51 protein-coding genes, 4 tRNA genes and 1 pseudogene (2 of these 56 cut by a window edge) are annotated in these 57671 nt (G+C 32.6%); 23 read left to right on the top strand and 33 right to left on the bottom strand.

Annotated features, from left to right (window positions below):
- On the bottom strand, nucleotides 1–824 hold the beginning of the coding sequence (dnaX, locus tag DEA20_01395) for a DNA polymerase III subunit gamma/tau (GenBank protein HBS47834.1). 946 nt of this gene lie to the left of the window's left edge; only the first 824 of its 1770 coding nucleotides appear in the window; its start codon is at nucleotides 822–824; its stop codon lies off the left edge, out of view.
- A gap of 280 nt (nucleotides 825–1104) precedes the next feature.
- On the opposite strand from dnaX, the gene DEA20_01390 reads away from it, so the two are divergent.
- The 10 genes from DEA20_01390 to DEA20_01345 all read left to right on the top strand — a co-directional run bounded on the left by DEA20_01390 (nucleotide 1105) and on the right by DEA20_01345 (nucleotide 9193).
- Entirely contained in the window at nucleotides 1105–2493 is a 1389-nt protein-coding gene (locus DEA20_01390; GenBank protein HBS47833.1) for a hypothetical protein, read from the top strand.
- Nucleotides 2494–2514: 21 nt separating this feature from the next.
- Nucleotides 2515–3828 carry a hypothetical protein gene (locus DEA20_01385; GenBank protein ID HBS47832.1) on the top strand — a complete coding sequence of 438 codons (1314 nt, stop codon included), beginning with the start codon at nucleotides 2515–2517 and terminating at the stop codon, nucleotides 3826–3828.
- Nucleotides 3829–3843: 15 nt separating this feature from the next.
- Complete coding sequence (locus DEA20_01380) at nucleotides 3844–4122, top strand: Asp-tRNA(Asn)/Glu-tRNA(Gln) amidotransferase subunit GatC (protein ID HBS47831.1); 279 nt, start codon at nucleotides 3844–3846, stop codon at nucleotides 4120–4122.
- Between the two features lie 33 nt (nucleotides 4123–4155).
- The gene (gene gatA / locus DEA20_01375; GenBank protein ID HBS47830.1) at nucleotides 4156–5595 is read left to right on the top strand and encodes an Asp-tRNA(Asn)/Glu-tRNA(Gln) amidotransferase GatCAB subunit A; all 1440 of its coding nucleotides are present in this window, start codon (nucleotides 4156–4158) and stop codon (nucleotides 5593–5595) included.
- A 3-nt stretch (nucleotides 5596–5598) separates the two neighbouring features.
- Nucleotides 5599–6567 (top strand): hypothetical protein, encoded by a 969-nt coding sequence (locus DEA20_01370; GenBank protein ID HBS47829.1) that lies wholly within the window; start codon nucleotides 5599–5601, stop codon nucleotides 6565–6567.
- Nucleotides 6561–7379, top strand: coding sequence for a hypothetical protein (locus tag DEA20_01365; GenBank protein ID HBS47828.1), 819 nt, complete (start codon nucleotides 6561–6563; stop codon nucleotides 7377–7379). The genes DEA20_01370 and DEA20_01365 overlap by 7 nt, the downstream gene beginning before the upstream one ends.
- A gap of 56 nt (nucleotides 7380–7435) precedes the next feature.
- Nucleotides 7436–7512 (top strand) — tRNA-Arg (locus DEA20_01360).
- A 76-nt stretch (nucleotides 7513–7588) separates the two neighbouring features.
- Nucleotides 7589–7665, top strand: a tRNA-Arg gene (locus DEA20_01355).
- A 27-nt stretch (nucleotides 7666–7692) separates the two neighbouring features.
- Nucleotides 7693–8310 (top strand): hypothetical protein, encoded by a 618-nt coding sequence (locus DEA20_01350; GenBank protein ID HBS47827.1) that lies wholly within the window; start codon nucleotides 7693–7695, stop codon nucleotides 8308–8310.
- Nucleotides 8311–8383: 73 nt separating this feature from the next.
- Nucleotides 8384–9193 carry a hypothetical protein gene (locus DEA20_01345; GenBank protein HBS47826.1) on the top strand — a complete coding sequence of 270 codons (810 nt, stop codon included), beginning with the start codon at nucleotides 8384–8386 and terminating at the stop codon, nucleotides 9191–9193.
- A 47-nt stretch (nucleotides 9194–9240) separates the two neighbouring features.
- Here DEA20_01345 and DEA20_01340 read toward each other — a convergent pair whose 3' ends face one another.
- The gene (locus tag DEA20_01340) at nucleotides 9241–10389 is read right to left on the bottom strand and encodes a cell filamentation protein Fic (protein HBS47825.1); all 1149 of its coding nucleotides are present in this window, start codon (nucleotides 10387–10389) and stop codon (nucleotides 9241–9243) included.
- Between the two features lie 240 nt (nucleotides 10390–10629).
- Between DEA20_01340 and DEA20_01335 the strand changes: the two genes are divergently transcribed.
- From DEA20_01335 to murI, 4 genes are all read left to right on the top strand, one after another.
- A tRNA-Arg gene (locus DEA20_01335) sits at nucleotides 10630–10706 on the top strand.
- A 555-nt stretch (nucleotides 10707–11261) separates the two neighbouring features.
- Nucleotides 11262–12446 (top strand): AAA family ATPase, encoded by a 1185-nt coding sequence (locus DEA20_01330; GenBank protein HBS47824.1) that lies wholly within the window; start codon nucleotides 11262–11264, stop codon nucleotides 12444–12446.
- Between the two features lie 121 nt (nucleotides 12447–12567).
- Nucleotides 12568–13386, top strand: a complete 819-nt coding sequence (locus tag DEA20_01325; GenBank protein HBS47823.1) for a hypothetical protein — start codon at nucleotides 12568–12570, stop codon at nucleotides 13384–13386.
- Nucleotides 13383–14216: a glutamate racemase gene (murI, locus tag DEA20_01320; protein HBS47822.1), complete on the top strand. Its 834-nt coding sequence runs from the start codon at nucleotides 13383–13385 to the stop codon at nucleotides 14214–14216. The genes DEA20_01325 and murI overlap by 4 nt, the downstream gene beginning before the upstream one ends.
- A gap of 135 nt (nucleotides 14217–14351) precedes the next feature.
- On the opposite strand, the gene DEA20_01315 is transcribed toward murI, so the two are convergent.
- From DEA20_01315 to DEA20_01245, 15 genes and pseudogenes are all read right to left on the bottom strand, one after another.
- Entirely contained in the window at nucleotides 14352–15218 is an 867-nt protein-coding gene (locus DEA20_01315; protein HBS47821.1) for an NAD(P)-dependent oxidoreductase, read from the bottom strand.
- A complete protein-coding gene (locus tag DEA20_01310) occupies nucleotides 15215–16069 on the bottom strand; it encodes a hypothetical protein (protein HBS47820.1) in 855 nt (284 codons plus the stop codon). The genes DEA20_01315 and DEA20_01310 overlap by 4 nt, the downstream gene beginning before the upstream one ends.
- A complete protein-coding gene (locus DEA20_01305) occupies nucleotides 16066–16722 on the bottom strand; it encodes a hypothetical protein (GenBank protein ID HBS47819.1) in 657 nt (218 codons plus the stop codon). Before DEA20_01305 ends, DEA20_01310 begins: the two co-directional genes overlap by 4 nt.
- Before the next feature lie 419 nt (nucleotides 16723–17141).
- Nucleotides 17142–18335, bottom strand: coding sequence for a hypothetical protein (locus DEA20_01300; GenBank protein HBS47818.1), 1194 nt, complete (start codon nucleotides 18333–18335; stop codon nucleotides 17142–17144).
- A 172-nt stretch (nucleotides 18336–18507) separates the two neighbouring features.
- Nucleotides 18508–19383: a hypothetical protein gene (locus DEA20_01295; GenBank protein HBS47817.1), complete on the bottom strand. Its 876-nt coding sequence runs from the start codon at nucleotides 19381–19383 to the stop codon at nucleotides 18508–18510.
- Nucleotides 19384–19405: 22 nt separating this feature from the next.
- Nucleotides 19406–20431, bottom strand: a complete 1026-nt coding sequence (locus DEA20_01290; GenBank protein ID HBS47816.1) for a hypothetical protein — start codon at nucleotides 20429–20431, stop codon at nucleotides 19406–19408.
- Between the two features lie 169 nt (nucleotides 20432–20600).
- Entirely contained in the window at nucleotides 20601–21125 is a 525-nt protein-coding gene (locus tag DEA20_01285) for a hypothetical protein (protein ID HBS47815.1), read from the bottom strand.
- Nucleotides 21126–21222: 97 nt separating this feature from the next.
- A complete protein-coding gene (locus tag DEA20_01280) occupies nucleotides 21223–21693 on the bottom strand; it encodes a GNAT family N-acetyltransferase (GenBank protein HBS47814.1) in 471 nt (156 codons plus the stop codon).
- A gap of 319 nt (nucleotides 21694–22012) precedes the next feature.
- Nucleotides 22013–22413 (bottom strand): annotated as a pseudogene (gene fosX, locus DEA20_01275) (FosX/FosE/FosI family fosfomycin resistance thiol transferase).
- Between the two features lie 49 nt (nucleotides 22414–22462).
- Complete coding sequence (locus DEA20_01270; protein ID HBS47813.1) at nucleotides 22463–22915, bottom strand: GNAT family N-acetyltransferase; 453 nt, start codon at nucleotides 22913–22915, stop codon at nucleotides 22463–22465.
- A gap of 105 nt (nucleotides 22916–23020) precedes the next feature.
- Nucleotides 23021–24136: a hypothetical protein gene (locus DEA20_01265; GenBank protein HBS47812.1), complete on the bottom strand. Its 1116-nt coding sequence runs from the start codon at nucleotides 24134–24136 to the stop codon at nucleotides 23021–23023.
- Between the two features lie 37 nt (nucleotides 24137–24173).
- Complete coding sequence (locus DEA20_01260; GenBank protein HBS47811.1) at nucleotides 24174–24686, bottom strand: D,D-heptose 1,7-bisphosphate phosphatase; 513 nt, start codon at nucleotides 24684–24686, stop codon at nucleotides 24174–24176.
- Entirely contained in the window at nucleotides 24683–26557 is a 1875-nt protein-coding gene (locus tag DEA20_01255) for a hypothetical protein (protein HBS47810.1), read from the bottom strand. Before DEA20_01255 ends, DEA20_01260 begins: the two co-directional genes overlap by 4 nt.
- A 6-nt stretch (nucleotides 26558–26563) precedes the next feature.
- Nucleotides 26564–27553: a tyrosine recombinase XerD gene (locus tag DEA20_01250; GenBank protein ID HBS47809.1), complete on the bottom strand. Its 990-nt coding sequence runs from the start codon at nucleotides 27551–27553 to the stop codon at nucleotides 26564–26566.
- The gene (locus DEA20_01245; GenBank protein HBS47808.1) at nucleotides 27534–30284 is read right to left on the bottom strand and encodes a hypothetical protein; all 2751 of its coding nucleotides are present in this window, start codon (nucleotides 30282–30284) and stop codon (nucleotides 27534–27536) included. The genes DEA20_01250 and DEA20_01245 overlap by 20 nt, the downstream gene beginning before the upstream one ends.
- A 332-nt stretch (nucleotides 30285–30616) precedes the next feature.
- Here DEA20_01245 and DEA20_01240 point away from each other — a divergent pair, with 332 nt between their 5' ends.
- The 4 genes from DEA20_01240 to DEA20_01225 all read left to right on the top strand — a co-directional run bounded on the left by DEA20_01240 (nucleotide 30617) and on the right by DEA20_01225 (nucleotide 36981).
- Nucleotides 30617–31243, top strand: coding sequence for an endonuclease III (locus tag DEA20_01240; GenBank protein ID HBS47807.1), 627 nt, complete (start codon nucleotides 30617–30619; stop codon nucleotides 31241–31243).
- Nucleotides 31244–31322: 79 nt separating this feature from the next.
- Nucleotides 31323–36023: a hypothetical protein gene (locus DEA20_01235; GenBank protein HBS47806.1), complete on the top strand. Its 4701-nt coding sequence runs from the start codon at nucleotides 31323–31325 to the stop codon at nucleotides 36021–36023.
- Nucleotides 36011–36484, top strand: a complete 474-nt coding sequence (locus tag DEA20_01230) for a hypothetical protein (protein HBS47805.1) — start codon at nucleotides 36011–36013, stop codon at nucleotides 36482–36484. Before DEA20_01235 ends, DEA20_01230 begins: the two co-directional genes overlap by 13 nt.
- Before the next feature lie 5 nt (nucleotides 36485–36489).
- A complete protein-coding gene (locus tag DEA20_01225) occupies nucleotides 36490–36981 on the top strand; it encodes a hypothetical protein (protein HBS47804.1) in 492 nt (163 codons plus the stop codon).
- Between the two features lie 15 nt (nucleotides 36982–36996).
- Here DEA20_01225 and DEA20_01220 read toward each other — a convergent pair whose 3' ends face one another.
- From DEA20_01220 to cmk, 5 genes are all read right to left on the bottom strand, one after another.
- Nucleotides 36997–37485, bottom strand: a complete 489-nt coding sequence (locus tag DEA20_01220) for a hypothetical protein (protein HBS47803.1) — start codon at nucleotides 37483–37485, stop codon at nucleotides 36997–36999.
- A complete protein-coding gene (locus DEA20_01215) occupies nucleotides 37482–38390 on the bottom strand; it encodes a hypothetical protein (GenBank protein ID HBS47802.1) in 909 nt (302 codons plus the stop codon). Before DEA20_01215 ends, DEA20_01220 begins: the two co-directional genes overlap by 4 nt.
- Before the next feature lie 22 nt (nucleotides 38391–38412).
- Nucleotides 38413–38925 (bottom strand): GNAT family N-acetyltransferase, encoded by a 513-nt coding sequence (locus tag DEA20_01210; GenBank protein HBS47801.1) that lies wholly within the window; start codon nucleotides 38923–38925, stop codon nucleotides 38413–38415.
- Nucleotides 38926–39005: 80 nt separating this feature from the next.
- Nucleotides 39006–40715 carry a threonine--tRNA ligase gene (locus tag DEA20_01205; protein HBS47800.1) on the bottom strand — a complete coding sequence of 570 codons (1710 nt, stop codon included), beginning with the start codon at nucleotides 40713–40715 and terminating at the stop codon, nucleotides 39006–39008.
- Between the two features lie 54 nt (nucleotides 40716–40769).
- Nucleotides 40770–41417, bottom strand: coding sequence for a (d)CMP kinase (gene cmk, locus DEA20_01200; GenBank protein HBS47799.1), 648 nt, complete (start codon nucleotides 41415–41417; stop codon nucleotides 40770–40772).
- A gap of 207 nt (nucleotides 41418–41624) precedes the next feature.
- Between cmk and DEA20_01195 the strand changes: the two genes are divergently transcribed.
- The 4 genes from DEA20_01195 (at nucleotide 41625) to DEA20_01180 (ending at nucleotide 43463) form a co-directional block, all read left to right on the top strand.
- Nucleotides 41625–41966 carry a hypothetical protein gene (locus tag DEA20_01195; protein ID HBS47798.1) on the top strand — a complete coding sequence of 114 codons (342 nt, stop codon included), beginning with the start codon at nucleotides 41625–41627 and terminating at the stop codon, nucleotides 41964–41966.
- Nucleotides 41967–42014: 48 nt separating this feature from the next.
- Nucleotides 42015–42572 (top strand): hypothetical protein, encoded by a 558-nt coding sequence (locus tag DEA20_01190; GenBank protein ID HBS47797.1) that lies wholly within the window; start codon nucleotides 42015–42017, stop codon nucleotides 42570–42572.
- Between the two features lie 216 nt (nucleotides 42573–42788).
- Complete coding sequence (locus DEA20_01185) at nucleotides 42789–43169, top strand: hypothetical protein (protein HBS47796.1); 381 nt, start codon at nucleotides 42789–42791, stop codon at nucleotides 43167–43169.
- Nucleotides 43170–43280: 111 nt separating this feature from the next.
- Nucleotides 43281–43463, top strand: coding sequence for a hypothetical protein (locus DEA20_01180; GenBank protein HBS47795.1), 183 nt, complete (start codon nucleotides 43281–43283; stop codon nucleotides 43461–43463).
- Nucleotides 43464–43505: 42 nt separating this feature from the next.
- On the opposite strand, the gene recJ is transcribed toward DEA20_01180, so the two are convergent.
- The 6 genes from recJ to DEA20_01150 form a co-directional block, all read right to left on the bottom strand.
- Complete coding sequence (recJ, locus tag DEA20_01175; GenBank protein HBS47794.1) at nucleotides 43506–45299, bottom strand: single-stranded-DNA-specific exonuclease RecJ; 1794 nt, start codon at nucleotides 45297–45299, stop codon at nucleotides 43506–43508.
- Nucleotides 45296–46789 (bottom strand): lysine--tRNA ligase, encoded by a 1494-nt coding sequence (lysS, locus tag DEA20_01170; protein HBS47793.1) that lies wholly within the window; start codon nucleotides 46787–46789, stop codon nucleotides 45296–45298. The genes recJ and lysS overlap by 4 nt, the downstream gene beginning before the upstream one ends.
- Before the next feature lie 155 nt (nucleotides 46790–46944).
- The gene (locus DEA20_01165) at nucleotides 46945–49785 is read right to left on the bottom strand and encodes a hypothetical protein (protein HBS47792.1); all 2841 of its coding nucleotides are present in this window, start codon (nucleotides 49783–49785) and stop codon (nucleotides 46945–46947) included.
- 21 nt (nucleotides 49786–49806) lie between these two features.
- Nucleotides 49807–51231 carry a hypothetical protein gene (locus DEA20_01160; GenBank protein ID HBS47791.1) on the bottom strand — a complete coding sequence of 475 codons (1425 nt, stop codon included), beginning with the start codon at nucleotides 51229–51231 and terminating at the stop codon, nucleotides 49807–49809.
- A 78-nt stretch (nucleotides 51232–51309) separates the two neighbouring features.
- The gene (locus tag DEA20_01155; GenBank protein HBS47790.1) at nucleotides 51310–51840 is read right to left on the bottom strand and encodes a hypothetical protein; all 531 of its coding nucleotides are present in this window, start codon (nucleotides 51838–51840) and stop codon (nucleotides 51310–51312) included.
- A gap of 35 nt (nucleotides 51841–51875) precedes the next feature.
- Nucleotides 51876–51951 (bottom strand) — tRNA-Ala (locus DEA20_01150).
- A gap of 102 nt (nucleotides 51952–52053) precedes the next feature.
- Between DEA20_01150 and DEA20_01145 the strand changes: the two genes are divergently transcribed.
- Nucleotides 52054–53451 carry a deoxyribodipyrimidine photolyase gene (locus DEA20_01145; GenBank protein ID HBS47789.1) on the top strand — a complete coding sequence of 466 codons (1398 nt, stop codon included), beginning with the start codon at nucleotides 52054–52056 and terminating at the stop codon, nucleotides 53449–53451.
- An 86-nt stretch (nucleotides 53452–53537) separates the two neighbouring features.
- On the opposite strand, the gene DEA20_01140 is transcribed toward DEA20_01145, so the two are convergent.
- The 5 genes from DEA20_01140 to DEA20_01120 all read right to left on the bottom strand — a co-directional run.
- On the bottom strand, nucleotides 53538–54038 hold the full coding sequence (locus DEA20_01140) for a hypothetical protein (GenBank protein ID HBS47788.1): 501 nt from the start codon (nucleotides 54036–54038) through the stop codon (nucleotides 53538–53540).
- Nucleotides 54039–54151: 113 nt separating this feature from the next.
- Complete coding sequence (locus DEA20_01135) at nucleotides 54152–55789, bottom strand: hypothetical protein (GenBank protein ID HBS47787.1); 1638 nt, start codon at nucleotides 55787–55789, stop codon at nucleotides 54152–54154.
- A gap of 30 nt (nucleotides 55790–55819) precedes the next feature.
- Nucleotides 55820–56452, bottom strand: coding sequence for a hypothetical protein (locus tag DEA20_01130; GenBank protein ID HBS47786.1), 633 nt, complete (start codon nucleotides 56450–56452; stop codon nucleotides 55820–55822).
- A 109-nt stretch (nucleotides 56453–56561) separates the two neighbouring features.
- The gene (locus DEA20_01125) at nucleotides 56562–56843 is read right to left on the bottom strand and encodes a hypothetical protein (GenBank protein HBS47785.1); all 282 of its coding nucleotides are present in this window, start codon (nucleotides 56841–56843) and stop codon (nucleotides 56562–56564) included.
- Nucleotides 56844–56899: 56 nt separating this feature from the next.
- Nucleotides 56900–57671 carry the 3' portion of an RNase adapter RapZ gene (locus DEA20_01120; GenBank protein ID HBS47784.1) on the bottom strand. 131 nt of this gene lie beyond the right edge of the window, so 772 of the gene's 903 nt are visible here — the last part of the coding sequence; its start codon lies beyond the right edge, outside the window — the gene reads right to left on this strand; the stop codon is at nucleotides 56900–56902.

Here is a 57671-nt window from a genome sequence, read left to right as displayed (position 1 = left end):
ACTATTAATTCACGCTCATCGCCATTTAAAACTATTTCAAACAAGTCTATTAACTCTTCATAGCCAATTTTTCCAAGCAATTTTAAAGCATCTTCTAAAGTTACGCTTGAAGATGAAAGCCTTACTCGCTCAAGTAAATTAATAGCATCACGCACTGAGCCATCTGTTTGCGAAACTATCAAATCAATAACTTCTTCCTCTATAACAATAGCTTCATCCTTGCAAACAATTTTTAAATAATCGCTTAAGCTAGAAGAATTAACTCCATTGAAAAATAACTGGAAAGCTCTGGATCGAACGGTCTCTGGAATTTTGTAAATTTCGGTAGTCGCTAATACAAAAATCACTGAAACTGGCGGCTCTTCTAATATCTTTAAAAAAGCATTAAAAGCTGCCTTGCTTAACATATGAGCTTCATCTATAAGATAGATTTTTTTGTTTCCTAGCAGCGGCAAATAGGTTGCTGATTCTAATATTTGACGAACATTATCAACACCTGTATGAGATGCTGCATCTATTTCTATAAAATCTGGATGATTTAAACCAAGCATTAAGTTACAAGAGGAACACTTTCCGCACGGAACATCTTGCTCTTTTGGATTTTGCTGGAAATTTTTCAAATTTTCACAATTAACCGCAGCTGCAAGCAACCTAGCAGATGTCGTTTTTCCACAACCTCTATTGCCAGAAAAAATATAAACAGGAAAAAATTTGTTTAAATAAAGACCATTTTTCAAAATTCTAACAGACAGCTCTTGACCTATAACATCATTAAAAGTTTTAGGTCTAAGTTTACGCGCAAGATTAAGCTCTAAATTTTGCATATTTTTCTTCAAAAAATTTTAGAATAAAAATAAAAACACCCCCTTAATTTAGCAGAAAAAAAAGATTTAAATAGCCTCCTTTTTAAATTTCACATCTTACAAAATTGACCCTCCGTTTTTTAGCCTATTGTTACTAGCTGCGATTTCATTTGCAAACTCATTTTTTTTGAATTAAAGTAAGGCAAATTATTATTTGAAACAAAAGGGAATAACGTACGTTTTAAAATAAGTTTAACCATTTTTCATAGCAGTTTTTCGCTGCTAAAAAGAAAGAATCTTTATGGCAATTTTTAATAATTCAAATTCTTCTACAAAAAACGCTGGAGAATCTTATAAAGAAATTCTTAGCTTTTGGTGGCCCGAGCTAGTTTCTGCCGCAGCCACATTTGCCCTTCCAATCATTTTAGATGCATTAATAGTTTGCCAACTTGAATCAACATCAACCTACAGCGCCTTAGGCGTTGCTAACAACTTTTTGCACACGATCACAAAATTAACAGAAGCTTTCATGGTTAGCACCATCGCATTTATAGGTGTTTTCAATGGCGCCAAAAAATATAAAGAAGCGGGCAAAGCGTTAGGCGATGCTTTTTGGGTCACAGTAATATCTGGATTTTTCACATTTTTACTTCTCTTTTTATTTGCCGAAAACATTTATATTTGGCTTGGTACGCCTGAGCAAATAGCAAAAATCGGAGCACCGTTTTTAAGGCTTCGGGCTTTTGGTGTCTTTTTAGCATTTATTTATGCTTCACTTTTTGGTTTTATGCGTGCAGTAAAAAATACCAAAACTCCAATGCAAATTTTAATAATTGGAATAGTCATATTTTTAATATGTGACTACACACTTGTTTTGGGTAAATTTGGCTTTCCCCAGATGAGATTAAGCGGCTCTGCAGTTTCATCAATCATTCAAAATGTTGTCATGATTGCCCTTGCTTTTTGGCATATTTTAAGAAATGAAGAATACAAAAAATATTTTGATCAAATGTTCTTTCTCAATTTTAATATCAAAGGCTTTTTGCATATTTTAAATTTAAGCTGGCCAATAATGATTGATAAAACCATTCTTGCATCTGCTTACGTCTTCTTAAATAAAATGATTAATCCTATGGGTAAATATGCAATAGCATCTTTTACAGTAATCAAAGATATGGAGCGATTAGCCTTTTTACCAGCAGTTGCTCTTGCAACCGTAATAACATTCTTAGTTAGTAATAATTTAGGAAACAATAACCCTGCTGGCGCAAGATCTATAATGAGAAAAACGCTGTATTTGGGCGGCGCAATGGTATTTGTAGCTCTATTATTAATGACTGTAAATGCCCGCTTTTTTGTTCACCTTTTCGATCATAAAGATAAATTCACCGATTTTGCAGTTCTAGCATTTCCATTCATAAGTCTTTTTGTTATTTTCGATTTCATTCAGTTAATACTTTGTGGCGCTCTTCGTGGGGCTGGAGATGTAAAAGCTGTCATGGTAATCAGAATAATCGCATGTTATGGATTCTTTTACCCACTTGTTACATTTATTTCCTGGCTTAATATTCCAAGCGCACTTGTAAAATTTATATTAATTTACGGATCTTTTTATCTTCACACAGGATTAATCGGGTTGCTTTGCATTATACGTCTAAAAAGTAAAAAACTTCGTTCTGATAAAATTTAAATAAAAACTTTAGGAGAATTAATGGATTTTATTTCTTTGTTAGAAAATTTAAGTATAAAAATACTTTGGATACCGACCGTTTTCATTTTAATAGCAAGCATCATAATCACTTTTAAAATGCGCTTTATACAAATAAGAACAATTCCTTTAATGTTCAAAATATTTTTCTCCAACTTTTCCAAAAAATCTTCCAATTCTAAAGACCAGACAATCAAAGCAAATAGAGCTTTATTCACAGCAATGTCAACAACAATAGGTATTTCAAGCATCACTTCTCCAGCTATTGCAATAAGACTTGGCGGGCCGGGAACATTAGTTGGTTTTGCCGTCGCAACACTTCTTGGTGGTGCAGTAACATTTGTAGAAGTTACACTTGCCATGGCATATCGTAAAAAGCTTGAAAATGGAACCGTTATGGGCGGACCAATGCAATACTTAAAAGCGGTTCATCCTCTTTTTGCAAGTTGGTATGCATACGCAGGATTCATTTTGTTAATAGTTTGGTCAGCAAGACAAGCAAACACTGCCGCTACTCTTTTAACAATTTATAAAATCCCAGCTATTGCTACAGGATTAATTCTTTTATTCTTTGTTGTTATCACTTTAATCGGTGGAATAAAAAGAATCGGAAGCGTCGCAGAAAAAATAGTTCCTATCAAATTTATACTTTACTGCAGCGGAGCACTTTGGATAATTTTGTGCAACTTAGACAAGTTAAAAGGGGTTTTATCTCTTATCATTCATTCTGCTTTTGTAAAAGATGTTGCAATCGGAGCTGCAATTTGCGGTGGAATGCAATACGTAATCCGCTGGGGAATGCTTCAAGCTTTCCAAAATAATGAAGCTGGAATGGGAACAGCTGCAATTCCACACTCAATGTCAGATAGCAAAGATCCATTTACTCAAGGTGTTTTATCCATAGCGTCAATTTACGCTTACGGATTTGTATGCATGTTATCAGGACTTGTCATTTTGATGACCGGAACATGGAAAGATATAAATATCGGCCTTGGTATCAACATGGTCAGCGCATCTTTTGCCATGTATTTTTCCACAATTGGACCGTTGATATTATCTTTTAGCGCTGCAATTTTCGCGTACACAACTATTCTTGGAAACTGTTACAATGGAAGCCAATGTTTCTCATACATCACCAAAAACAGATATTTAAAATGGTACTTGGCTATTTCTGGAATCTTCATCTTAGTTGGAACTCTTTGCGATGTTAAACTTTTGTGGATATTAACAGACTTTTTTGTTATCCCGGTTGCCGTTCCAAACGTGATTGGTATATTGATACTTGCTTTTAGAAGAAAAGATTTATTCAAAGATTAATAAATAAGGGAAAAAATGTACTCATTTTCAAAAGAAGAGTTATTAAAAATAGCAAAGCTTTCAGCACTTCATTTGGATGAAAACGAAATCGAACAGTTTGCAAAAGAACTCCAAATAATCCTTGAATACTCTTCAATGCTTAACAAAGTTGTATCTGAAGAAAAACTAGAAGCAAAACCATTTAAAACAAACGTTTTCAGAGACGATGTTGCTATTGCAACAGACTCAAAAGAAATCCTTGAAAATGCACCGCAAAAAAAAGATACATTTTTCGTTGTTCCAAAAATTTTATAAATAAAAACTCTCCCCAAAAAGGATTTTTTTACAATGAAACCATTTTTAACCATACAAGAAATTAAAGAAAAATTAGAAAAAAAAGAAATAACTCCCAAAGACGTACTTTCTTTTTATAAAAAACGAATCAAAAAATACAATCCAAAATTAAATGCATTTCTAGAAGTGTTTGAAGAAGAATTTGATAAAGAACACAGTTCAAAAGGGTTACTTGCAGGCATTCCAGGACTTCTAAAAGATAATATGAGTCAAAAAGGCAGAATTACTTCCTGCGCTTCCAAAATTCTTTCAAACTACAAAGCTCCATACGATGCAACAATCACAAAAAAATTAAAAGATGAAGGCGCGATCATCGTCGGTCGTGGAAATATGGACGAATTTGCAATGGGCTCTTCAGGAGAGTTTTCCGCTTACGGTGCAACTTTAAATCCTTGGGATTCTACTCGAGCCGCTGGCGGATCATCTTCGGGTCCAGCAGGCGCAGTAGGTGCAGGACTTGTTCCTTGGGCAATTGGTTCAGAAACAGGAAGCTCTGTTCGAATTCCTGCAGCATTTTGCAACCTGGTAGGACTTTATCCTTCCTATGGTAGATTTTCACGAAAAGGAATTGTGGCATTCGCATCTTCAACCGATCAAGTCGGACCTATAACCAAAACGGTTTATGATAATGCACTCTTAGCATCGATCATGTCAGGAAATGATGAAGGTGATGGGACATCAATAAATCAACCTCGCCAAGATTTCACAAAAGATTTGTCTGCTAAATTGCCACAAAATTTAAAAATCGGAGTCATTAAAGATTCGCTTGAATCTGATGGTGTCGATCCACAAATCAAAGAGTCTTTCACAAGTGCTATCAATAACTTTGAAAAAATGGGCGCCACAATCAAATATGTTTCCATTCCAAACATCGATCTTGGAATCGCCGTTTATTTTGTTTTAAGTAGAGCTGAAGCAGCATCAAATCTTTCAAGATATGACGGAACTCTTTATGGCAACAGAGATAAAGAAGCAACAACAATAGAAGAAATGTATATAAAAACTCGCCAAAACAACTTTGGTAAAGAGGTAAAACGTAGAATACTAATGGGTAATTATGTTTTATCAGCAGGTCACAAAGATGCTTTCTACAACAAAGCACTTTTAGTAAGATCTTTACTGCAAAAAAGTTTTGAAGATACTTTTAAAGACGTTGACTTGTTAATTAGTCCAACATCATCTACTCTTGCATTTCAAATTGGCAAAGAAAGCAGTGATCCACTTGCTATGTACATGGCAGATTTTTTTACAGTCCCAATGTGTATTAGTGGAATACCAGGACTTTCTATTCCTTGTGGATTCTCAAAAGAGAATTTACCAATAGGTTTTCAATTCGTAGGCCCAAGATTTTCTGAACATTTGATTTATAAAGCTGCATTTGCATACGAACAACAAACACAATTTTATCTAAAAAATCCAGCAGGTTTTGAATAAAATATGGACTTTTGGAACTCTAAACTCAAAATTAAAAATCTAGAAATTCCTCGCTTTATGTCCGCGCCAATGGACGGAATAACCGATTCTCCATTGCGACAAATGATCAGAAGTTTTTCAAAAGATGAACTTTTGTTCACCGAGATGCGACATGTTGCAAGCGTTGCAAATGAAAAAGAGGGACAATCTCTAAAATATAAAGAGCTTGAAAAACCACTCTGCTTCCAATTTGCAGCAACAAAAGTAGATTTTATCGAAGAAGCGGTAAATAAAGTTCTACCACACAATTTTGAAATGTTAAATTTCAACGCATGCTGTCCTGCCAAAAATATTATCAAATCTGGCGGCGGAGCATCGCTGATGGGAAACCCTAAAAAATTGATCGCTATCTTAAACGAATTTAACAAACATATAAAAAACGAAGTTCCATTTACGATTAAACTTCGCGCTGGCTTCAAAGAAAAAAATGTTATCGAAATAGCTCAAATGGCGCAAGATTTAGGGCTTGATGCAGTAATCATCCATCCACGAACACAAGTCGAAATGTTTGGCGGCACACCAGATATCGCTCTTGTAGCAGAGCTAAAAAAAGCATTAACAATTCCGCTCATCTACAGTGGAAATATCACAACATTTGCTTTTGCAAAAGAAGTTTACGAGCAAACCGGAGTTGATGGATTCATGGTTGGAAGAGCCCTTATGGGAACTCCTTGGAAATTAGAAGAAATCAAAGCGGAAGGTAAAAATGAAACTTTTACGATCAGTTTTGATGAAGCTCTTACACATGCCTATAAACATTTCCAATTAAATTTAGAATATTATGGACGCGAAAATTTCCAGATTTTTAAAAAACATTTAACTGGTTATATCAAAAATGTACCAAACGCATCAGAAATCAGGCATAGTTTGTTTTTAATTGATAATTTAGAACTTTTTGAACTCGAATTTAAAAAATTGTTACAAAAATGTTAAAAAATATTCCTAAAAAAATTTTTATACTTTTACTTATTATAAGTATCGTAATATTCACCTATCACAAACTGTTCAGGTTTGAAAAAGGGCAGCTAGAAGAGATCGCCTCACAAATCAGTTACCCTATTCTAAAATTTAGCGCCCAAATAGGCGATTCCATAAAAGAGCGCTCTACTAAAAAAGAAACAATTCTTTCTTTAGAACAAAAACTAAGCGAAATTCAAAAACAAAACGAAGATCTAATAGCTGAAAATACAAAACTCAAATCGATGCTTAATTTTGATTATTTAACAAAAGAGTTAATAGAATTTCAAAAAAGATACAACTTGAACAATGCAGTTTTAAGCAAAATTTTGATAAAAAACTTTGGCAGCAATGAACAATATTTCATCATTGATAAAGGCACAAAAGATCACATTGAAGAATCGATGATCGCGATCTACAAAAATCAAATAATTGGTAGAGTTTCTGAAGTTTATGAAAATTACAGCAAAATATTACTTGTCAGTGATTTTAACTGCAAGATTTCCGCATACGCCAAAGAAAGTAAAGCACCAGGAATTTGCCAAGGAATCAACCAAAAAAATAAATGTGAACTTGCATATGTCAGCCAAACAAACACATTAACCATGGACGACTTAGTTATCTCTAGCGGACATGGATTAATATTTCCTGAAGGTTTTTCTATTGGCAAAATAGTTGATATCAAAACAAAGGATTTATGTTTGGTTGCGCAGCTTGAATCTTTGATTAATTTTGAAAGCATTGATTATTGCCTTTTAATTGATCGAAAAATAAAAAACAACTCCTAGATTTTTACTGATATTTTGATACTCTTCTCTTAGTAATGATCTTTCAAATTTATAATGCGCCCGTAGCTCAATTGGATAGAGTGCCGGACTTCGAATCCGTAGGTTGCAGGTTCGATCCCTGCCGGGCGCACCAGTCTTCGCTATAATCTCTAAATAAATTTACCAAATAAAAGCGGCTACGACTGGGCAAGCCATAAAAAGCAATTTATGTGCCTATAGCTCAGTAGGATAGAGCGTGCGATTCCTAATCGCAAGGTCATCGGTTCGATCCCGATTAGGCACGCCAAAATGAAACTTACCAAAGGACGATCTTATGAATATAAAATTATTAATTCAAACAATAATATTTTCAATTTTATGCATCAATAATACGATATTGGGAGATATGGTTGCTGTCTATCATAGCATAGGTAGAGGCGGTACAATTGAAAGCGTTAAAAAACATGGGTTATTAACAAGAAATGAACTCTTTAGAAGAAGTTTATCTCAAGATAATCCATCGCAAATTAGAGGTGTATTACCAGATCAATACGATGTCATATATTTTTCACCGGAACTGGAAAAACCAAACGATGCAAATATTGTCGGTTACTTAGTAGATACAAATTCTACATATGTTTACAACAGAGAATATCGTTTTGATTCCAATCAAAGAAAATATTTAAATTCTAAAGTTTTACTCAGTACTTACTTGGCTGATAAAAAACTGGCCCGACAAATGCAAGCTGCTGCCCCCGAAGGTAAAACAGTAATTTTTGATCCAAGAACTTCAGAACCTTTTTATGTAAACTATAGCGATAAACGCTATTACTGTGGCTCCCGATTTATTATGGACGAAGATTACGCCATACTTCTATACCATTTATATATAGGAGAAGTAATAATCAATAAAAATTGCATTCCACCAGAAGAATTAATATTTTTCTCTTAAATTTTAATTTCATGTATTTCGATCCCGATTAGGCACACCAAATTTTTAATTTTTTTAAAAGGATTTAATTACTATGTCAACAAATACACTCAAATATTTTTTTACATTATTGTTCTTTGCTTTGCCAATACAAGCTCAAATGAATTATTTTGATTGGAATACCGTATTACATATGCCACCCGGAGCAAACATAAAAGTAGGCAATCAAATTTTACACTTCAATCCAAGTAATAAACCATACTTGAAAGATGCGACTGCAACAAAATTTGTAAATACACATTTAAGTCAGGCCAAAAAAGTGGAATCCGATGCCGAAGCATTAAAAATGGCCTCCGATTTAGTCTGTTTGGATGGAGCCTTTATTGAACTAGGTGTCTGCACAGGAAAAACCATCAACTTTATTGCAGCACTAAATCCACATAAAAAAATCTTCGGTTTTGATTCATTTGAAGGTCTTCCCGAAGATTGGGTTCGACAAGACAACACTATGCCCAAGGGAACCTTTGGTTATAAAAATCCAATGATGCTTCCACCTGTTTTACACAATGTTGTTTTAATTAAAGGATGGTTTAAAGAAACACTTCCGATCTTTGTTCAAGAATATTTAAAAAATACTCCCATTGCCTTTTTACATGTTGATAGTGATATTTATTCGTCAGCAATTACGGCTCTGAAGACTTTAAAAAATAACATTCAAGAAGGAACGGTCATTATTTTTGATGAGTTTTATAATTATCCAGGATCAGAAGATCACGAACTAAAAGCCTTTAATGAATTTTTAGAAACGATCAATCTTCAAGCAAAATATTGTGCATTTAACATCAATCATGAGCAGGTTGTTGTACAAATGGTTAACACGGCGAACCAAATCAAAAAAAATTAATTTTAAAAACCAAGAATATTATAAACAAATCATTATTTGGTTCATCTTCAAATAGGTTTTGTTCCCTCACTAAGCAGCGCAACGTATTTCGTATATATAAATTGTCTTCCACGCTTTTTACCAGTTACTTCTTTAAGAATGCCTAATTTCTCAAACTGACTTACCAAATTAGATGCCGATTGATGGGAAAGCTTAAATTCTTTTTGCACGTCCCCTACCCCCATCAACGGCGTATAAAAAAGTTTATCCAAAAACATTATCGCAATCGGCGATGAAATCCTTTTTTTATAAAGCAATATTTGATGCGTCTCACGGAGCAACAATATTTGCTTAATACTTTCGATGGCGTCTTGACAAGTTTGAATAACACCAGTCAAAAAAAATGAAATCCATTGCTCGTAATCACCCTTATCACGAACAAGAGAAAGACGGTCATAATACTCTCGACGATTTTTTTTCAAATAATAACTTAGATACAAAAGTGGCTTTTTAAGAATATCTTTCCAATAAAGATAAAAAGTGATCAGCAACCTGCCAAGGCGACCATTACCATCTAAAAATGGGTGAATTGTTTCAAACTGATAGTGAATTAATGCGCAATTGATGAGCTCCGGGAGCACTGTTTTTTTATGCATGTATAATTCAAGTTCTCCCATAGCCTTTAATGCTTCGGCAGGTGATGGTGGAACATAACTGGCCATATTCAATGTAAAGCCAGGTGCACCTATCCAATTTTGTGTTTTTTTAAATTCTCCAGGCGTTTTTGTCGCTCCCCGAACACCTTTAAGTAAAATTGTATGTAACTCTTTAATAAGCTTAAGACTCATCGGCAATGTATTAAGCCGGTCCATACCATAATGAAGAGCTTTGATATAGTTTACGACTTCAACAACATCGTTAACATTTTCAAGCGCCCCTCCTTTTTCAAATTCAAAAATATCTTCAAGCGAAGCTTGAGTACCTTCAATTTGCGCACTAAGAAGAGCTTCCTTTTTTATATACATAGTAATAAAAAGATCTGTATTTGGCAGCGTATAAGCCATACCATCAAGCCGCGCCAATGACAAAGTAGCTTCAGACAACAATAGTTGTAAACTTTCATCAATTTTAATTGCAGGATGCGGCGGCAAAGATGTTGGAATAAACACCTTATACCCAGTAGGCTGCATTACATATTTACCACTTCTGCTCATCAAAAATCCTTTCTTAATTAAAAGGCATGTTATTCAAATTCTATTACATAACAACTTAAATATTGAGCTGTTATTCAAAAATACTTACATAACACATCCAATTTTGCAACGTTATTCAAAAATACTTACATAACACTACAAAAAATACTATCATAAAAAAACAATAAATTTCTCTAAAATATTCCGCAATAAAAAACGACTACTACTGGGTAAGCCATAAAAAAGCAATCGCTAAATATTTATGTGCCTATAGCTCAGTAAGATAGAGTGTGCGATTCCTAATCGCAAGGTCATCGGTTCGATCCCGATTAGGCACGCCATACTTCGCCAAGGCTACGTATGGCACGGCCAACTTCTAATTTTTATCAAAATTCATTAAGCATCAACGGCTTAAAAGCCGTTGCATCACGCGTAATTCTTCGAAGCCAATCCTAACCCTACTTCGCCCCCATGGAGCTACGAAGAGATCTACTCGCCATTCATCACCAAGCTAAAAGCGTTGGAGGCTTCTGGCAGGGTAGAATAAAGCTGTACTTTGATAGTAATCAATGATAGTTTTTGTGCAAATTCAATTTTCAATGCTGGATTTACACAAAAACTATAAAACTTGATGCATTTTATACAATTAATTAATGGGACATAAAATTTTAATTAAAAGACGTTTTTGGCAAACATCCTCGGTAACAAAGGTTTTTATGACAATTAATTAAAAACAAAAAGTTCTACTTTTGTGCAAATTAAATATTAAAAGTTGAATTTACACAATTTATAAGATAAGTTTAATTTTATAACAATAAAACCACCAAGGGATATTTATAATCCGTTCGTACCCATTCGACTACGCTCAGAGCGAACGGTGTTTTAAAGGAGATTTTATGTTCAAAAGAGACATTGAAGCGACACTTATTCGATACGCCAAATTCCCTGTAATTACTATTTTAGGGCCAAGACAATCAGGAAAAACTACCCTAGCAAAAAAAACATTTAAAAAATATGCATATACCTCATTAGAAGACCCCGCAACAAGAGACCTAGCGCAAAACGATCCGCATAAATTTTTTCAGGCCTATGAAAATAAACACGGTATAATAATCGACGAATTCCAAAGAGTTCCAGACATTCTCTCATACATACAATTAGAAGTAGATGAAAAAAAGAGACCCGGTTATTTTGTTTTAACAGGATCTCAAAATTTCTTAATGAACCAAGCAATCACTCAATCGCTTGCTGGAAGATCTGGCATTTTAATCCTTTTACCTTTATCCATCAATGAACTCCAAAAAAATAAACTCCTCACTAAAAATAATATTAATGAAATTATATTTAAAGGTGGGTATCCACAGATTTATGCCGAAGATTTTCCACCACAAGATGCTTATCCTTCATATATACAATCTTACGTTGAACGAGATGTTCGCCAACTTACAAATGTAGGAGATCTACGATCTTTTCAAAAATTTATACAATTATGCGCAGGCCGAGTTGGCCAGCTTCTTAATCTTTCTGAATTAGGAGGGGTATGTGGCATTAGTGCAACTACAGCAGAACGTTGGCTTGCAATTCTCGAAGCTAGTTACGTTTTATACACTCTACGACCATATCATCAAAATTTTAACAAACGGCTCACAAAATCTCCTAAAATTTATTTCTATGATACAGGTTTAGTCTGCTCATTATTGGAAATCAATTCACCTGAAACTTTAGCCTTTCATCCACTCCGTGGAAATATTTTTGAAAATTTTATAATTTCCGACATTTACAAACAATATTTCAACACAGGTCAACGTCCCCCTGTATATTTTTGGAGAGACCTCAACGGTAGACTTGAAGTTGATTGTATTATAGAAACAGCATCAACCCTTTTCCCCATAGAAATTAAATCGGGAGAAACCATAGCTTCAGATTATTTTACAAACTTAAAGGAATGGGATGAAATTACAAACATAAGTCCCGACCACAATTATGTTATTTATGGTGGAAAATTAAAACAATCAAGAACTTCTGGAAACATTATTGGTTGGAAAGAAGCAGGGAATTTAATCAAGCAACTACAAAAATAAATATCTGCCATTAAGCAAACAACATTTGCCTAATGGCAGCTACTTCTATATTTTTAAACGAAAAAGTTCTAAAACACATCGATAGGGCACGCCAAAATGAAACTTACTAAAGAAAGAAATTATGTCTAAAAATTCTGTCAACGTTGGAGCAACTCGTAATGCTGTTATTCCTCTAGATTATATAAAAGATTTATCTTCGTGGTGTTTAAATGATAAGGATACATTTAAAACCAAATCTACTACCATGTTTAAATGTGATTGTTCATTTCTAGCACTTCATAACCGTGTCATAATTGACAACAACTTTGATCTTACTGACCTAAACCATGCAAAAGAATATCACAAAAACAATCCTTTCACCTTATGGGTTAATTCTCAAAATCTAGAAGCAAAAAATAAATTAGATGCTGCCGGGTTTTCATTACAAATTTCTTGGCCTACAATGATGCTTGAGCTAAAAAATTTACCCCCGATTTCTTGTGATAGCCATATAACAATTAAACAACTTACAGATGACGAAGAAATTCTTACAACATGGGTACCACTAATAATCAAATCTTATAATCCTCAATTTACTCCATCCGAGTTTGAAAAAGCATATAATGATTGGCATATCTTTTTTAATTACTTGCGCAATTCAACCACATATCCACAAATGAATTTTTTTATTTGGTATTGGGAAAATATTCCTGCAGCAACTAGACTTTTTATTGTCAAAAATGATACCGTTTTTTTACATTTAAATGGAGTACTACCCGAATATCGTCGTAGAGGGATAGGTTCTACTATAACAAGCATGCCGTTGCATTTTTTTAAAAAAAATGGAATCAAAAAAGCATTAAATTTTGCATCCGCTATGGGCAAGCCGCTTTACGAAAAACTTGGATTTAAAGTCTTTGGACAAATTGATACTTATAAAACAGAGGACCTTAATAAATGAAAAAATCACAACCAATAGGTATTTTTGATTCAGGTGTTGGTGGCTTAGGTATATTTCAAAAAATTGCAGAGCCGTTACCAAACGAAGATTTAATCTACATTGGAGATAATAAAAATTGTCCTTATGGTGAAAAAACAGTCGAAGAGTTGCAACAAATCACTACCAAACTTCTTAATTTTTTAGTTACCAATCACGATATTAAAATTGCTGTCATTGCATGCAACACAGCAAGTACTACATGCCTAGATTATTTGCGAGAACGTTTTACGATCCCAATTATAGGTGTTGTTCCAACCGTAAAACCTGCATGTGAAATTACTAAAACAAAACAAGTCGCAATATTAGGAACATCAAGAACTGTTAATAGCGCTTATCAAAAAAAACTGATTGAACAATTTGCCACGGGTAAAGGAATTAATGTTTTAGGCATAGCATGCCCAGATTTAGTTTCACTTGTAGAGTCAGGTCAACTAGAAGGTCCAGAAGTTGAAGAAAAATTACGTGAATATCTTGCTCTCGCAATTCGCAATCAAGCGGATGTTGTTGGACTTAGTTGCACACATTTTCCATTTTTAAAGCAGCAGATTAAAAAACTTTTACCAAAAGAGGTTATAATTTTAGATTCAAATGAAGCGGTTGCTAAACAAGTTGTACGCATTTTATCTACCCTACCTCCTGAAATGATTGCAGCCACCGACCATAAGCCTAACTATACAGTTTACGCAACAAAGAATCTTGATATATTTAAAAAAACAGCAAAAAAATTAATTGGTAGCGGCGATTCTTCTAAACTGTGTGATTGCATTGATTGGACATCATTAGAAATCTAACTTCAGCTTCTACTATATTTTCAAGCAAAAAATTTCTAAAATATTCCGACAGGGCACGCCGATTATGCTGAAAAATTAATTGAAGGAATACAATGAATTACCTTTTAAAAAGTCTTTTAAAAGGTAATTCATATTTCATTTCTGGGACTTAGGAGCCTCGGAGAAATCCATAATCTCTCGAAAGTTGTACAAAGCAGTGTACCCTAATATTTTTTTTGCCTTCTCTGCCACATATACCCTATCTATGATGAAGGGAAGTATCCAGCCCTTTACCTCAAAGGCCTTTTTAGCCCAAGGATGGTACCTTGAAATTACGTCATCTGCTTTTCCATGAAGTTCTTGCAAGTCGTTTTGCTGGAATGGTGTTTGTGAAGTGATATTAAAAAACTCGTACCCTTTGATTGATGATTCTAAGGCAAGCACATGCCCTAATACAACATCACGGATATCAACTCCACGATAAAGTCGATAAATAGCCATCAACCGATCCTCTTCAGGAAAACATCTCGACATTCGTAAACTAATGCACGATAAGGATGCACCACTTGCATTCTTACACAAAGCTTCTGCTGCTAATTTGGTTTCGTCGTAAATATCTCTTGGTTGAGGCAAAAGGTCTTCTGTAACCCAAACAGCTTGATGAGGCAAAACCATGGCATTGCCATAGATTGATGTGGTACTAGTAAAAACAAAACGTTTTATATTGTATTTAAGACAAGCGTCCAATAAATTTTCTGTGCCATCAACATTTGTCCTCCAAAAATCTTCATCACTGTAAACATTGATATGTTGAGGAAGAAGAGCAGCTAAATGCACGATCGCATCAACGCCTTTTGTCAAATGGAAAATTCCCTTTTTGTCTGCAATGTCCAAGCAATGCGTGGTAAAAGGTCCCCGATTGAGATCTATCCCGATTACTTGATAGCTGTTTTTCAAAAAAGAGGCTAGGGCTGATCCAATTCGCCCGGATGTTCCTGTTATCAAAATTTTTTTCATTTTCATATCTCAGAAAATTTTTTAACCATAGCAATAAAAAATTCATTACCCCATACATTAAGGCTTTCTCGATCTTGTTCTCGTAAAAAATTTCCAGCGTCTCGCTTTGCATTTTCCCAATCAATTGTTTTTATTTTTTCAATTAAAGCCTGAGTTAACCAATCTTTTGTAACTATTATGTTTTGGTTTTTCCACGGCCCATCTTGATCAATCGCTTGCGTTAAAAGTGTATAATTAGGAATAATTTTTTTAGAAACATACCAAACAAAATCAAACCAATCACGTCCCTTTATAAATGGTCTGCATGCTAGAGCATGACATTTACTTGCAAATAAACTCGGTAAATCTTGCGCAATAATTGCAAAAGGATATGGAAAATTAATAAAATGCTTTTCAAATTCTGAGCCTACAGGAGGATTTGTATCAATTTCTAGTTTAATCTTAATTATTTGTTGATCTGATGAGGCTCGGGGATAGGTAAAAACAAATACTTCTCCAAAAGAACTCTCTTTTAAAAAAGCCATTTTTACAACCCGTTCCACCTGCGATCGATCAATTACATCAAACTCAAGACTATAAAGTTTACATTCCTGCCGCAAAGTTTTTAAAAAAGGTTCCCAAATAAAAGTGTTATCCGTCTTAAATAAAACAAAATCTAAATCCTCTGAAAATCTATTAAGTCCATGAACTATTCGCAAACAAGAACCACCCTGAAATGCTGCTTTATTAAAAAAATGAGCCCGAGCCAGAACAGATAAAACAATTTCTTGAATAATTTCCTTAAGAGCATTCAACTCATCTCGCGGAGAAATCGGAGAGTATTCTTTTAATCGCTCTTCTATAATTTTTATGCTCATTTATTTACCTTCAATATTTTTACTATCTCTTTTAAAAACCTTTTCAAATTTTCACGTACAATACGACTTGGATATTTTACCGCCAACAATTTAAGCATTTCTTTATCACTATTGATAAGATCTTCTTTATCAATTCGAAGGTCGACCTCAAGCTCTGAAATATTTTTCCAAGACCTGCGAGTTGTATAAATAAAATCTGCTACTGCCCGCCAAGGAGAAGCAATAAAAAAAACACCATTTTTTGATTCAATACGATTAACACCGGTATAAAATATCTCTGATGGAATATGCTCGTAACTAAAAATACCATATGGCGTTTTAAATTCTTTTGCCCGTTTTGTAGTAACACAAGTAGTTGTATAAACAGCTTCTGGAATCCATCCATGATACGAAAGCGCCGACTCTAAACTAACAAATGACGGCCCATAAATCAGAAGAGCCAATTCGAACTCATCAATAAATGGTAGCTTTCCTTTATCAGCAATAAGATAAAACCCTCTTCTAATACGGATTAACAATCCTTCTTTTAAGACCCTTTTCACTAAAGCATAACGAGCATCATCTGTTTTATCATTTAAAAGCATTGCCAAATCAGACTCTTGGATAAAGCATTTTGGCCACTCTTTTACCAAATCTCGAATATTTTTTCTCATATAATCCCACTTTTATGTATAAAGCTGTCGAAATATGACAGTTTTATGCATAATATCAATATAAAAATATAAAAAGCAAGATTAACAAAAAATTAATTTATTTGTTAAGAAAACCTATATTCCGCTACATTTCATATTACAAGGACCTAATTTTGATTTTTAGATGCAATTTTAGACCGAAATGCATGAATTTACTAAAAAACGTGGATCGCCACTCCATATTTTCGTGTATTAACTGGGAGTGATATTGTGAATAAAAATAGCTAGCGGCTATTTTCAACAAAGTTTGAATACTTAAAACTTTAGATCTCAAGCTAAGCAAATAACATTTGTCTAATGTTATTTGCTTCTATATTTTCAAAAAAAATTCTAAAATATTCCGAATACTGCTATCCAAAATTTCTATATAATTTCCAAAGCTAACCTTGCTTTTTAATAATTAAAATCCCCGATGCTATATAATTACAATCAACTTCTACCTGATTATTAAAAATTGCTCTAATCTCTTTAGTTAACGCTTCCAACTTTGGCACAGTAAAGTAATCAAAATGATCTGATACCTGACTGATTTCTTCTTCTAATGGAACAGAAAGTACCAATGCATACCTTGCCATATCAAACCATTCTACAATAAAATCGATAAGAGAATGCTTGTTCCCTGATGGCTTAAGATGTTCCAATAAGTGACTCGCCGTAACAACATCAAAAAGTTGCCCCTGATTTTTCTCTAATGCTTTAATCTTCCAATCGGGTTGCGTTATATCCCCTGCTAGAAATTCAACGTTTTCCAGACGATTATGTTGAACATAGCGTTTGGCGGTATCTACCAGTTCATTATTTATATCTATTCCAAGAAATTTTATATTAGCACCTGTCAACAGCTCGGCTTTTGTAAATATCGAATTACCAAAAGAGCTTCCAATTTCCAATATGGAAATCTTTCCTTTAGAGTTACACAATTTACGTATCACTAGACTTTCTACATAGTATATCCAACTGAATAATTTTGTATGGCTATACCCTTCAGAATTCAGAACATTTTCATTCGATTTGTAAGTCTCTCCAGCATAGTAACGGTTTGTGATTTCCTTAAATTTAGTCTGAGAATTTTCTAAGGCAATGTCCCAATAAGCATTTCTTCCGCCTGTAACTCCATTGCAAATGATACATGCTTGAATAGCAATATCTAATAATTGGGTGCTACCAATTTTTAAATCAAATGTTTTAAAGTAGTCCAATAAATCACAGCGCTGTTTCCAGAAAGCATCTCTATGAAGCTCTTCTTTTTTAAATACAGGTACGACAACATAAATGAAAAAAGGCGCTTCCTTATGATCTTTTTTAAAATAATAAAATTGAAAATTTTGTTTTTTTGTTTCCTTAACCAATTTAAACAAAGGTAGAGACATGATTTTCTCAAGAGACATCATATTACACACTATGACAGAATTAGATTTATCAATATAAAATGTCTCATAATGGCAGGTATCCAGTGCAGGCTTCTTTGAATTAACCGCTAAAATATCACTTGAAAGACTTGGAAAAATAGGTTTACTTTCATTTATGAACAGAAAAATCACAATAACGAATATTATCTTAAATATTTTTTTCATTTTTATAAAACCCTTTGTATATTCGCACGAATAGCCAGTGTAAATTTATCTTCAACGCTTTCTCAGAAATGATCCAGAAAAATTTTTGAGCCACGAGAACATCAATTTTTATATCATCATTTTTTTTGAATTATATATTAATCCTTAAGGTTTGCAACACACTTCTGATTAGTTAAATTTCTAAATCACTCAAGACTGGCCGATGATCCGATGGATATAAATTTTTTTGAAAATGTTCATCCCAAACTTGATCATCGATTATACCGTGCTGAATCACGTCTATTGAATCCTGTACAAATATGAAATCGTATTTTGAATATCCTTCTTTTTGTTTATACATATCATAATCCCACCCTATCCAGCTTCCCGGTACACCAAAAAGTGATTGTGCAATAACTCCAGAATCTTTTATTTTTTCAGATCTAGAACAAAGTAGTTGATATAATTCTTGACCACCCAATTGAGGAAAACAGTTAAAATCACCTGTAATAATTGCTGGAGCATCTAACTTTGCAGCTAAATCCATAACAATCTTTGCACTCTCTTGACGTGCTTTAATTCCCAGATGATCAAAATGAGCTGTCATAAACCAAAAATCATTTCCGGTTGCAAGATTTTTAAATTTTGCATAGATAACATATCGTTCATAAGATGAGCCATCCCACGCAGGACCATGTGAAGTTTTTTGTGATTCATTTAACCAAGTTATTCCAAGATCTGAAAGTAAAAGAAATTTTTGTGGATTATAAATTATCCCTAGGCCAGATTCGATAGGAGCTTTTGTTGGGTATTTACCAAGAAATTTATAAGGAACAACATAATGACTTTTTTCGAAACTGTTCATCTGAAATAACGAAACTTCTTGAACGCCAATTATATCAGGCTTGTAATGATCTAAAATCATATTGATTTTGGGCAATCTATGAACCCAAGCATTTTCTGTTTTATCATCTTCAGCGCAAGGAGCCATTCGAATGTTGTAACTCATACAACGGATGATTTGATTATTTTGTACAGCTTTAACAAATTGATTAATAATTAATTTCATAACTCAACTTCTTGCATGCATTTTATCGCTTGCATAAAAAATTTTTCAGTAAAGTAAAAAACTTTTCTGTTTCGTCTGCAAATATATAGTGTCCAGATTTCTCAAAAACCTCCAGTTGCGCATTTGGATGATTATTTCTCATGACATCAGTTCTATTTGGATCCCACCACAAAAGATCCCATTTAGCTTCTGTGATTAAGGTTGGAATTTTAAAATTATCAAATTTTCCTTTCAAAAAATTATTATGCATCATATTATCACTATCAGCACGCATCAACGCTTCAAACTTGGGTGCGGGGCCCCATCCATAAAGTACATTTCTAATAATTTCTTCGAACGTTGGTTTATAATAACAAAACTTTTTCCAGCATCCTGCAAGTAGCTTATTATAAAAACATTGTGCACCATTTAATTTGCCTTCTTTGCACATTTTCTCAATATTTTCTATTGCTGTTTGTTCTGCAGGTGAAATAAACATTTTGCCTCGAACTGGACTCATTGCCGAATTAGAAATACCTGTAGAAGAAGCAACTAAAATTAAACCAAGACAATGTTTTGGATAAATCAAGGCATAAAGTTGAGCTAGTAAACCACCATACGACCAACCAAGAACCACCCATTTATCAATATGTAATGCTTTTCTTAAACCTTCCAAATCTTCAACAGCTTGCTTAACAGTATAAGTTTTACCAGTATCATCCTTGCTAGATTTACCAGTTCCTCTCTGATCGTAGTAAATTATTCGTGCAACATCTTTTATTTGCGAGAAATAAGGATGAAAACCTTGATGCGTTCCACCCGGTCCACCATTGATAAGAACAAGGGGAGTTCCTTGACCCTCCTCTTCGTAATAAAGTTTGCCATTTATAACATCCACAAACCCATTTTTGGAAATTTCATCGCATAATGGTGGTAACTTGGGAATATCAAGTACCAGCTCTTTGGGAATATTTACAACTCTGTCAAAAATGGTTTCTCTGCCCGTGTGACATCCTGGCATTAACAAAGCCAAAATAATAGGGCTAAATAGAATCAATTTATTTTTCATATTTTATCTCTCCAATCAAAGTAATAACAAAAGGACCTGTAGATTTTGGTCCCATTCCGGCGAGAATTCCGATAATTGATTGTTTATTCACCCATCATTCCTTCTCAAAAACAATTTCCTTGACCGGTTTTAGTGCAATCATCTTTTCCGTCGTGGGATTTTTTTCTTTTCAATCATAACGTTTTTCCCCTTGGATCATCAGCAATTTGGTTAAACATTCGATGGGATAATAATATTTGATCGCCTTGAACGGTGTGCAATTGATCGTTTTATTTAACTTCAAGCAGTCACAATGATCAAGCCCACCATGGTCAAACACCCTCAACTTGACTATATAAGCTATATCGTTCATTGATCCCAACACGCTACGGTTATTCGACTTGGTGAATATTAATTTATTTTTATATTCAGCAAAAATCGGCTCTATGTGCTGACCAAGGGCTTCAGCCTCCAAATTCAAAGCCAGGGCTTGGGTAAACACCTCTGCCAGTTTTTGAAAGTGTGCTTTGACTATTTTGGGAAGAAAGATGCTATAGAGCGTTAGGTCGTTGGTAAATAAAATACAATTTCGTCTTTCAATGCATAACAAATTTGCATGCCAATCACCCAAAATCGATGTAGTTTCTTCCATTAAACCCACATCAAAGCTATCCAGTTTAGCCAACAACTTTTGTGTACACTGAATTAGCGCCATATACTTTATCCTTATGTAATTTTAGTTGACAATGTTCACGTTGTTAAAAAACTCCTCACCTTAATATCTTCACCAACCATAAAAGCAAATCATCATCTTATCCTTTTTTTTCGCCCAGATTGATTTCCATTACGGTAACAGAATACCCCTTCCATTCGTCGACGCCGATGATGCTCCAACCTCGCCGTTGATAATATCGGGTCGCAAGCTCCGGGTCGTGTGTACAAAGATAAAGCTTTTCAAAACCGAGTATGCGGGCCTTTTGTTTAATCACCTCGATCAGTTGGCTCCCGATTCCGCATCTTTGGTATCGTTTATCAACAACAAGTGGCCCTAGCCACGGGGTAAGATCAGGGCGAAGTCCCTTCGTTTGGGTCAATGAACACATGCCAACAGGCGCGCTGTTATCAAGGGCAACAAGTGTTAAAGGTAACAAATCGATATTCAGGTACTGGCGTAATTGTTTTTCGTCCGGGGACCAGGTTGGTCCAAGCTCCTCACGCGCAATTTTTGTAAGGCTAGAAATGTGCTGCGGATAATTTTTAAGAAAGTCGATCGTTATTTCCATTAAAAGTGGATTCATTTTTTGATACTCCTAGTAACAATACTAAAAACCACGTACAAAAACAATGGAATAATGGGTTCAAATGGATTTTGGGCGAGGTCCAATGCAATGGGGCCTGAAGATTCAAATTATGCAAGGACATGCCACGGTAAAATAAGAACCGTTGACCATTTGTTCCCAATGCAACCGTATCACAGTGCCCACACGATCATTAACCATGAAGGTCCCTTCCCTCTAAAAATAAGCCTTCCTCAACGGCGGCTCCAAAAGTTACATTATTCTGAAAAGAATATTGGTGACTCTTGTGGTTCATGTTTTTGTATTAGTTTTTATATTTTTGCAAACGTTCATTCAACGTTCCAGTATGAATTTCAAAAAGATGATTGTCATAATCATAAAAGTAAATAGATTGTGCTTCACCGTCAACCCTTGGTCGCCCGTCCTTAATGGTTAGCCCAAGCTTTTTTATCCGTTGAACATACAAATTGAAATTTTGTTCTGATACCTTCCAGGCGATGTGGTTATAAGTTTTTTTTGGCAAACCCTTCCCCTCCATTGTTGCTATCCATTCATTTCCTATTAAAAAAACTTCTCTCGTGACAATGAAAATGTGTTTTTGCCGCTTGAATATATTTCTTTTGCGTCAAAAATTTCTCGGAAAAACGAGGCTGTCTTTTCGAGATCATGCACGATCAGGGTGATGTGGCTTATTCCTTCAATCATACTTTTGAAATTTTCTTATTTTAAAATATTAATAGATTTTCCATCTTCCTTAATCAGTTTTGGGATTTAGTTTGTAGACCCACATGATGGTTCCTGGCGCTTCTTCTATTCCGCCCGCCGATCTATACATAGCCATCGCTGCTTCATTGCCTTTCTCAGTCAATACCCATACTTTGTCTGCCCCCACCTCTGTTGCCCATTTTTTAACTTCTTCGATAAGGGCTTTTCCAATCCCACGTCTTCTGTAGTTTTGGTGAACACCTACCTCATAAAGCAAAACCTCTGCTTTTCTTTTATCAAATCGTTGTAATCTATGCGCCGTTAAAAAACCGGCTGCTTTTCCTTCCCAAAAGGCGATAAATAGAGCATTATCGTCGCTTCCAATAAATCTTTTTCCCTGCTCACTATCCCATACCTTACCTTCATCCAATAGGCGATTAAAGTCTACTATCGAAAATTTACTTGTATTTCTGATTCTCGAAATTTGTAGAGGATTATTCATAGACCTTCCTCTAGGACCCAACAAAATCAATTTATTTTCATATTTGTATTACCTTCGCATCAAACCAAAGAAAAAGTGGAACTAAATCCATTCCCCTTTTTCTGCTTATTTTACGAATGCTAAAACCGCTTCAACCGCTATCAAAAGAATAATAACTATCGTTAAAATCTCTTCATGCAAAAGTTCAAGTTGATGTTGATAAACTGTATAAAGATCTTCGATGATATCTAATTTTTTGTTTATCGATTCCTGCCAAGACTGCAAGGACAGCTTTTCATAAAGCATAGAATAAACTTGTGAATAATAAGCATCACCAACCATTTTGATACTGCTATCAAGTCGCTCTACAATTACTGAAATATCGACACGCATTCTGGCAAGTTTGGAAATTGGAGTACTAAATTTACGTCCAACAATCGGAATATATGCTTGCCATGGAATTGCTAGAGGTTTTAAATAAAACGCTTCTAGGGATTTATCCAAAAATTTATCAAAGTATTGGAGCTCTAAAAGCTGAATATTTGCGGATTCAAAAAACTCGAGTGTTTCAAAATATTCATCGTCATAAATAAAAGACGCTTCACTATCGAAAATCATGAAATCTTTACCGTAATAACCTGTTGTATAATCCAAAATATCTGCTTCTTGATAATCTGAAAGTGATTGCGTTTCAAGGCGAAGCAATGAGGCTATTTTGCTGCCATATTGCTCTTTAAAATCTTCTGGAGCAATATTTTTTTGCGATGGATTGACCTGAACAATGTAGTAAGAATTTTTCATTTGATAAAATTGCGGTTTTTCTATCGCTGGATATATTTTATTGAAAACAGCTTTAACATCTTCATCGCTTTTGCGATTATAAATTTCGTAAATATCTACAAGCTGTCCCTTTAAATCATCAAGTGAATCATCAAAAGGTATTTGATAACAAAGCGAAATTGCCCCGAAGTTATAAAGCTTACTTATCACACTGATATGCTTTACATCGGCAATTTCACCTACAGGCAAATCGAATGAAAGTGGAATATGATAATTTTTAAAATAAGGTGAACGTGGAGTTTCACGCAAAGAAAGTAAACCTTTCTTTCTTATCACATCAAAAACAATCTCATCACCAATATCAAATACATAAAATAAAAATATATTCCCAGTGAATTTTTCACCAAGCTCAAGTCGTTCTATACCAAATGGTACTTTATTATTATCAACGTTTTTTAACATGATATACCTCTTGTAATTCCCCTTTTTTTATTAAAAATTATAAAGAATGTAAATCTTCAATTTTTTCAATCTTTGAATCAAATATATTTTGAATCAATAAACTTTTACATCCTGCTGCATTTCCAGCTTGAACATCTATTAATTTATCACCGAACATAAAAGAATTTTTCATATCAAGATTAAATTCCTTACAAGCTTCAAGCAGCATTCCAGGATTTGGTTTTCTACAAAAACAATCTTTTTTATATTTTTCTATTGTGGCAAATTCTGTGTGATGAGGACAATAATAAAATTTTTGGATAAAAACACCCTCTTTTTCAAATAATTCTTTGATTTTACAATGAGTTGCTTCAACAAAACTTTCGTCAAAAGTTCCACGCGCAATTCCAGATTGATTTGTAACAACAAATATCAAATATCCTGCATTTTGCAACATTTTACAAAGTTTTACAGCAGGAATAATAATCTCAATCTGATCGAGTGATGAAAGATAGTTAACATCTTTTATAATTGTTCCATCTCTATCAAAAAATGCTGCTTTGTTATTCATTGACCTATTTCCCTAACACTTGAACTTACAACTTGCGATGTAAAACTTGAAGCTGTTTTAGCTGAATCTGCATATTTCACATTAGTCGAAGATTCACTCAAAGAAATTTCATTTTGAGAAACTCTAATCTTACCAAGACGCATATCCAAATAAAGTTGGAAAAATCTTCTTGCGACAGCTACAGAAAATCCTGAATATCCAGACTTTTCTGTCAATATCACCATAACCAAAGGTTCTTCGTTTTTATAAGAAAAACTACAAGCAAGCCAACCATGCTCTGACAGTTTTGAGTTTCCCTTTGAACGCTCTAAACTCGCAACTTGTGCAGTACCTGTTTTAGCATAAATCGCAAAATCTTTGTAAATACTTAATGATCTTGCAGAACCATACAAAGCTACATCTTTCATCGCATCTTGCAAAAATGATAAAATTTCAGGTTTTACATCAATAGATTCTTTTTGAATTTCCTCTTGCTCTAATATTCGTGGCCTTACTAAATATCCGGTCATAATACCACCTACCATGCGAGCAATTTGAATCGGTGTTACAAGAGTATAAGACTGACCTATAGCAACTGATAAATTTTCACCCATCCACCATTTCTCATGTAAAGTTTTCATTTTCCATTCAGCAGTTGGGATAATACCATCTTTCTCAGCAATTAAAAAACCAGTTTTTTTACCAAGGCCAAACTTATTTGCACACTGCGCAATGGTATCAATTTTAAGTTGTTTAGCCATTTCAAAACACGGAATATTACAAGAAAGCGCAAGAGCTTGCCGCGCATTTAATTCACCATGACCTTTGTGATTCATACAAAAGATTTGTCTTCCTCCAAAATCAATATGCCCATGGCAACAAAATCTTGAATTTTTATTTATTATTCCTTGCTGCAAACCGGTTGCATAAATAATTAATTTAAAAACAGACGCTGGAGGATAAAGTGCATTCAATACTCTATTTAAAAAAGGACTTTTTTCACCAAAAAGTTTATGCCATTCTTCGGTAGAAAGATGAGATAAAAAAATATTTGGGTCAAAGTTGGGAAATGAAGCCATAACTTTGATCGCACCATCTTTTGGATTAATAATTATTACCGATCCAGTTTTATTACCACCAAAAGCTTCTTCCGCTAGTTGCTGCATTTTCAAATCTAAAGTTAATTTTATATCTGTACCTGCTTGAGGTTCACGAAATCCTTCCTGTCGCAATCTTTTACCAGTCGCATTCACAACATGAACAACATAACCTTTTTCCCCCTCAAGCTCGTTTTGAAAAGCTTTTTCAATTCCGTATTTTCCAGAAATTCCACAATCTTCATTTCCCGATAAATATCCCAAAATATGTGACGCAAGAGAATTATATGGATAAAAACGTTTGAAACGATTAACTATGATCAAATTTTTAGCAGAACAACAAAGCTCACTGATCATACAAAGTTGCTCGAATGGAATATCCTCAAAAATTTTAATTCTTCGTGACAACTTTTCTGCTGCGATAATATCTTCTAACTTTTGCTCAAAAAATTCTTTTTTTTCTAAAATTTCAAATATTTTTTTTAGAATGGAAATATGATTTTCGATGATCTCTAGATGCCCACTACCTTCCCAAATAAGATCGTACATTGGACGATTTGACGCAATTACGGCGTTGTTGCAATCGAGCAAATTTCCTCTCGGAGGGTATATAACTTCGAACTTAAAACAGTTTTTGTCACTCCTGTTTTTTAACGCTGAACTCATAATAACTTGCAAATAAAAAAGTCTTGCTGCAATTATTAATGCAATTAAAGTGATACCAAAAATCAAAAAAATAATTCGTTTGTGACGCTCTACTTTAAAAATCTCTTTTACTAGTTGTTTAAAAAGCATAAAATTTTAACTTTCTGTTTTCTTTATTAAGCTGCCAAAGTTATTTAAAGGATGTTTTTCATCGCACATTTTAGAAAGTTCGGCAGAAGAAACATGTGTATAAATTTCAGTTGTTGAAAGATACGCATGGCCTAAAAGATCTTTTATTAAACGCAAATCTACTCCTTGATTTAAAAGATGTGTGGCAAAAGAATGTCGCAGTTTATGAGGAGTAAATTTTCGCTCAATTTTCAAAAATTGTCTAAATTTTTCAAAAATTCTTTGAACTGAACGCGTATTTAACCGCTCACCGTGACAGTTCAAAAATAAATAATCACTTTTTTTCTTACTTTGCAAAAAAACTCTTTCTTCTTCAATATATTTTTCAATAGCATTTTGTGCTTTTGATCCAAACAAAACAAATCGTTCTTTACTCCCCTTGCCCAAAACTTTTATAACCTTTTCACTCCAATTAATATCTTGCATTTTTATATGCACAATTTCCGAGCATCTAGCGCCTGTTGCATATGTAAGCTCAAGTAATGCTTTATTGCGAAAAGGAAAAGATGAATCAACTTTTTCAAGATCATTACTATCAAGCAAATAAAAAATTTCATCAACCGACAAAACTATAGGTAATTTTTTATCCTTTTTGGGCGATTTACAATCCAGCACAAAACTAATTCCCTGCTTCTTGCAATATTGCTGAAAAGAACGAAATGCCGAAAGCTTACGACAAAGACTAGCTTTTGATATTTTTTTATAAAAAAGAGAAATAATAAATCGTTTAATTATTTGATTAGTTGCATCCGCTATAATCGGTTCTTTCTTAGCAATTTCATCCCAAAACATACTGAATTGATCCATATCACTCTTGTAAGCTCGAATAGTATTTTGCGCAACTCCTCGCTCAACTTCTAAAAAAGTAAACCAATCAGTTAACTTATTTTTAAACTCATCCCTTATCATCACTACACCCTTTAAATTGAAAAAATCCCTATACTTCCAAACTCTCATTTTCGTTGCTATTTCCCAAATGATCTAGCCCAAACTGCGTGCAACGTCTACTAACTGTAGAGCGATTTACATTTAAAAATAAAGCAACTTTACTTTGATTGTATTTAAACTTATGTAGCAACATTGAAAGTTTTTTAGGATCTTTTAAAACATTTTTACCAAGTCGCGCAGCTTCGATGAGGTCAAAATCAGAAATTTGATAAGCAGGATCGATCACAGAGTCAACATGATCCGTTTGCCTTTTTGTTTTTTTCAAAATAATTGATTGTATTTTAGTCTTCAATTCATTAATCGATACACATTTAGCATCAAGCAATTTACTTCTATCCATTTCATTAAAAACAAGCAGATTTTTATAAATCTTTGAATAAATGAGTTGCAGCCTAAGCCCTTCTATAAGCTCAAAGAAATCTTCTTCTGGAAGCGAAGCGATCGAAGGCATCCAAACTGCAGTTTTACCAAGCTCAAAATAAAGCTCTTTAAGAAACAAACCTTGCGAAACTAATCCCTGCAAATTTTGATTACAACTACAGATCAAAAACAGATCAGAATCTTTTGATATTTCACTTTTAAGCAAAGTAAATTTACCAGCGACAATAAACTCTAATAATTTTTTCTGTAGGTTCAAACTTAATAAATGAACATTCTGGATTAAAATTGTTCCCGTTTTATTTAAAGATTCAAAAAGCCCTACCTCATTATTTTCTTTGAAAATTGGATTCATTCCAAAGAGTTTAAGCGAGAGAGAGTTTTCATTGGTATTGTTATCAACTACAACTTCTTCAAAAATTGATCTTTTATTAATTCTATGGACACCGTGTGCAAAAGATAGAGCATCTTCTGTCGACAAAAGATCTAAAAATATAGTTTTGCTTGTTGTCGCATGTTCTAAAAAATTTATTTTCAAATTAAGTAAAGCGGGAGAATTAGCAGGAACAAGCTGATTTATTATTTGTCCTTCTTCTGTGTTTTCCAAAGCGAGCAAATAGCTCCATTTACTTGCATCTCTCAAATAGCTCATTTTTTCTTTTACCAAATCGCCAATCGATGGAACTGACAATGTGATAACGGTATTATCTTTTTCCAAATGAGGCGACGATACTACCAAAAGATTATCCCCCTCAGGCAAACTTAAAATTTGACGTTTGGAAAGAAATGTTGTTGCAGTATCAAAACCTATTTGAGTAATATCTTGCGAAACTTCCAGATTTTTATTTGTGTTTATATCTACTTTCAAAAGATCTTTAGATGCCTGATTACTATAAACAAACTTTTTATTTTTGTAGGTCATAACCCCAATTTTTTGCGTTTTAGCCTCCAAAAATGGACTTATACTTTTTCGAAGCAGTTCTATGAGTTTATCTTTTTTGTAAGAACTAACTTTTAGATTATGCTCACGCTGCAAAACTGCATCGAGATTCATATGAGTCAAAAAGTAAACAATAGTTCCAAGATAGTTAACGTAAATCAACATTTCATCGCGATCTACATCGGTATAAAATTTACCAGGTCGTGAATTTCTATTTACCAAAACAAAACCTACAATTTTGGATTCACAATAAACAGGTAAAAAAATATCAACATTTATCTCTTTGAGAAAGGCAACTATTTGCGCAAGTTTAGCCTTTTCTGCAGATGAAGTTGCATAGAAATGGTCAAACTCTATCTCATCCAAAATTAATATTTTTTTGTCATTTGCGAACTTAATAATTTCATGATTATCCGACGTTGAGCTGAACATTTTTTCAACAAAATGTTTTCTTGCATCTACGTTATTTTCTGCGTCACCAACAATTTGTTGCCTTGTCATCCACGAATCTTTAAAGAACAATACAACTTTATCTTTTGAAATATTGAAAGCTTTTTCGAAAAAATCTCTTGAAAGAGGGATTAACTCATTGACATTTGAAACAGAACCAAACTTTACCAAAACATCTTTAAAATCATCTACAAAATTGAATTCTCCTGCAATTGTCGATTTCACATGAATATCCATATTCAAAAATCTAGACCCTGTTACTCTTTTCACACTGTAAAAGATCATTCCTGTTAATATGATTGATGTAACGCTAGCCGCCATAGGATTAATGGTAAAAGACACAAAAGAAGATTCAAATATTTTCATAAACCAATAAGGCAACATAAAATATCTAAAAAGAATTAAATTATGATATTGCAAAAGCTGAATCTGTTCTCGTTTATAATTTCTATAAAGAATGATTAATGAAACTAAACCAGAACCCAATAAATAAGCTGAAGAAAAATCTAAAATTTTATAATCAGCCCAAAAACGAGAATAATCTGTTGAATAAATTATATATACAGATCTAAACAAAAAATAAAAATTTAAAAAAATGACCGGAATTAAAAATAATTTTAAGATTTTTTTAGGTAAAGCTTTCGATGAGATTTCCGTTGAGAAACATAAAAGCATAAAAAACTGTATTAAAATGGTAGCACACTCTAATTTGAAAAAAACTTTTGAAACAATCACCGGCACTACAAACCAAGGTCCTAAAGATAAATAATAAAAAATTAAAGTTATATTAGTAAAAATTCCTGTCAGCAAAACTATTAGTAGATATATTCCAGCTTTATTTTTTATAGAATTCGAAAAATTTTTATATAAAGAAAAAAGAACATAGAACTTTGTTGCTAAACAACAAAATTCTATGATTAGCCCTAGTATGCTGTAATCTAATCCTAAAAAATTCGATAATGTATCTAACATAGTTACTTTATATTTTTTTTTAAATTATTTTGACTTTATATAAAAAATCGTTGATTTTATTAATCAAATTTAATTATTGAATTAATAAACATTAACTTAATACAAATAAGGTCTTTTTGAAAGCAAATATTATTATGAAAAAGATAAAAAAAACCAATTTAAGTAATAAAAAAGACAAACTTAAAAAAGTAGGCCGAACCTTATTAAAATCCCTTATGTCAAAACAAGGTATAACATTAATTACAATTCTAGCTTTGTATACATTAAATGGCAGCGATGGCGCACCTCCTGGTAAATAAATTACATTGAAAAGAACAAAAATTGTCATTGTTATTCTCAAACAAAAGACGGAAAACTTCGCGCCCACTTTAATCGAGCAAGTCAAAAAAGAGTTCGGCAAAGACGCTTGCTTAATTCTAATTGCAACTTTATTAAGTCTGAGATCAAGAGATAGTGCAACTTTAGAAGTTTGTAGAAAATTGTTTAAAGTCATAAGATCCCCGCAGGAAATGTTAAAACTTTCTTGCGAGGATCTTCAATTTTTGATTCATTCAATTGGGTTTTATAAAAATAAATCCAAAACAATTTTAAATGTATCCAAAGTAATAATCGAAAAATTCGACGGCAAAGTTCCAAACGATTTCGATGCTTTGATAGCCATCAAAGGTATTGGCTCAAAAACAGCAAATTTAGTTCTCGCAGAAGCTTTCGATATTCCCACAATCTGCGTTGATGTTCATGTTCACCGCATTTCAAATCGGCTTGGAATCATCAAAACCAAAACGACCGCAGAAACAGAAAAAGCACTTCAAAAAATTATATCCAAAAAAGACTGGTCGAATTGGAATAATCTGCTAGTAAAATGGGGACAAAATATCTGCACACCAATTTCACCATTCTGCTCCAAATGTGCAATTAAACAATATTGCAAACAAGTCGGCGTTAAAAAATTCCGATAAAAAATAAAATCATTTTTTGATGACATAATTCTTCACTTTGATACTCTTGTTTCAACTCAAAAAAAGGGTAAATCAAAAAGTGAATAAAAAATCAAAATCTAAAAAGAAAACTTCTTATATTTTATTTATATTTTTGCTTTTTATAACACTCATAAAAGCAAATGGCGCATTAATTATCGCAGGGGAAGCTTTGCTCGAAGAAGCCCCTCAAATGCTAATTGCCGCAGGCGCTGCCATCGCAGCAACAGGAGCAGCGATTTATGCAAAATATGCAGAATTTATCGGTAGCGAAATTATCAATGAAGCTCCACCAAAACCTCTTATAAATCCTTGGGATATTTCAGATATCACCGGTGGCCCTATTTCGATAACAGTAGAAAAAGATAAAGAACGTTTTATAGAAGATGTTAGAAGAAGATTACCAGACACTTTAACAATTCAGCCACCAAAATCTATCCCCGTTCCTTGTGAAAAACCAATTCCAATGCCAAACCCAAAGCAACCTCAACCAAATCTTCCAGATTGTTATATCGATAAAAATTTCCTCCAAGAAAATATACAAATTTCACAACAATCTTATCCCAGGCTTCAAGATATTTACCAAAACATAAGACCGCCTGAACTCGTACGCACAAATAAACAAGACTTTGCACAATTTCAGCAGATGCAAATGGAAAGCGATGCTATGAGTGCAAATTTGGCAGGGATGTTTGCGCTAACAGCTATAAATTTAATTGGTGGCATTGCAAATGCTAAAAGAGCAGAAAATGTTCCAACTGGTCCTCCAGTAAATATCAGAATTTTCGAAACAAATACGGAAATACCTTCTAATATTAAAAATATCTTAAGAAATTATTCACCAGAACAATTCAGAGATCAAATGATTGCTCAATACCGCAAAGGTGGTTATGGAACATTTGAACAATTTTTGCATAGACAATTTTGTCTTTATCAATTTGAAGGTTTTAGAGGATTGCTTTTGCAAACCCGTGGTTTTGAAGATTTTATTAGAGAATTACATAGGCAATTTTGGAAATGTGGAAAACAAAGTGAAAATCTAAGAGAACAATTTAAGGAAATAGACGGGCTCAAAAAACATAGAGATTTTGAGAAAAAAGTCCAAGAATTTGTAAATTATTTTGACATGCAAAGAGAACAACAAAGACAACAAATCTTACAAGAACTTAATCGCAAAAAAGAAATACGAAAACAATGGCAAGAAGAACAAACAATCAACCCTTTCCCCGATTTTAACAATTTAATTTTGGAAAACGCTCTAAAATCTACAATAAATCAGATTTCTACAAAAACTGTTTTTCCCACAGATAAAGAACTATTCCCTACAACTGACATATCCAAAATAGAAAATCCATTAATACAAACATTGATGTATCAAAATTTGGATCTATTAAATGAAACAAATAAATTGGCGGAAGCTTACAAAGATTCACAGGCTATAGAAAATATAAGTTACCTATCACAAAATATTGGAAATTACTTAAAAAATTATCTTCCAAAGCAAGAGTCACTGCAAAAACAAATTTTACTTTCTAAATTTAATAACTCACTACTCGATACGTCAAAGAATTTTGCCTCTATTATTTGTAAAAATAATGATAATAAAAAGCCACTCGAAGCAGCAGATTTGCAAAATTTGTTCAACAGTTATGAAACTGCATCAAACCTGCTGCACCAGATTTTAAAAGAAAAATATAAATCATTAACAGATTTTAAAGATATTAATTTATCGGATGAAAATTTTTATCAAAGTTCAAATATTAATGTCATACAAAAACTTATAGAAAACAGTTTGGAAAACAATAGCAATTACCTCTCTCTTAATTCCAAATTGCTCAAAGAACAAGAATTTTTAAATGATGCAAAAAATCCAGCAAATGATTATGCCAAGAAGATGTTAACCCCTATCAAAACCATTGTTTGCGATGCAATTGCAAAGACAAAAAATTATTTGGAGTATGAAGATAAATGTAAAAAATTCATGGAAAATTACCAGCAGTGGCAAGATGATCGAAAAACATTAATAGAACAAACAAAAACAAATTATTTTCAAAATGCTCTGTCAGCGATAAAAAATATCACAAATAATAATTTCAAAATCGACGATAAAATCGCCCCAGTTTTTCAGCACAATAATATTGATCTTGCAACTTTTGAATCTTTCAGCGGTGATGCGACTCAAAACAAAATCCACAAACAATTAATCGACAACTTAAACAAAGCTGCAACTCCATATTTTATCTATAGCGACAATTTAAATATTCAGCATATTTCAGATCTAATTTGTAAACTTGCAAACGAAGCTCAAAATGCCAACATTAACAAAAATTATAAGCAAGCTGAAAACATACTTACCATGATGAACTTGATGATAAAAGCACAAGATAAATATTGCGAAGTGATTGATAACTATGCAGATGTTTCGATCAAGGCATTGGGCGAAAATATTCCTGTGATCATCAAAAATACAGTTGCCGGTAATATTCCACTAAACAAAGATTTTAACGCACTTTATTTACCGCTTGTTTTAAAATTAAGCGAAATGTCTATCCCAAAGCTTGAAAAACCAGAGCAAAAAGCGCGCCTCAAAACATTATTTTTAAACGGTCTATCCCAAGAAAGTGTGACCGAAATTTGTGAAGCTATTTTCACAGAGCCAAATAAAGAACAACTCAAAATATTATCAGGCGAAATTTGGAAAATAATAAATGAAGAAAAAAATTTAGAAAACAGTATTTCATCAAAAGATAAAAAGCTGCTTGAGATCATTTCACCACTAAAAACCATTTTCGAAAGTACGGCCAAGATTTTGCAAAAAGCGGCAAATGAAGAATCTAAATATCTTCCAAAAGTGCTAGAAAAAATCCAAAACAAAACAGATCTTATCAATCCCGCTCAAAGCATCGCAGAGAATATTTCCAAAATTTATGAACAAGAGGCATTAGCGGCAGAAGGATATAAACCAGACCAAAATGCGGCCAAAGAAGTAATCGCTGCAAACAAAAATAAATTTGACCAAGAGATGAGCAAAAATAATCTTCGATTATCTTGGTTTTCGGACAACAAACCTGTTTATCTAAAAATAATGAAAAACGATTTCATCCAAGTCATGCAGTCCAAAACTTCATCCGATTATGATAAACAACTTGCAAGCATTGGTTATGAATCAACAAAAGAATGTCTAAACGAAGACGACGATGACCCTCTTCCCACTCCTGACAAAACATATGATAGAAACTTCAAAAGAGCAGAAACTTCCTTTGCCACTTTAAATTTGGACTCGTGCAAGCAAGCAAAAACTTCTTACTATGATTTAAATGACCATTCAAAAAAATATTTAAATGAAGCCAATTTTGACTCTTACGATTTCACAAAATTTACAGGCGATAGCATCCAGCGACTTCTTCACAGCGAAATCGTCGACAACCTCAATGATACATCTGCAATTTATAACGACCACCAAGATTTACTTCCGGTCAGGCATTTAACATACCTTATGTACATGGCTTCTAACCAAGCTATTTTTTGTAACAAAGAAAAAGATGTCGAAAATTGTTATGAACTAACCAATTATTCTCGCGCTTTAAATAAACAAATAAGATTCACTACTGGAATTTTAACTTCAGGAATAGATTTAAGGCTTGCGATAGCAAAAGGTTTAGGTAAGGGAGCTTTAAACGCCGCAAATCCTATCGCGGCAATAAAAGCTCCTTTCGATCTCATTTGGCTTGCGTTAAAAGGTATTGGTTATGGAACATATTATTCCTATAAAGGGATTAAATATTACAACGATCATGACAGTAAAGAATTTACTACAGAATTTAATCGCAGAAATAAAGCACTTATCGACAAACTTGGAAAAATCTCAACTAATTTCTATGAATATTATAAAGAACATCCATATGAAGCGGTGGAACTTGCTTCTGAATTTATCGGCGATGCTATTCTTAGACGCAAAATAAATCCTAAATTCAGCAATTTTCTTGAAAAAGATAAAATCAAGCGCATAATTTCGGTCGAAGCTAAGATCGCAAAAGATATTTCAGATCCAACAATTCGAAAAATCGCAACTCCAGCCTTCGAAGCTGCCAGAGAAACCATCGATGCATTTAAAACGCTTGAACATCATGATCCGAAAAAAGTAGTAGAAGCTTGTGAAGTTATCAAAAAAAATACTTTCTTATTAGAAAATGAAAAGCCTGCTGAAATCATAGAAGCTTTGGTCGGAAAACATGATCCTTCCAAACTTGCAGCCTTCACTGAAACGGCAAAAATCGCCGCTAATGGGGAAAAAACACTTTTAGTTGAATCGCTTGAAAAATTTGGACCTAAATTTCCTACAAGACATACAAATTGGAAGCATCCTTTTTTAGTTGAAGAAGGTTTAAAAAAGGGAAAATTATCAATTCAAGGTTTTCATTATAAAGCAAGTATGCCTAATAGCATAATAGAATTAGTAAAAACACCTAACAAATTTGGCGTTTATGAAGCTTATTTTGAATACAAAGGTATAAAAAAATTTTCTACCTTTTTTCCAGATGATTGGCCTCATAAAAAAGTAATTCAAAAAATAAAGGAAGCTTATCATAATCCTATAATACTTACTAAGCAAAACGGATTTGTAGGACAAACAGAAGAAGGAGTTTTTATACAATTTTGGTTTAAAAAAAATGAAAATACTAAAAACATAATATTAAATAGCGTTTATCCATATCATGCAATAACATTAGAAGAATTAGAGGAGTTATTATGGAAATATTAAAAGATTCTATAAAGGATTTTTCATCAACATTTAAAGACTTTGAAGAAGAATTAACAGGATGTAACTTTGTTGTTTCATTTGACTTAATAAAATTTGAATTTGTCAGTCCATCAAATTTTGTCATACAAGATTTAGAAGCTTTATTTAAAGATTCAAAAATTGAAGGACTAATTGAGGAATCCAATTTTGATGAATTTGAAAAAAATGTATTTAAATCTTTTTCTTATATCCCGTACAATCTTCTAAAAGAAAGATTTTTTCAACAAATTATTATTGCAAAAAAAAGAGAGTCTAAGTTTTGGGAATTAATTATGCCTTTTTTTGAAAGAAAACCTAAAAAGATCTTAAAACATATCGCAACAGGAGATAGCTGTTTAAATTTTTATGTAATGTGGGGATTTTGTTACATTTTTATTTTCGATGATTATGGAATTGTAATAGCAGGTCAAGCTTGGGATTAATTCAGATGTTAAAAATAGACAAAAAAACTATATGTAATTTTAGCGACACTTTTGATTCTCTAAAAGAAAAAATTGTAGGATGCGACTACTCCATTTTTTTTCAAGCTAAGACATTTACTTATTCTGAAGGAACAATTTTTTCTTTCGAAAATATGAAAGAGCTTTATCCTGATGATTTCACAAAAGGTAAATTTAATGAGATTTTTTTTGAAGATGCAGAAAACTATATAGATGATTCTGTCAATTATTTAAGTTACGATAAATTTAAACAAATAAATCTCGCAAAAGACCCTGCAAAATTTAAAAATGATTTGATAAATGAATGGCAAAACAGCTTTTGGGAAACAGCTTCTTCTTTAATTAAATTACCACCTGAATGCGTTTATAAATATGAGCCATATGACGGATTATTTACAGGTAATGCGATGTGGGGATTTTGTTATATTTTTCTCAATAACGGAAAAGGTTTATTGATAGGTGGAGGCGCTTCTGGCTAATAAAAAATAATACGACTAATCCTCGACGCTCCCGTATAGAATTAATCCTTCATTATCACTTAAAAATACAAAACAAAAATTCCAAAATGTACATGATAAAAAACAGTCTACATTATCAAGTTTATATACCTTTTTTATAGAAGATGGCATAAACGAAAATACAATTTCCCAATATTCTTTTTGATCTGATAACATTTTTTTTAGTTTATCTTTTGTTAGTTCAAATCCATCAGGGCTAAAGAGATGCGCTTCGTCATTGTCAAATCCTATACATTCATCAATTTCTTTTTTTGCATCTATAAATTTTATCAAAGAAAAATTACTATAGGCCAGGTCATCCTCAGGAAAAAGATCTTTTAAATTATCAAAGGAAAAAGTTGAATCCACTGTAAATTTAAAGGTTTCGCCTGATATAAAAGCAACATAATTGCACCCTTGTAACCTGTCTGCTAAGGGATTTAATTTATCATATAAACTTATTACCGAATCTTTTAATATTTTCATAATACTTTCTCTTTTATCTTTGAATAAAATTCATTTAAATTTGCATTTTCAGGCAAACCAGAAACTTGCCCATCCCCTATTTCAATTATTTTCCATTCGCCACTTTCGGTTTGAGCAATATCTATTGTAAAAAAGGAGCTTTGAATCTTTGAGGCAAGATCAACAAATTGCTCAAAGTTTGGCCAAGTTTCAGAGTAATCACCCTCATCCCAGTAATACATTGTTGCAAGCAATTTTCCGTTTAAGAAAAAAATTCTAAATTCTTTTGTAAGAGGCATATTGCTTTTTGGGTGAAAGCTTAAAAAAGATAATTTTAAAAATTCTCGAAAAACAACACCTTTATTTAATTCATTACCTTGCCGCTTCAAAAAATTATTAAGTACTCTTGTAACTTCATTTTCGTCTGAAGCGTTTGGAATATAGCAAGCATCAAGCCATTCATGTTTTCTTGATTTCACATAATCTTTGATAATTATGGGAGATGACCTGAATGTAGTTTTTAATTCCTCAAAAATCATATCGCGATTTTCATCTAATTGTTGCTTGGTAAACCAGATTGTTTTTGCAGTTAAATCTTTAATAATTTCATAATTTTCGGGCAAATAATGGCAATGAATATAGCTTTGCGGTGAATTTATTAATTTTATATTTTTTGAAATAAGCGCATCATACAAACTTGAATATTTTTCAGGCGTTAGCATCCAACCTCTGTACAAAGCCGTCATAAGTGTTTCTTGCGACGGTATATTTTTTATTGCTTTGACTATGTTGTTAAAGTAAATCAATTCTTCAATATTAATGAGAAAAACATCTAAACCTAATTTCTTTGCAACATTATATTCAGCTTCATAAATAGGATCAGAGCTTTTTTGGTCTATAGGATTACAACAAAATATTATTTTCATCAATTTCTCAATTTTATTTTAATCAATCTTTATAGTTCGGATTAAACCAACCCATTAAAATATCATCTTCAAAACCGCCGTTAACATTTCTAATTTTTTTTACAAATCGACCTTCATTTACAAAACCTAACTTTTTATAAAGATGCGCACTTCTGCTATTTGATTCTCTATGCACTAATTCAACTTTCAAGATATGTGGAAAATCACTTTTTATAAGTTCAAGAAATCGTGTAAAAATTGCAGTTCCTAATCCTTGCCCTTGACAAGTTGGATCAACAATAATTGTCAAATCTGCCATAACATGAGAAAACACTTTTAAAGGTGAAGCATATCCATGAAACTCAGCGACAATTTTGCCTCCATCACAAGCAACCAAAGATAAGCCACTTTCCCAAGATTTGGATAAAAAGCCTTCTACATATTCTTTAGTTATTTCGTCTTTTGTTCTTGCAAGACCACCTTCGATTGCAGCGACTCTTTTATAAAGCTCAAATATTTTTTCAATATCTTCTTTTCTAGATTTTCGTATTTCCATTTTAAGATAACCTTTCAACAATTATACCTACTAAAAAGGGCTGTATTTCTACAGCCCTAATTTTACAAAACAAAGTTTATTTAAAACTTCATAAGTTCTTTTGCCCGAGCGATCAAAGCATCAAGAGTTAAATCTGCTTCTTGCTGTCCATCTGAATGTCGCAGAGTAATTGTTTTGCTTTCTTGTTCTTTTTTACCCACAACAAACATCCATGGAATTTTGGCTAACTGTGCATCACGAACTTTCGCAGATATTTTGTCGTTTGAATCATCAAGTTCTACATAAATTCCGTTTTTGCTAAGTTGCTCAAAGATCTCTTTGCCATATGCTTGTTGATCTTGAGTAATTGTTAAAATTCGAACTTGAACCGGTGAAAGCCAAAATGGCAATTTACCTTTGTAATGTTCTAAAACAATTCCCATGAAGCGTTCAAGAGAACCATAAATTGCACGGTGAATCATAACTGGAACTTTTCTACTTTGATCAGAATCAATGTACTCTTGCTTGAAGTTTTGAGGTAAGAAGAAATCGATCTGAACCGTACCACACTGCCAATCTCTGCCCATTGCATCTTCAATCAGCATTTCAACTTTTGGACCGTAGAAAGCACCTTCACCCTCTTTGATCCTAAATTCGTAACCTTGATTTGTGAGGGCTTTTTTGAGAGCTTCTGTTGCAAAATCCCAACCTTCTTTGGTTCCGATTGATTTTTCAGGTCTTGTAGCAATCGCCATTTTCACTTTTTCAAAACCAAATTTGCCGTACAGTTTTCTTGCAAAATTTATTACGCCTTCAACTTCTTGCAGCAATTGTGCTTCTGTGCAAAATATATGTGCATCGTCCTGTGTAAAACCACGAACTCTAAACAAACCATGTAAAACTCCTGACAGCTCATGACGGTGAACAAAACCAAACTCTGCCATGCGAAGTGGTAACTCTCTGTACGAGTGCGGCTTTTCATTGTACACCATTATTCCGCCTGGACAGTTCATAGGTTTTATGCAGTTTGCTTCTTCATCAATTGTTGTAAAATACATATTATTTTTGTAATTGTCGTAATGTCCTGATATTTTCCAAAGCTTTTCATTCATGATTAATGGAGTTTTTACTTCGCTATAATCTGTACTTTGAAGATAACGGGAAAATTCGATCAATTTATTGTAAATTCGCAAACCTTTATCGTGGAAAAATGGAAAGCCTGCAGCTTCATCATGAAATGAGAACAGATCAAGTTGTTTTCCTATTTTGCGATGGTCATAAAGTTTTGCATCTTCAAGTCTTTGCAAATATTTTTCAAGATCATTTTGAGTTTCAAATGCAATACCATAAATTCGCTGCAGTGCGTCTTTGGTTTTGTCTGCGCGCCAGTAGGAACCAGAAACAGCTGTTAATTTGAAATACTTGATTTCACTCGTGGAGTTAACATGTCCACCCTTGCAAAGATCGACAAAATTTCCTTGTGTATAAATTGAGATCGGATCTTCGACATCATTTATTATTTCAAGTTTATATGGATTATCTTTGAAAAGTTTTTTTGCTTCTTCTTTTGAGATTTCTTTTCCGACAATTTTAAAATCTTGTTTTGCAAGTTCATGCATTTTTTGTTCAATAATTGGCAAATCTTCTTCGCTCAATGTTTTGTCCATTTTAAAATCGTAGAAAAAGCCTTCATCCTTGACAGGCCCGATAGTGAGTTTAGTAGTTGGATAGAGCTCTAAAACAGCTTGAGCTGCTAGATGGGCTGCGGAATGGCGAAGATTGTATAGTTTTTCATTTTCTCTTTTTTCCATATCTCTATCCTTATTTTAAAATGGTTAAACAACAAAAAATATTTTACACCTTTTTTAGTGTTTTAGATAACTCAAAAATTTTTCTACAGTTTCTTCGATGTTCAAATCTGAATTATCGATTACGACTGCATCTTTTGGAATTATTAACGGTGCCACAGAGCGTGATTGATCTCTGCCGTCGCGCTCACTCAAACTAGAATTGGCTTCTTGCAAACTTATTTTGTCGCCGGCGCTTTTGCGCAAAGCTCGAACCTCAAGCGACGCTGTCAGAAAAAATTTGTAATCAGCTCCTGGGAAAATAACCGTTCCACAATCTCTTCCATCTGCAATCACGTCATGCTCTTTTGCAATATTTCGCATAAGCGCATTTAACACATCGCGAATGGCTGGGTTCGTACTAACTTTTGACGTCAACTGATCAACAATCGGATTTTTCAACAAAGAAGTAATATCTTCTCCTTTATAAATTATTTTGGGTGATCCATTTTCATATAAATATTTTATTTCTGCCACAAAACCAAGATCTGCCAAAGTCAAACTGGAAAAAAGCTGTGGAACAATTTTAAACTTTTCAACCAAAATGTAAGCAACTGCGCGATAAAGCAAACCGGAATAGATGTAATAAAAACCAAGATTTTTTGCAATAATTTGCGCTACAGAGCTTTTGCCACTTACAGAGGGTCCATCAATCGTAATAATCATAAAAATCTCCTGCAATTTAAAAATTTTTAAAAAACTTACTTGAAATCCTAACTCTTAACAGTACGAATTTCAACTTAAACTCAGAATATTTTTAATACCCGTTTTTGTTTTACATCTATATAAAAAACTGCAAAACTATGCACTGATAAAAAATGGAAATATTAATCTCAAAATATTAAGAATTAAATGATATAAAAAAGGATTTTTATGAAAAATATAATTAAAATCGGAATGTTAGCAACATCACTAATTCCATGTTTTGTTTTAGGCGAAGCTACTACAAATTCGCCAACAAACATTAATTCAAAAAGTCAAAACCACTATGAAGATTTACAAAAGCTTGTAAAAGACATCTTAATGCATGCAGATCGAGAACCAAAAAACGAAACGGTAACTCTTTCTCTTGAAGATTATAAAAAACTAACAGGAATAGATCCTACACAAACAGGTGTCACATCCGATGTTAATCATCCCCCTTACAATATAATAACTCTACCTCTAGAAGATTTTAAAAAACAAACAGAAATCTATCTTTCAAAAGCACAATAATAAATAAAATAAGAATCCAATAATATTTAAATAACAAAGGAAATATTTATGAACAAACTACTTAAAGTCGGAGTTTTCATAGCATCATTAATCACATGTAAAGTTATTGCAACACCCCAAGAAGTCGCCGCAATAAAAGAAGAATTTGCATCAATTCAATGCGATAGAAGTATGCAAACATTTGAAAATTGGGTACATCTTTATGCTCAAATAACAAAAAAAGATGCAAATTTAACTTCAGAAGAACAAGCCCATCTTTCACATATTACAAAATCACTAAAAACCTCAATCGTTAAAGAAATAAAAGCAAATGAACCGGAACTGAAAAAAATAGCTGCTGCGCAAAACAGGCCTGATTTATTAGTTCTTTTAAAACATGACAAAAAAGCTTATGCAGCTTTTACAAAAATTGTAATGACATTAGTTTGGGCAGGAATGGGAATAACGGCTGGTTTAATAGCTGCAGCATTATGGTGCAATCCAGAAGTTGTTTCAGAGATTTTACACTGCATGTTTGGTCCCGTTGGAATATGGGTAACAATTGGAACAACTGCAGGATTAACCTACGCAATTAAAGAATATTGGCTCGAAGTAGAGTTATGGTAAAACCAAATTTTTAATCTTTTAAAGAGGCGTCCAAATTGGGCCGCCTCTTTTCTTTTATCTATTCAAATCTCAAACAAACTCAAATGTCGAAATAACTTTACAAAAACGGTATTTCAAATAATTTTTATTAAATTTACTTTGTTGAATGCAATTTTATAAAATTTGCAAAATTACACCAGAGTAAAAAAATAACTTTTATAACAAAAAGGAATTATTATGAACAGCTTGATTAAAATTATAGTTTTAGCAACATCAATGATTTCATGTAATATAATAGCAATTCCAAGAGGGAAAACTCCCCCCCGAAAAAACGAATCAATACAAATCCATATACGCCCGGAAATATGTCAATTTGATGCAGAATATAATCTACTAAAAAAAGATCAAAGCATTAATACAGCATTTTTTACCATTCTTCATGCTAAAATTTCATATTGGTGTTTCGTTAAAGAAATACCATTAACATTGGAAGAATTCGCATTTATTACAATGCTTTTAGAAAAAATTGATGAATCAATAAGTACTCGCCTACACCAGCAAGAAGTCATACGCTCTGCTGAACAATTACGTGAAAATCAATTTCAAACACAACGTTAAAATTTTTTTATTATATTTACTTCGTGAAATACAATTTTATAAAGTTTAAAAATCGCACCAAGAGAATTTTTTACTTGAAAATTATTAATTAAATATCTAAAGGAGATTAAAATGAGTTGCTGTAACGATAAAAAAGCACCTTGCTGTGGCGGTAATAAACCAGAACAAAAACATGATGACAAAATGAAACCTTGTTGCAAATGTGGAAGACCTGGCTGTAAATGTGGAGCTGGAATTTGCGACATGGATAAATCAAAAAACAAAATGCCACATCAACAACCACCTAAAAAATAAATATAAAAAAAGAACCCCGGACTAAAAATCCGGGGTTCTTTTTTATTTATTAACAATAACATCTAAACCTTCAAGTTCGATAGAACTTCTTCCTTGCCATTCATTCACAGAAACAGATCCTACAAATGAAAAACTTTTTTCTCCAATTTCACTCAATGTCTGGTACAAATCTTGACGATCAAAGAAAATTACAGGCTTAATAACGCCATCTGAAAAAACAGAAATTTTCACATGCTTATCTTTGAGAAGCTGTGGAGCTTTTAACAATGTAACATTTTTAATGAAAAAAACAGGTTGTACATTTTGATTACCAAAAGGTTCGAGCATAACAAGATCTTCCACTAATTTACTGTTTACATCTGATAGTGACAGCTCTGCATCCACCTCAACTTTTTGCATCAAATCATAAGGCGTCAACTCTTTTGTGATTTTTTCTTCAAGTCGCTCTTTTAGTTTTGGTAAATTTTCATGTTTTAATGAAAGTCCAGCTGCACAAGAATGCCCACCAAAAGTAAGTAATAAATCTTCATTTTCTTTTAAACATTCGAAAACATTAAACGCTGGAATTGATCTACATGAACCTTTTAAAATCCCATTTTCTACCATGTGAAATAAAAATGCTGGACGGCCAAAACTGTGCATTAGTCTTCCCGCAACAAGTCCAATAACTCCAGCAGGCCAACTCATAGCACTTGCGATTATCACATTTTCTTTTTGCAAATCAATCTTTTTTTGATTAATTGCACAAACAATTTCTTCATAAATTTCACGTTCAATTTTTTTGCGCGCTTCATTCATCTCGAAAAGCGTTTTTCCGATTTGATCTACTTCATCTTTGTCAGAGCTGATCAAAAATTTAACAGCATCACGTGGATCGGATAATCTGCCAAGCGCGTTAAGTTGCGGTGCTATTTTGAAACCAATATCAAGAGAATTAAACCTACTTTTTTCAAGTTTGCTATTTAGCGCAAGAACATTTATCGCATAACTTCTTTTTTGATTAATTTTTGCAAGACCAAACTGCACCCAAAATCGGTTTTCACCGGTCAAAGGCATAACATCTGCAACGGTACTTAACATCAAAAGTTCATATGCTTTAGGCGGAAGCTGCAAACTACGTCTTTCATAAATCAAACTTAAAAGTTTAAAAACGACTCCGGCGCCAGAAAGTTTTTTGTAAGGATAAAGACAATCTGATTGATTTGGATCAACAATCGCTAATGCTTTTGGCAAAATTTCATGAGGCAAATGGTGATCGGTAATTATCAAATCTATTTTTTGTTTAGCGGCTTCTTTTGCAGCATCGAATGCTGTGATGCCATTATCAACAGTAATTATCAATTTAAAACCGGCAGCCGCTGCATTTTTAACAACTTTTTTCGAAAGACCATAACCATCGATTGCGCGATTAGGTAAATGAAAATTTATTTTCGCACCAAGCGGTAAAAGACTGCTCATAAATAATGCAGTTGCCGTTATACCATCTACATCATAATCGCCAAAGACTAAAATTTTTTCTTGATTTGTTATCGCTTGCAAAATTCGCTCAACTGCAACATCTGCACTTTTGAGCAATAGCGGAGAATGTGTATCTTTTTCAAAAGAGCTAAAAAGAAATGATCGAATTTGTTCTTCTTGCGTAAATCCCCGATTATACAAAACCTGTGCGATAGGAATCGAAATATTAAATTTGTTTGCAATCTCTACAACGCGCGAAAAATCACTTTTTTTTAGCTGCAATAAAAATTTTTGCCCCCAGATGCAATCCACACCTGAAGGCAAAAATTTTTCTATTTCTTTTGCAGATCTTTGATGTTTATTTTTCACCGCTTTTATTCTTTAATATTTTTCATCGCTGGAAATAGAATGACATCTTTGATAGATGAAGTATCTGTTAGAAACATTGTAAGCCTATCGATTCCAAGACCGACACCAGCTGTTGGAGGTAAACCATACTCAATAGCTTTTACAAAATCTGCATCATAAGCATGAAAACGTTCTTGATCAGCATCTGTTAGTTGCTTCTTAAATCTACTTGCCTGATCAATCGGATCATTTAACTCTGAATAACCATTTGCTGCTTCCATACCACCTATAAATAATTCAAAACGAGCAGCACTAAACGGATCTTTAGGATCGCGTTTTGCAAGTGGTGAAATTTCAACTGGATACTCTGTAATAAATGTAGGTTGAATTAGTTTACGTTCAACACATTCTCCAAAGAGAATAGATAATTTCTCTCCATAACTAACATCATTTTTGGGAACATCAATATGATTATCTTTAAGCACCTTATCAATATTTTCAGGAGATATTTCAGATTTGCTAAAGCCACCGATTTGTAAAATAGAATCTACCATTGTAAGTCTTACGAAAGGCTTCCCAAAATCAAGTTCATTTTCATTAAACATCAATATTGAACTGCTAAAATTTTCATTAATCACACGCTTGATCATTTTTTCTGTAAAATCCATTCCATCTTTGTAATTTCCATATGCCATATAAAACTCTAGCATTGTAAATTCTGGATTATGCCTTGTAGAAACACCCTCATTTCTAAAATTTCTGTTAATCTCAAAAACTCTATCAAGACCACCAACAACTAATTTCTTCAAATAGAGCTCTGGTGCAATTCGTAAAAATAGATCCATATCATAAGCATTATGATGTGTAACAAATGGCTTTGCAGTTGCTCCACCAGCGATCGGATGTAACATTGGTGTTTCAACTTCCAAAAATCCATTATCAAGTAAAAATTTACGAATAGACTGAGTAATTTCTGAACGTTTTATAAATTTTTCGCGGCTTTGAGGATTGGAAATCAAATCAAGATAACGTTGACGATAACGTTGCTCCAAATCTGTAAGACCATGAAATTTTTCAGGAAGCGGATGCAAACATTTGCTTTGCATTTCTATAGCATCAACACGAAGCGTAATTTCACCCATTTTAGTTCTAAAAAGAGTTCCGCTACACCACATCAAATCACCGATGTCGAAAAACTTTTTAAAAATTTCAAAATTTGCATCACCCAAAATATCTTGTTTAATATAAAGCTGAATTTTGCCAGATCTATCTTGTAAATCTGCAAATATCGTTTTACCGTGCTCACGAACGAGCATTAATCGACCCGCGATGGAATACTTTTTAGAAGCATCAAGATCTTGCTCGAATAAACTTTTGATAGACGCACAACTCTCAGATGGAGACTTGAATTCACTTGGCCAAGGCTCAATACCCTGTTCTCTCATCGCCTTAACTTTTTCACAGCGAACCAAATGTTCATTTGCCGCAGAAATCGGATTTTGCTGCAAATCTTTTTCCATTTTTTCCATGATAATCCTCAAAAAAGGTTAAGAATTGTAAAACAAAAATTTTAACATCTGGTTAGTATAAAATCTGCTTTGGAAAAAAGCAAAATAAGGATTTTTAACAAAAATAAAACCCCAGCGATTGCGACCGGGGTTTTATTTTTGTTCGATTATTTTTTAGGAAGAGGCGGAGGTGGTGGAGGCGGAGGAGTTACGCCTGGAGTTGGAGTTTTGGATGGCACAGAAGGTGATTGTCCTGAAGATGTTTCCGGTGCAATAGACGCAGCAATAACCCCTAATTGCTCAGCAACACCTTTCAAGTATTTTATCAACGCATTATCAGGTTGCGTCGAAATAATTAATTCCAACTTGGCTTTTGCATCTTTATAATTTTTTGTCTGCAACGCGCTAACTACAGAATCCAATTTACTAACCCATTTAGAGTAAGCATCTCTATTTTGCTTTCTTGGAAAATCAGAAAGAAAAAAATTCCCTCCACCATCATTTAAATCTTCCAGATTTTTATTAATCTCATCTATGGAAAGCACAAGTTTCTTCTTATAAAAACTAGAAATTAAATCCAGCAATTCTACAATAACTCCACCTAAATTACCTTTTTTATTATCAGCAGGGGCAACTATTGCAGGAGAAACTGCATCCGCAACCGACAAGCCAAGAGCTTTTAGATGCTCAATCATATTTTTCTTAACAGCTTCTTTTTCAGCTTGATCTTTAACTGTAGCTGCTTTTTGAACATCTATGATCAAACTACCCATTTTGCCTTTAAATTTACCATTCGAATCAAGCTTTAAACCTCTTATCGAATATTTATATTTCTGTAAATTTATAATATTTGAAGCTACTTTTTTATCATCACGTTCTTCATCTTTTGTTAATGTAAATTGAACATTACTTGGGATTTCACCTTTATCTAACGCAGAAAACGCTAGTGTTAATAAAGCCGACAAATCAGGAATGTTTGTTACGCTATCAAAACCACTAAGCTTTCCTCTGTATTTAGTATTAAATGCATCAAATATTTTGAAAATAACACCATGTGCACCTATCAGATTATAAAATTGCAACTTTTGTTCTTCTTTGATTTCATCAACTAATTTCAATAAAACAAACGCTTGCAAAGCATCTTCATAAGTTGCATATTTTCCAACTAGCTGGTTTTTCAAATCTTTACCGGTCAAACTTTTTAAGCTGCTAACAAAATCTTCTGCTGTTTTTGAATCTCTAAATAATGCAGCAACTTTAAAACCTTTAAGTTTTTCATCTATGATTAAATCTAATAATTTAGTAAGAGCTGGTTTTTCCGCATCTTTTATAGGTGCTAAAGCAGCTAATAAACTTTCAAGATCGGTCTTAAACATCTCTTTTTGTTCTGGCAATATGCTTTCATTTAATTTTTTGATTACAGCTGCTATTTTATCAGACAAATTAATATTTTGACGTTTAGCAATAGCATCTAAATTATTTAAAAATTTTATCGCACTAACCAAATTATTATTTTTTGCAAAATCAGCAATAATATTTCCTAAAGCAGCTGCTTCCGATTTTTGTTTACTTTCTCTAAATTGTTTAATTTTATTTTTTAGTATGTTTTGAACAACTTGAAGTTGCGCTGTTTTACCTGGAGCAAATAATCCTTCAGAGCTATCAAAATAAATTCTATCCATTGAAGGTTTTATTTGTTTTAAAAAAGATTCTGCCGCTTTATCATCGCTTAAACCATCCTTATCAGCCTTTTCAACAATTTTTTTAATTTTTTCATCACTTAAAAAATTAAAAAGGCTAGTAAATTGCATCTTTGGTTCATCCTCAAATAAACCTTTTACGGAATAAAATTTAGGATTATTTTTTAGACCTTCTAAATTTTTTTTCCAGTCCTCAACAGTAGTTACCCCCTCAACCGTAGCATTAAGAGCTTCATCTGAAGTTTCCTGCTGGCTTACAGAAAGAATTTGTATTAATTCATCTCTTGTTTTACTTCGCGCAAAGGCAAGAATTGCGTTCCTAAAAATTTTATCTATATTTTGTACAATTCCATCTAATTCTGCTTTATGCTCATCCTTAAAAAATAAAATTTCTTTTATTTTTTGCAAAACATCATTTTTGAATTTTTCTAAAAACTTTGCCAATTTTGCATCAGAAACAAAAGATTTTAAACCTTCCTCTAAATTTTTATCTTTAACAAAATTTTTCAAATATTCTACTAATTTTCCAGAATCTTTCCCTTTAATTGAAATTGAAATTTTAGAAAGATCAATATCTGTATTTTTAAATATTGCTTCAAATTGTTTTATAACTTCATTATCAGCTGATCTTTTTTCTGCATCTGTTAATTCAGATTTGACTGGACCTGGAGTAGGGGCAATAGGCGTCGGTGCAGGAGCTGGCTTAGATCCCGGAGCAACTGGTGGCACAGGAGGAGGCGGCGGAGTTCCTCCTTTAGGTGGAGATGGTGGAGTAGGCACTATGCCACGACTTTGCATATTGACATATATTTTAGAAATCAAATTAAGCGTGTCTTCACTTGGAGAAGCAGAAGCTCTTGCTATATTTTTTGCAAGCGTATTTGTATCTATTGTTGCGTTTGGATTACCAGCCAAATCTTTTAAATATTTTGTCGCCTCTTGCAATGTCACACCATAAGACCTATCTAAATCAACGGTGCTTGTTTGACTTTTAGATGAAGGTTCAAGTTTTTCATTAGCTTTGGCGACAAGTGTAATTTCTTCTCTGCTAAGACCGGAAGATTTTACATCCGTCAATATTCGCGTCATATAGCTTTCTACTTCTGTAGGCTTAAGTGTCATTTTGCCTGATATAAAATCTTGTAATTTTGCAATAGCCTCTTGTCTTGTCACTCCATAAATTTTAGTTAATTGTTCAGCAGAAGTTACTGTTGGTTGAGGTTGCGTTGAAGTTCCTCCACCGGTAACAATCACACGCGCTTCCAATTGTGAAAAAAAAATAAAAAATAAAACACTTATTTTTTTCATCAAAAACTCCCTTTATAAAATTTAAATCGCAAAAAATAACTGTAAAAATAAACCCCATTTTGCAAGTACATTATTGTTAGGAGCAAATTCATAATTTGCTCCTAAATCTACCGCTACGGGATAATCTTTCCACTTTCCACTCAAATCAACAGCAGCAAAAATTTTATGCGAACATGCCGATTGATGCCTTGCAGAATTTAGATTTAAATTGCTTGCCGGAATAGCATTAAATCCTTCAGCAGAAGTGGCTCTCGGGGTTGCAATAGTAGCAGAAGACTGAATATTTGCGGATGTTGCACTAGCAATTCCTATATTTTCGCTCCATGGATTTCGTAGAGAAATTTTTTCACATTCTCTTGCCCAAAAGTTATATCCCGTTTCAAAATTAAAAGATTTATGTTTGTAGTGAATAGCTGCAAGGAAATTTGTGGTAGAACGAGGTGTAATATTCATCTCTTTTGTAAAATAATTAATTCCAGAAACAACCACACCTGGAGTTAATTGATCAAAAACAAGTAAATATCTACTCCAAGGACCATTTGAAATTAAGTCAAAAGAACGAAGTTCTGTTGACTTAAAAAGATAATGATAATCTAAATTCCCAAGAATATTTAATTGATTTTCACTATCTTTAAAAAAATTTAAATCTCCATGAACACCACATCCAAGTCCAAGATGGCATGCATTACCAATCAATGGTTCAAATATATATTCACATTTTGGTTTATAACCAGTTGGAATTATTAAACTTCCATAAAAAGAAAAAAGCTTCTCTTCTTTTTGTATAAAATCATAACCAAATTTGAAATCTATATCTGCAAGACCTGCTAATCGCTGTGTTCCTTTGTTTATTTTTCCATATTTCAAAAATAGGCTGTTATTTAAAGCACCTGCAGCATTTGTATTCGCATCAGAAGTTGTATTGGTTTTATACTGCTGATTTAAAACATCATACTCTCTCAGATTTGCATTTGTCTTAATTTCAACAAATGGTAAATTTGCACTAACCCACAGCCGCTTGTTAACAAAGTCTAGCTCCTTACGCAATTTGGTATAAACTCCACATTGCCTAAAGACTGGACTAAGTCTAATTTTAGATTCAAAAGTATCCCCAAAAGAACTACTCTCGATTTTCAACCAATCTGCAGAAATATCAGGTGTTCCAGAAGCACCTGCATCTTTTATAGCTAAACTCTTCTTATAATCTGGGAAAAAATATTGTTTAATATCAGACTTATTTGTGGATTGTTCATAAAAAAAATTGTTATCAATTTGGAAATCAACTTTAGATTTCAGAGTATGCGATCGGTGTAAACTCATACTCTTTTCAAGAACATTATCTTGCAATATTGGACGTGGCTTAAAAAAAGTTTTGGATGTTGCACTATGCAAATTAATAGTGCAAATCAAACTTGCTATAACAACTCTTAAAACATATTTATTCATATATATATCCTCATTAATTTTGTTAAACAATGAGAAATATAAAAAAATAATAATTAAGAAATCAACACAATATTAGATTTAAACATTTCCATGCGTATTAAGTACTAGAATAAAATCGTTAAACAAAAAGATAACTGTCGCTATGATCGAAGCAAGACGAAAAAAAACACCTAACAATCGAAAATTGATGTTTCTTTTTTTAGTACTGTTTTCCAAAATAATGCCATAAAAAGTTGCAATAAATGATGTTAAAATTACCGGCCAATAATAACCTAAATCTGTAAGCACACTATAAAGCGATTGCGTTGTAGCAGTTCTAAAATACATAAATGGAAAAATATGATAACTGATAAAATTACCCAAAATAGCAAGAGTCCAAGTAACAGCAGGTGGATATAACATTTTTTTAGAAGTAATAAATTCATATGGTATTTTTATAACTACATTTCCAGTTGCAAAAGGAAGACAAAGCACAAAAAAAGTCCATGCTAAAAAAGTAGTATGAAATGCGCTAGTCCAACCATAATTTGCAGCCAAATCTCTTGAATAAACCAAGATAAGAAGGCCTACAAAAATAACTTTTTGAATTTTTAAAAGTAAATTTTTCATTTTTTGATCCCGCGCCAAATATTTTAAATTAAATTTGGTGGAGCTAACCGGGATCGAACCGGTGACCTCATGAATGCCATTCATGCGCTCTACCAACTGAGCTATAACCCCTAACTTTTAAAGATATTCTATAAAGCTATCAAAAATATCAAGAATTTTTTTATCTTTATAAAATAAAAGTTATTATACAAAACTTTTTAATTGGAGAATAGTATGATTTCAAATAAAAAATATAAACGTTCCATTTTCATTTTTCACCGAAATTTTCGCCTTGATGATAACCTTGGTTTGTTAAATGCCGCAAATTTAAGCTCCGAAATAATACTTATATTTATATTTACCCCAAATCAAATTGAAAAACAAAACAAATTTAAATCAGAGCGAGCAACAAAATTCATGATCGAATGCTTACAAGATTTAAAAGATCAAACAAAAAAAATTGGCGGCAAAATTTATACGTTTTATGGAGAAAACAAAAAAATAATTACGAATTTAATAAAAGAAGAAAAAATAGAAGCAGTTTTTTCAAACAAAGATTATACACCTTTTGCACGAAATAGAGATGATCAAATAATACAACTATCTAAAAAATTAAATTTTGATTTTCAAACAATTGATGATTCACTTTTAAATAATCCAGAAAGTATAAAAAGCAAAGATGGTAAAATTTTTAAACGATTTAGTTTTTACTATAAAAATGCATCAATCCTTCCGCCTCCCCTACCAACTCGACTTGAACAAGAACTTAAAAAATCAAAATGCAATTTTTTCAACAAAAAACTTAAATCAAATAAGTTTGAAATAAACGAAAAAGATTTTTCAAAATTTTATTTCTACAAAGAAAATCTAATCATAAAAAGCGGTAGACACGAAGGATTAAATATTTTAAAAAACTTAGATAAAAATTTCTCAAATTACGCAGACACTATAAAAAATATTTCTAAACATAAAACAACAATGTTATCCGCTTATATAAAATTTGGAGTTATTTCAATACGTGAAGTTTTTTATGCGGCTAAAAAAATAAAAAATCTAAAAAGTCGTGAAAGTCTTATTCGTCAACTTTATTGGCATGATTTCTTTTATTACATTGCATACCATTTCCCTTTTGTTTTTGGCAAAAATTTAACACCTACAATCTGGTGGGATAAAGAAGTAGCAGCAAAATCAAAATCTCAAACTAGTAAAACATTAAATTTATGGAGAAATGGCGAAACAGGATTTCCTATAATTGATAGCACAATGCGAGAGTTGAAACAAACAGGATACATTTCAAATAAACTTCGACTAATTGTTGCAAATTTTTTAACACAAATTCTTCTCATCGACTGGAGAGAAGGCGAAAAATATTTTGCACAAAATTTGATCGATTATGATCCAGCAATAAACAATGGTAACTGGCAATGGACAGCAGGAGTCGGAACAGATTATTACAAACACAGAATATTTAATCCCTGGACGCAACAAAAAAAATTGGATCCAAAATGCGAATATATCAAAAAATGGATTCCAGAAATTAAAAGTATCGAAAATAAAGATTTACATAACTGGTATAAAAATTGGAATCAATATAAAAACATAAAATATCCAAGACCTATCATAAATTTTTAAATAAATTTAAATTTATCTCTCAAAAAATTAAGAGCGATATTTTTTACACATCGCTCTTTTTAGTTTTTATAAGATATTTACAACGCTTATTTCAAACCATCTTGCAAATGCTTGATATTTTTATTTTCATCAACAGTCCAGATATCATAAACACCTTTGCCTAATAAATCACAAACCGCAGCGGCAACAAAACCACTTTTGTTTGCAAATGTTTGAGAAAGTGCTTCTTTAGGCGCTTTTGCTTTTCCTACAAAATATGTCATATTTTCTTGCCCATCACTGTTAAAACCATATGTGTAATAGAAATTTTTATCTTTGCCCTCTTGATATCCAGCAGGTTGCCAATTCAAACCGCCCTCTCCATTCAAATTTGTAGAATATTCTCCATTTTCAGAAAAATATATCTGCTCTGCTGTATAAAGAGCTGTAAGATTTGCAGCAACTTCAACCTGTTTTGCTTTTGCAAGATATTTAAAATAATTTGGAACCGCAATCGCAGTAAGAACTGCGATAATACCTATAACAACCAAAAGTTCAATCAATGAAAATGCTTTCTTTGACTGCAACCCTGCATTGTAATATCTCATAACTACTCTCCTTTTTCCGACAAAATTATGAGAAAATTTTAAAATCGTTCCTACAGATACTAAATGATAATTTTTTTATAAATCAATACTTTGAGAAATTGTTTTTTATTTATTTATTTTTTATTTGCAAAATAATTACAAAAATAAAGCAAGATAAAACTAGCTAAAACTCCGACTAGAAGAGGAATGAAAATCGCAATAAATTTTCCATATTTTATTAAAATACCAGATAAAAAATATGATAGTAAAGTTGTAACAAATAATGGAATCAAATACACAGTCTGTGTTTTCACATGATCCAAGTGGTATGATTTGGTTGCACCAGATGCTAACACAGTAGTATCTGCAAGCGGTGAAATATGGTCTCCAATAATTGATCCCGAAATAATAGAACCAATAATTGGATATAAAATTAAAATATTATTTATATCAACAGGAGTATGATAATGAAGAAACTGTGGGATCATAGGAACAACCATAGGTATCAAAATTGCAATCGCACCCCACGAAGAACCCATAACAAAAGAACATAAAGTTGCTAAAACAAATAATATTGGCGGTAAAAAATTTACATTAACTCTACCGACCAAAAGCTGTGATAGATAGCCACCAACGCAAAGATCATTTTTTAACATATCACTAAAAGTCCATGCCAAAATCAAAATCAAAATTGGAGCTTGCATCATTTGGACGCCATCCCAAATGATAAATAAAATTTGTTTAAACTTTATTTTTTTTAAAAATATAAAATAAACGGCACTCAACAACATTGTAAGCATGCTGCTATAAAACAGTACAACATAAATATTTGCTTGTTTTAACGCTTCAATAAAATAATTTTTACCACCCAAAATATAAAAATCTCCAGAATAAAAAATTCCAAAAACTACAAACAACACCAAAATAAGCATTGGCAAAATAAAATCAAATATCGAACCATTTTTATTTTCTAAATGTTTAACATGCGATTCATCAAGAGCTTTTTTTCCCCCATATAAATTTCCTGTTTTTAGAGCAATCTCCTCCTGCCTACCCATTGGCCCAAAAGAAATATTTTGCGAAATAATATAAAACACAGATAAAAGAACAATCACGGGATAAAAATAAAAAAGAATAGAGTTTAAATAAACCCAAAAAGAATCGCTTGATATTATAGTTGCGCTAGTTATTTTATCCGAGATTCCAGCTTTTTGCAGAGAAGAATCGATCGCAGCAAACCAAACAGAAATAGGAATCAATGCACAAATTGGTGCTGCTATAACATCTACAATGAATGCAAGTTTTACGCGTGGAAGTTTTAATCTATCAAAAATAGAAGTCATAACAGAACCTGTCGTCAAACAACTAAAATAATCGTCTATTCCCAAAAGCACTGATAAACCTACAGCTCCATATTGTGCTTTTTTAGCATCTTTAAATTTTTTACTTACAAAATTGGTATATGCATAAATACCGCCGCTATGCTTTATAAGCGAAATTATTATTCCCAAAATAAACAAAAAAAGAATAATAAATAAATTTTTATTTTCTAAAAAAGTTTGCCACGAAAAAATAGAATCTAATTCTGTAGAATAAATAAATTTTTGAGGAATAATTGCGATAGTTTTATAAATTGAAAAATTATTGATTATCGCAGAGGCAGAAAATATTCCGATGAAAAGTGAAAGTAATGGACGATGAGTGAGAAAGGTAAAAAAAATAGCAAGTAAAGGCGGAATTAAAATGATCCAACTCTGTATACCAATCTCCATCTTCCCCCACCTTTACCCACTAAATAAAATTTATTTTTTACTTTCTTCTTTTGCAGCATTACTTACTAAATAACTGCTGACCGCTTCAAGCTGTCTTAATTGAAGATTAAATCCATGATCATACTGAGAGAAAAGAATTGATAAATCTTTTTTTCTTTTTCTAATAAAATTTTTCAAAGATTTTGAAATATTTGCTACATGCTCATGAAATGTCAATTTTGAATTTTTATCAACTTTGATCTCTGCTGGATGATCTGCTCCCAAAAACTTTGTATAGTAATTGATGTAAAAATTTATTTCTTCGATATAAAACTGTGACAAAGTATTATATTTCAAAAAGCTTTCATTAAACTTATGAAATGCTTCATCGTTTATTTTTACAGAAGAATCGATTTTTAATTTTTCAATCAAATTTCTTATTTTATCGCATTTGTCGATAACTTGTTGATGACCTTTTCCTAAATCGTTTTTTGCAGCCTCTAGATCTTTGATTGTACTTGCAAGTTGATTTTTCAAATCTAAAGTCAATTCTACAAAAGGAATCGATTTTAAATTCTTTTCATTTTCACCATGTTTGCAATTTTCATCACAAACGTGATCAGATGGAGTTAAAGATGGTTGAGTTTGATCTAATAAGGTATCGTTATTATTTGTTAATTCCATAAAAGCTCTCTGTTAAAAATTAAATTTTAGAAACAAATTTTTGAATGCTGTTTATTTTAAAGAGTTATTCGAAAAATATCAAAATATTATCTAAAAATCGCTATTAAATTTATTTAAAAACATAAACTAATTCATCCTTCTTACCCAAATAAAGCTCCTGCCTCGCTGCTCGTTCAAGATAAAAAGAATCATTTTCAAAATTGAAAATATCTTTTTTAAGTTGTTGATTTTCACATATCAATTTAGATTTTGTAAATTGCGCCATAGCAACTTCCTTGCGCAATTTCAGATATGAAAAAAAACTATTTTTACCAAAAAATATCATCCCTAAAAAATAGACTCCAAGGGCGGATATAACAAAAACTTTTAAATAATTTTTTGTTAATTTCAATTTACTACTCCATTCAAAAAACTACTTCTTTACTACTTCACCTAATTTTTCCAAATTTATTCTTTGCCAATATCACGATGGCAAGCAACGAAACGTACTCCATCCCAATTTTGCTTACTTAATTGCTCTACAAAAGCAACAGAGCGATGTTTACCACCGGTACAGCCGATTGAAACATTAACAAAAAATCGCCCTTCTTCGTAATATTTTTTAAGCGAATACTGCAAAAAATCTTGTAATTTCTGCATATACTCAGTCGTTACTGGATAGTCAAAAATATATTGTTGAACTTTTTCGTCTCTTCCATCAAGCGGTTTTAATAATGGAACAAAATATGGATTTGGCAAAAATCGCAAATCATAAACCAAATTGCTATCAGAAGGCACACCATATTTAAATCCGAATGAAATTAAATTTACATGCATCTGTTTTAGCTGCTTTTCTAAAAATGAATTACGTACCCAATTGCGCAATTCATGAATATTGAAATTATCTGTATCCAAAATAACATCCGCTATTTCCATGAGTGGAGATAACAACAATTTTTCTTCAGCTATTGCATCCGTAACAGATTTATCATGTCCAAGAGGATGGATTCTTCGAGTCTCCTGAAAACGTCTAATCAAAGTTTCATCGCTTGATTTTAAAAAGATTATTCGAAGTTGGTACATTCCTTCAGCTTCTAATTTTTTTATTCTTTTAAAATCTTCCATCAAATCGTTAAAAAACTTTTTTTCTCGAGAATCAATACCAAGAGCTATTTTTAAAAGATCATTTTGAGAATGAAAAGCAAATTGCAAAAATTGAGAAATAAGAGGAACGGGAAGA

It is taken from the genome of Candidatus Dependentiae bacterium, assembly GCA_003511165.1.
Taxonomy (GTDB): domain Bacteria; phylum Babelota; class Babeliae; order Babelales; family UBA12411; genus UBA12411.
Note: the sequence above shows the minus strand (reverse complement) of the source record. Positions and strands in the feature narration are given on the sequence as shown.

What these genes read in the sequence shown, in the direction of transcription:
- DEA20_01390 (HBS47833.1), top strand. Translation starts at nt 1,105, where the DNA reads ATGGCAATTTTTAATAATTCAAATTCTTCTACAAAAAACGCTGGAGAA.
- DEA20_01385 (HBS47832.1), top strand. Translation starts at nt 2,515, where the DNA reads ATGGATTTTATTTCTTTGTTAGAAAATTTAAGTATAAAAATACTTTGG.
- DEA20_01380 (HBS47831.1), top strand. Translation starts at nt 3,844, where the DNA reads ATGTACTCATTTTCAAAAGAAGAGTTATTAAAAATAGCAAAGCTTTCA.
- gatA (HBS47830.1), top strand. Translation starts at nt 4,156, where the DNA reads ATGAAACCATTTTTAACCATACAAGAAATTAAAGAAAAATTAGAAAAA.
- DEA20_01370 (HBS47829.1), top strand. Translation starts at nt 5,599, where the DNA reads ATGGACTTTTGGAACTCTAAACTCAAAATTAAAAATCTAGAAATTCCT.
- DEA20_01365 (HBS47828.1), top strand. Translation starts at nt 6,561, where the DNA reads ATGTTAAAAAATATTCCTAAAAAAATTTTTATACTTTTACTTATTATA.
- DEA20_01350 (HBS47827.1), top strand. Translation starts at nt 7,693, where the DNA reads ATGAATATAAAATTATTAATTCAAACAATAATATTTTCAATTTTATGC.
- DEA20_01345 (HBS47826.1), top strand. Translation starts at nt 8,384, where the DNA reads ATGTCAACAAATACACTCAAATATTTTTTTACATTATTGTTCTTTGCT.
- DEA20_01330 (HBS47824.1), top strand. Translation starts at nt 11,262, where the DNA reads ATGTTCAAAAGAGACATTGAAGCGACACTTATTCGATACGCCAAATTC.
- DEA20_01325 (HBS47823.1), top strand. Translation starts at nt 12,568, where the DNA reads ATGTCTAAAAATTCTGTCAACGTTGGAGCAACTCGTAATGCTGTTATT.
- murI (HBS47822.1), top strand. Translation starts at nt 13,383, where the DNA reads ATGAAAAAATCACAACCAATAGGTATTTTTGATTCAGGTGTTGGTGGC.
- DEA20_01315 (HBS47821.1), bottom strand. Translation starts at nt 15,218, where the DNA reads ATGAAAATGAAAAAAATTTTGATAACAGGAACATCCGGGCGAATTGGA.
- DEA20_01310 (HBS47820.1), bottom strand. Translation starts at nt 16,069, where the DNA reads ATGAGCATAAAAATTATAGAAGAGCGATTAAAAGAATACTCTCCGATT.
- DEA20_01305 (HBS47819.1), bottom strand. Translation starts at nt 16,722, where the DNA reads ATGAGAAAAAATATTCGAGATTTGGTAAAAGAGTGGCCAAAATGCTTT.
- DEA20_01300 (HBS47818.1), bottom strand. Translation starts at nt 18,335, where the DNA reads ATGAAAAAAATATTTAAGATAATATTCGTTATTGTGATTTTTCTGTTC.
- DEA20_01295 (HBS47817.1), bottom strand. Translation starts at nt 19,383, where the DNA reads ATGAAATTAATTATTAATCAATTTGTTAAAGCTGTACAAAATAATCAA.
- DEA20_01290 (HBS47816.1), bottom strand. Translation starts at nt 20,431, where the DNA reads ATGAAAAATAAATTGATTCTATTTAGCCCTATTATTTTGGCTTTGTTA.
- DEA20_01285 (HBS47815.1), bottom strand. Translation starts at nt 21,125, where the DNA reads ATGGCGCTAATTCAGTGTACACAAAAGTTGTTGGCTAAACTGGATAGC.
- DEA20_01280 (HBS47814.1), bottom strand. Translation starts at nt 21,693, where the DNA reads ATGGAAATAACGATCGACTTTCTTAAAAATTATCCGCAGCACATTTCT.
- DEA20_01270 (HBS47813.1), bottom strand. Translation starts at nt 22,915, where the DNA reads ATGAATAATCCTCTACAAATTTCGAGAATCAGAAATACAAGTAAATTT.
- DEA20_01265 (HBS47812.1), bottom strand. Translation starts at nt 24,136, where the DNA reads ATGTTAAAAAACGTTGATAATAATAAAGTACCATTTGGTATAGAACGA.
- DEA20_01260 (HBS47811.1), bottom strand. Translation starts at nt 24,686, where the DNA reads ATGAATAACAAAGCAGCATTTTTTGATAGAGATGGAACAATTATAAAA.
- DEA20_01255 (HBS47810.1), bottom strand. Translation starts at nt 26,557, where the DNA reads ATGCTTTTTAAACAACTAGTAAAAGAGATTTTTAAAGTAGAGCGTCAC.
- DEA20_01250 (HBS47809.1), bottom strand. Translation starts at nt 27,553, where the DNA reads ATGAGAGTTTGGAAGTATAGGGATTTTTTCAATTTAAAGGGTGTAGTG.
- DEA20_01245 (HBS47808.1), bottom strand. Translation starts at nt 30,284, where the DNA reads ATGTTAGATACATTATCGAATTTTTTAGGATTAGATTACAGCATACTA.
- DEA20_01230 (HBS47805.1), top strand. Translation starts at nt 36,011, where the DNA reads ATGGAAATATTAAAAGATTCTATAAAGGATTTTTCATCAACATTTAAA.
- DEA20_01225 (HBS47804.1), top strand. Translation starts at nt 36,490, where the DNA reads ATGTTAAAAATAGACAAAAAAACTATATGTAATTTTAGCGACACTTTT.
- DEA20_01220 (HBS47803.1), bottom strand. Translation starts at nt 37,485, where the DNA reads ATGAAAATATTAAAAGATTCGGTAATAAGTTTATATGATAAATTAAAT.
- DEA20_01215 (HBS47802.1), bottom strand. Translation starts at nt 38,390, where the DNA reads ATGAAAATAATATTTTGTTGTAATCCTATAGACCAAAAAAGCTCTGAT.
- DEA20_01210 (HBS47801.1), bottom strand. Translation starts at nt 38,925, where the DNA reads ATGGAAATACGAAAATCTAGAAAAGAAGATATTGAAAAAATATTTGAG.
- DEA20_01205 (HBS47800.1), bottom strand. Translation starts at nt 40,715, where the DNA reads ATGGAAAAAAGAGAAAATGAAAAACTATACAATCTTCGCCATTCCGCA.
- cmk (HBS47799.1), bottom strand. Translation starts at nt 41,417, where the DNA reads ATGATTATTACGATTGATGGACCCTCTGTAAGTGGCAAAAGCTCTGTA.
- DEA20_01195 (HBS47798.1), top strand. Translation starts at nt 41,625, where the DNA reads ATGAAAAATATAATTAAAATCGGAATGTTAGCAACATCACTAATTCCA.
- DEA20_01190 (HBS47797.1), top strand. Translation starts at nt 42,015, where the DNA reads ATGAACAAACTACTTAAAGTCGGAGTTTTCATAGCATCATTAATCACA.
- DEA20_01185 (HBS47796.1), top strand. Translation starts at nt 42,789, where the DNA reads ATGAACAGCTTGATTAAAATTATAGTTTTAGCAACATCAATGATTTCA.
- DEA20_01180 (HBS47795.1), top strand. Translation starts at nt 43,281, where the DNA reads ATGAGTTGCTGTAACGATAAAAAAGCACCTTGCTGTGGCGGTAATAAA.
- lysS (HBS47793.1), bottom strand. Translation starts at nt 46,789, where the DNA reads ATGGAAAAAGATTTGCAGCAAAATCCGATTTCTGCGGCAAATGAACAT.
- DEA20_01165 (HBS47792.1), bottom strand. Translation starts at nt 49,785, where the DNA reads ATGAAAAAAATAAGTGTTTTATTTTTTATTTTTTTTTCACAATTGGAA.
- DEA20_01160 (HBS47791.1), bottom strand. Translation starts at nt 51,231, where the DNA reads ATGAATAAATATGTTTTAAGAGTTGTTATAGCAAGTTTGATTTGCACT.
- DEA20_01155 (HBS47790.1), bottom strand. Translation starts at nt 51,840, where the DNA reads ATGAAAAATTTACTTTTAAAAATTCAAAAAGTTATTTTTGTAGGCCTT.
- DEA20_01145 (HBS47789.1), top strand. Translation starts at nt 52,054, where the DNA reads ATGATTTCAAATAAAAAATATAAACGTTCCATTTTCATTTTTCACCGA.
- DEA20_01140 (HBS47788.1), bottom strand. Translation starts at nt 54,038, where the DNA reads ATGAGATATTACAATGCAGGGTTGCAGTCAAAGAAAGCATTTTCATTG.
- DEA20_01135 (HBS47787.1), bottom strand. Translation starts at nt 55,789, where the DNA reads ATGGAGATTGGTATACAGAGTTGGATCATTTTAATTCCGCCTTTACTT.
- DEA20_01130 (HBS47786.1), bottom strand. Translation starts at nt 56,452, where the DNA reads ATGGAATTAACAAATAATAACGATACCTTATTAGATCAAACTCAACCA.